This window comes from Segatella albensis DSM 11370 = JCM 12258 (assembly GCF_000426565.1).
Taxonomy (GTDB): Bacteria; Bacteroidota; Bacteroidia; order Bacteroidales; family Bacteroidaceae; genus Prevotella; species Prevotella albensis.
Genome location: NZ_AUFP01000001.1, coordinates 115,344 through 173,014, shown reverse-complemented (window position 1 = coordinate 173,014; position 57,671 = coordinate 115,344). Strand labels below are relative to the sequence as shown.

The following is a 57,671-nucleotide window of genomic DNA, read 5'->3' as shown; positions in this document are numbered from 1 at the left end:
ATGCGAAATCTTTCTTCAGCTTGTCCATATTCTTTCGGATTATAAATTATGTTCATGCAAAGGTATTAATTTTTGGTGAAACCAAGAGATAAAACACTTATTTTAACATTGGCAGGGAGCGCATGAACACAAGATACAATCGTAGCCCCTGTCGTTATGATGTCGTCGATGATAAGTAGGTGAGTTCTTTCGTCTTTGTTGCTTGGAAAATGAAAGTTCCGAGGAAGTTTGGCATGTGGGTTGAGATAGAACAAGTTTTCTACGTTTTCTGCTCTTTGCCATCTGTTAAGATGCGTTTGACTCTTGTTGAATTCAGACCGGCATATGAAGTCTGATAAGATAGGAATCCCAGTTGCTTTTGATACCCCCTTGGCAATCTCCATACTCTGATTATATCCACGTTGCTTATATCTCTTTTTAGCCAAAGGAACCGGTACGATGGCATCGATATCCGTAAAGAAGTCTTTACCCTTACATTGATTTGCCAACATTTCTCCCATGGTCACCCCAATATACGGCTCGTTATGGTATTTCAGATTATAGATGATGTTGGCAACCTCACTTCCCGCATGATAAAAGAATAAGGAAGTAGCTTTCTCTATTGGAATTCTACCGAAGAACTCCTTAGCGAGTTCGTTCTCGTACGGGTTGTCTTCGAAATTCGTTCGGGGCAGATGTAAGTTGCAAGTACCACAGATAACATTCTCGCTTGATGACAGGCGGCATCCGCAGACGGCACAAGCCCTAGGAGCGATGAGTGATAAAATCTTTTCTAATATCATAAACCTTCATCCTCTTCTTCTATCTCTATCGTATGAATACAGTTTCGTATATGTTCCATCAGAAATCCCCTTCCCAGAGCCCATCGTATGGTTTTTATAGAACGTTCATAGTCATTTTTCCCCTTTGTAGTCTTCAACTTCTGTTCTATCATGGGTTTAAGGACTTCTATCCAATCCTCGTCAGGGATCTCTTCAAAGATAGGAGTCGAGACATCTTTTCCTATTTTCTTCATGAAGAGAGCCTGCTCAATTTTTCTTTGTCCCCATTTATTATATAACATCTTGTCATGAACAAAGAATCTGCAGAAACGCTCGTCATCGACATATTTCTCCTTTCTGAGATAATCGAGGATGCGTTCTTGTTCATCTTTCGCTATTTCCCATTTATCCATTCGTTCTCTCATCTCCTGAGAACAATGTTCTGACTGTGAGCATAATGTAGTCAGCATGAAGAGAGCTTGTTGTTCTGTTTTTGGTCTCATTGTGTACTTTATTAAGCATGTATTGCCCTTAGCATCCTTTGCTTTCCATATAGGTCATTTGTTATCTTAACATCCCTATATCCAAGAGACTCCATCATCTCTACCATCTCCTGAGCATAGATAGGGTTGATTTCATAATATATCCGATCTCCATCCTTAAGATTCTTCACTCCGTATTCCGCAATAGAACGATAAAAGATCAGAGGGTCATCATCAGAAACGAATAAGGCCAACGAAGGTTCATGGTCGAGTACGTTCTTGCACATCTCCTTCTTCTCTTTTTCCGCAATATACGGCGGATTACTTACGATAATATTCATGATCTTGTCATCAGTAGACTTCTTTTCAAGACGGAGAGCATCTTGTATCTCAAAGTCTACATCTGCTCCAAGGACTTCTGCATTCTTCTTGGCGATTTCCAAAGCCTTGGTACTGATATCATATGCCCTGACCTTGCAGTTATGTAGTTCGAGTGATAAGGTGATGGCGATGCACCCACTTCCTGTTCCGACATCTGTGATGACAATAGGATCAGCGTCTTTGTGAATAGCTTTGATATCATTGACGATTAACCGGCATAGTTCAGCAGTCTCAGGTCTTGGTATTAATACCCCAGGTTCAACATGAAAGGTTCTACCTGCAAATTCAGCTTCACCCAATACATATTGCAAAGGTTCACCATTTTCCAGTCTTTTCATGATTTCTTCCAATTCTTTTTCTTTGTCTGCGGATAATTCATTAACTTTGCCACAAACAATGTCGGTGTATGACATTTTGAAGCGTATTTCAAGAATCGTTCTTACGATAGCCTGAGCTTCTCTTGTATCATACAAGATCTCTAGTCGAGTGTATAAATCGCGATATGTCATCATGCTGCAAAGGTAATAAAATTAAGGAAATGACGCAACAGGAAATAGATGAAATATATATGCGCCGCTGTTTACAACTAGCGGTGAATGGTCGTCAGAATGCAAAGCCTAATCCCATGGTGGGCGCTGTCATCGTGAGTGCCGATGGACGGATTATAGGTGAAGGTTATCATGCTCGTTGTGGTGAAGGACATGCCGAAGTGAATGCCTTTGCCAGTGTTAGTTCAGAAGATGAGGCTTTGTTGCATGATGCTACCATATATGTAAGTCTTGAACCTTGTTCACATTATGGGAAGACACCTCCTTGTGCCGACTTGATTATAAAGAAAGGTGTACGCCGTTGTGTTTGTGGTTGCATAGATCCGTTTGCAAAGGTACAGGGTAGGGGTATCCAGAAGATTCGGAATGCTGGTATCGAGGTAACGGTAGGAGTTCTTGAACATGAATGTTTAGAATTGAATCGTCGCTTTATTACTGTCAACACGCTTCATCGTCCTTATGTTTTATTGAAATGGGCGCAGACTTCTAATGGGTTCCTGGATGAAATGAAGACAGATCCTAAAGGTCATCAAGTGTTCTCACCTTTGAAAATCTCTTCACCTTTTACTCAGATACTTGTCCATAAACTTCGTGCGGAGAATGATGCCATTGTTGTGGGAAGAACCACAGACGAGCGTGAACATCCTCGGCTTACAGTTCGCGAATGGACGGGGAAGAACCCTCTTCGCTTCGTGCTATCTTCCGACTTTTCCGTTCAAGATCTGTTCAAGACATTGATGGAGAAATCGTGTCAATCCCTGATCGTTGAGGGTGGAGCAAAGACACTGGAGAGTTTCATCCAGAGTGGATGTTATGATGAGATCAGAGTAGAAACGAATACTGGTTTATATGTCAACCAAGGAACTCCCGCTCCCCAGTTACCATCAGGTTTAACGGTAGCCAAACATGAAGTTTATGGTGACCAAGTGATTATTACATACGAAAAAGAAAATGGCAACAAATAGATTTACCTCCCGACTGAGTATGTCGGATGATTATAAGCGTCAGATGCTCATTCAGAAAATCGAGCAAGCAGTAGAAAATATGACGTTGAGTGAACTTGAGGCTGTAAGTTACGACCTCTTTACAAAAGGATATATCGAAAGCCTATAATCCTTATTTTCGACCAAAGTCAGCAGGACATTCTCCCCATTTTTTTGTCTCCCATTTCAGTATAGGAGTATGGATAGGATGTGTCTTTAGCCAATGTTCAGCTCTAGCGATAATCCGATAGAGTTCTTCGGTCTGGGCATTTCTTTCTAATTTCGTTTTGCATTGTTTCTTGGCAACCCACAGTTGTGCGTTTACGCTGTCGCTATAGATTACCTTATCTGTGATACCTTCTTTCTCCATAAGAGCTAAGGCATGAACGATAGCGAGGAATTCCCCGATATTATTCGTTCCATGAATAGGACCGAAATGAAAAACCTGTGTACCCGTAGACAAGTCGATGCACTGATACTCCATAGGACCCGGATTACCGCTACATGCGGCATCAACAGCCCACGCATTTGCCTTTACCTCATTGGGCAATGGTAATACCGTATCGTTTCGCCAGTCAGGCGGGTTCAACAATTCGTTTTTCTTCATGTTGTTTTTTAGTAGGGTTTATCCGAGGGGGAAATGTCCTTGCATCCCCTCGGATTGAACCTATATCGTTTACATTCTTTCAGGAACCTCGATACCCAATAGAGACATACCGTTCTTGATGATCTTTGCTACATTCTTAGCAAGTACCAGTCGGGTAATCTTTTCATCGTCAGTATCAGCCTTCAAGATACTATAATCATGATAGAACTGGTTAAAGTCCTTGGTTAACTCATAGCAATAGTTTGCGATACCACTTGGGCTATAGTCGATACCAGCCTGTTCAACGGCAGCACCAAACTCGTTCATCTTTTGTATGAGTTGAATCTCTTTCTCATTCAGAGGAGCATTGTCAGTAAGAACATCTGGCAACTTGATACCCTCAGCTTCAGCCTTACGCAATACACTACGGATACGAGCATATGTATATTGGATGAAAGGACCTGTATTTCCGTTGAAGTCGATACTTTCTTCTGGGTTGAAGAGCATGTTCTTACGTGCATCAACTTTTAAGATAAAGTATTTGAGTGCACCCATACCGACGATACGAGCAATCTCTTTCTTCTCATCTTCGGTGATGCCTTCCAGTTTGTTCACCTTATCTTCACTGGTCTTGTAAGCGTCGCTGATCATCTGTGCGATCAAGTCGTCAGCATCTACAACAGTACCCTCACGACTCTTCATCTTACCGTTAGGTAATTCTACCATACCATAAGAGAAGTGAACGAGATCCTTACCCCACTTGAAGCCTAAGCGGTCGAGGAGAATAGACAATACCTGAAAATGATAATTCTGCTCGTTACCTACGACATAGATCATCTTGTCGATAGGGAAGTCGCTGAATCGCATCTCAGCAGTACCGATGTCCTGTGTCATATATACAGAAGTACCGTCCTTACGGAGCAACAATTTCTGATCAAGACCCTCCTGAGTAAGGTCAGCCCATACAGAGCCATCCTCCTTACGGAAGAAAAGATTTTTCGCAAGACCCTCTTCAACCTTCTTCTTACCAACGAGATAAGTATTTGATTCATAGTATATCTTGTCGAAACCTACGCCCATAGCCTTGTAAGTCTCATCGAAACCAGCGTATACCCAAGAGTTCATCTTGCTCCAGAGCGCACGAACCTCAGGGTCGTTATGCTCCCATTTTACGAGCATCTCGTGAGCTTCCTTGATGAGTGGAGCCTCCTGTTCGGCCTTTTCCTTTGCAGCATCTTCGGTCATGCCCTCTGCCACATACTGTTTAGTCAGTTCTGCACACTCCTCTTTGAAGTGCTTATCAAAGGCTACATAGAAGTCACCGATCAAGTGGTCACCTTTTTTTCCTGCCTTCTCAGGAGTAATACCATTACCCCATTTCAGCCAAGCAAGCATAGACTTACAGATATGGATACCACGGTCGTTTACGATATTTGTTTTCACCACCTTATTACCGTTAGCCTCCATGATCTGAGCCAAAGACCAACCAAGCAGGTTGTTACGCACATGTCCGAGGTGTAAAGGTTTGTTGGTGTTAGGTGAAGAATATTCGATCATCACGAGAGGAGAATCATCAGTTACTCTCTTCTCACCGAATTTCTTATCAGCATTGATGTCGTTGAGGAGTTCCACCCATGCAGCACGAGCAATGGTGAGATTTAGGAAACCCTTGACAACATTGAATTTCTCTACAGCCTTACAGTTCTTCTGTAGATATTCACCGATTTCTTGAGCTGTATCCTCAGGTTTTTTCTTTGAAATCTTAAGGAATGGGAAGACAACGAGAGTCAAGTTACCCTCGAAGTTGCTACGAGTCTTCTGCAGTTGTACCATTTTTTCTGGTATCTCCTGACCATATAACTCTTTAATGGCCTGAATAGCCGAAGCACTTATTTGGTTTTCAATCTTCATACCGGTATTTTTATTATTCTAGAATTTGTGTGCAAAGTTAATAAAATAAATCCATACTATAGTGTATGTGTATCTTTTTTTTCTAATATCCCGGGTTCTGGTCGAGGTTGTGGTTTAAATCTTTGCAGATGCTTGGAATAGGGAAGACAGTCAGATGTTTGTCCTCGTCGAATTTACCGAATCTTATCAAGTCATTTCTTCTCCATCCTTCCCACATCAGTTCCAAGAGTCTTTCCTTGAGAATGTTATCCAAGTTGGCAGACAAGGAAGGTGCACCGACACGCTTTTCCACGGCAGCGAGTTCTTCTTCTCCATCCATTCCATTTCTCGTCTTTGCTTCAGCTTCCATGAGCAGAACGTCGGCATATCTGAACAAAACGATATCATTATCCTGCAGATGTCCGTTGTCGTATGCTGTCGGGTCTGTTTCATATTTGCTCATTCTCGCTCCACCAGTCTTCTCGTATAAACTTCCGGTCATATTCTCTGATACCTCCAGAGGATAGTACACCAGTGGTTTCCCGTTGTTTAGTTTGACGACATTACCATTTACCTTGACCGTGTCGGCGAAGAAATTGAGTTGGAATCTTGGGTCTACAGAATCCGTACCATATCCATAAGCCTTTACGGTAGAGCATGTTGCACAGGTTCCATTTTCCGCATCTAATCCGAGAGCACTTCCGTGAGCATAGTGTCTACTTCTGAAAAGATACGAGAACGTGTTGGAATACAGCATCTTATCCATTGGGATGACGAAGATATTCTCTTTGGATTCCTCATTGTGTATACAGAAGTTCTTGGCATATCCGTCCAGCACATATCCCGTCTCCTTGATTTTCTCACAATAAGTGATCGTAGCCTCCCAGGCATTCTTCTTTTTTCCGTCAATGGTAAAATAGATATCTTTCCCATTCGGGATTTTTTTGTCTGTCCAGTCATCATCCGAGTACACCTCAGCGTTCAGACAGAGCTTAGCCAGAAGGAATTCTGCGACAGGGCGTGTAATCCTTCCGTAATACTTCCCTTTGTAGTTACTATGTTCATTAGCCAAGTAAGGCAATACACTTTGCAGTTCGTCTATGATAAACTGGTATACAACATTTCTGTTACATTGTTTGATTTGATTCTGAGTCGTATGATAATCCGTTACCAACGGAATGTTGCCGAACATATCCATGGTATAGAAGTAAAACAAAGCCCTGATAGCTCTTACCTCAGATGTAAATCCCGTATATTCGGTATTGGAGAGAACAGTTTTGTTTTTCTCAATGTTGTATAGCGACTTATTGCAGAGTGTGATCACCTTATACAGATAATTCCATGTATTTTCCAGAGGTAATTCCGTAGGTGTCCAAGTATGTGTGTGAAGTCTTAGCCAGAAGCCACCATCATACCAGTCACCACCTCTTACCGGTATCAGTTGCTCGTCTGTAGTTATAGAGTTCCAGTCGTAGACACCGCGAGGTGTTCCCTGTAATCCCTCACTTTCCGTTGCACCACCGATATAGTTGTATAGTGTGGCGACTAAATTTTGTTCGATATCTTTAGCCGAAGTATAAGCTTTATCTTCGGGCATCTTTCCTACCGGATTTTCGCTAAGGCACGCCGACAGGAGTAGGCATAAGAGCAAGATACAGATATATTTATTTTTCATCTTTAAAATTGAATTGAGAGACCAAAACTAAACGAACGATAAGATGGGTAATTACGTTTGTCATCGATACCCAAGGTGTTGTCCACAACATAACTGTTTATCATAGGAGTCAATCCACTATATGATGTGATGGTAGCAATGTTGTTCACAGACAGCGAGAGTCTTAGATTACTGATATATTTAGACAAATTCCTGATAGGAACATTCCATCCCAAGGTTAAATAGTCAAAGTTCAGATAGTCACCTCTTTCCAGCCAATAGTCTGTAGCGACCTGATCTTTTATATTGGTCTCAGGTGCCTTTTTCATCACATTATATTCTGGAAAACTATTCATATTCATATAGGTAAGTGATGTACCATTGTATATCTTATGTCCGAAAGCTCCGTTTATCTGGAGAGAAATGTCAAAGTCCTTATATCTAAAACTTACATTAGAACCGAGAGTCATCTTTGGTGTAGCTTGTCCTGCTATGTATCGGTCTTTGCCATCGGCAACATCGATGACTTTATCATTGTCCAAGTCAGCGATCTCATAACTATAACTTCCGTCAGCGTTCTTGGTAAGTCCGGTGCAATGAGGCAGATAGAATACACCTAGAGGTTGACCGATGATCTGGTATACGATATTGTTGTTACCTCCATGGAATCCTGCACCGTCAAGACTTCCTATGCTTGTGTGCTCCGGTGCAGACAGATGTGTACCCTCATAGTTTCCACTAAGAGAAATCAGTTTGTTCTTCTGGAAAGAAACGTTTAGGTTGATGTTGAGTTCCATGTCTTTTTTCTGGATAGGAGTCAATCCGATACCCAACTCAAGACCACTATTACTCATGCTTCCTAGATTTGCCAATAGTTTATTGTAAATAAATGGAGGTACAGGCACATCATACATATAAAGCATATCCCTTGTTCTGCTGTAATAATATTCAGCGGTAAGGACGATTCTGTTGCTTAGGAATCCCATATCAGCACCGATGTTAAAGGAAGCCCTTGTCTCCCATTTAAGGTTAGGATTGGTGTTGGATGTCGTTCCAAGTGTTGTCGTTGGTGTTCCATTCCAACTGATCAGACCATTAGGATTCAACAAGAACAGAGAGTTATACGACTCTATACCCCCCGTATTTCCCGAGAGACCATATCCCGATCGTACAGAGAATGCCGACAACCATCTCAGACTTCTCAGTTTACTGAACGTCTTGTATACATCCCAAGAAGTAGAGATAGAAGGGAAAAATCCCCATTTGTTGCCATTACCGAACATAGACGACCCATCAGCTCTGGCATTTCCGGTAAGTTCAACAACATCATGAAAAGAATACTTTATCAGGAACATTGCCGAAGCCAAAGCCGGATCCTCGTAGTCGCTTCCCGTTCCTCCATAGGGAAGGGTACTTCCCGCCTTCATGTTATCATAGCCGAAATCATTGTTCGAGAACCCCTTTACCGTCGTGAAGAATCCCCTTTGATTTCTCTTTTGATATTCCCCGAGTAAGTTTACCTCTATCTTGTTACCATTTACAAAGGTATGATGATAATTCAGTTGCGCATTACCCAGCCAGTCCTCATTTTTCACTTCCGACCGATACGCCTGTCCCTGTGCCCATACCCATGTAGGGAGATATTGTGCATTTTCTATAGAATTATAACTGTACGAGCCAAAAAACTTCAAGTCCCAGTCTTGTCCCAGGTCAAAAGAGAAAGCCATATGGGTGTTGAAGTTGAGCATCTTGTTGTGGTCTTGTTCATGGAGCAGAGCCAAAGGATTTCCAATTTGTGAAGCCGAAGAGTTTCTGTCCCATCCACCATTTGCATTCTTCCCATTAGGAAACGTAGGGTTTTGTGTAGCTGCCGAATAGAAGAGCTTCTGTTTATCATAGATACCCTCCTTCTTCATGCTACTTCCGAAGACCCCGAAGTCGATGGTCATGATGTCATCGAAAGCCTTTTGCTGCAAGTCCACTTTTGCAGCAAAGTTAGCATTGTCATGTTTTCTGATGATCGTATTTTGTTTCATTAGAGCGAGAGAAGCACGATAGTTGGAATTCTCGCCACCGCCACTAAAAGCAATATGATGGTTTTGTATCATCCCGGTTCTGCTGATAGCCTTTTGGAAATCCGTATGATATCCTCCGTCCTCGTAGTCCAGTCCGAGCCTCTGTGCGGTCGTCCGATAGCCATCTCCGGATAACATATCCAGATATTTATACACACTTTGCACACCCATATTACCATCATACGAGATATGAAATTTACTTCCGAGTCCCTTCTTTGTCGTCACTTGTATCACACCGGAAGCCCCTCGGGAACCATATAAAGCCGTTTCCGAAGCATTCTTCAGGATTGTGAAACTTTGGATATCAGCCGGATAAATACTGTTCAGCGTTGAAATGTCACTATATACGCCATCGATGATGACAAGAGGGTCGTTGCCTCCTGTCAGCGAAGTCGTTCCTCGTACACGAACAGAACTAAGCATAGCCATATGACTCGAGCCATTTGACGAAACGTTTACACCGGCAGCCTGTCCGCTGAGAGCTTCCAGTGAGTTTATGATAAGACCCTTGTTCATGCGACTTTCATCAATGATGTCAGCAGATCCTTTCTGATAAGGATGTACCGAAATGATTGCTGAGTCAGCAAGTATTGTTTGGGGATGTCTCTTTTGAGCATTTGCCGTTATTGGTAACAATCCCAATAGTAGTAAATAATTAATTCTCATATTATAGCTAATCAGATGACGGTTCAAAGATATAAAAAATATTGCTATTTGGTGTTAAGAAAATGATATTTTTGTTACATAATAGACAATTTAGCTATATCTTTGCGTAAAACTTAAAATATCTATAATGAAAAAACTTAGATTGTTTGCTTTTGCTGTCATGGCATTAGCTACCCTTCATGCGTATGCTATTTCTGAAAATGTGAAAATCACAGGCGACCACGGACAACTGGATGCCATTATCCAAACTCCAAAAATCCATCAAGGACAGCGCGTCCCTATGGTTATCATCTGTCATGGCTTTATGGGTAACAAGAATGAACCCTTGCTTACGAATCTCGCAGATAGTCTGGAGAAGCGAGGCATTGCCAGTATCCGTTTCGATTTCAACGGTCATGGCCAAAGTGAAGGAAGATTCCAGGATATGACGGTACCCAATGAACTCATTGATGCACAAAAGGTATATGACTATGTTGCAGCATTACCTTATGTTTCAAAGATAGGAATGGCGGGTCATTCACAAGGTGGCGTCGTTACTGCGATGACAGCAGGAAATATGGGTGTCGAGAAAATCAAGGCTATCTGTCTGATGGCTCCGGCAGCAGTTCTCCGAGAAGATGCCCTACGTGGGAACACCTTTGGTGCCCAGTATGATCCTTACAATCCACCTGCTGAGATAAAACTGTTTGGTGGTCGCTCGTTAGGAGGTAACTTTGTGAAAACTGCCATCACACTTCCTATCTACGAGACAGCCATGAAATATACCGGTAAAGCGATTATCCTTCATGGCAACACCGACCGTATCGTACCTTATACCTATGGTCAGCGTTTCCATTATGTCATCAAGGATAGTGAATTCCATCTGCTGAACTCATGTGACCATGGATTCGGTGGACATGTTGCTGAGGCTGCACATCTTGCAGCAGACTACCTTCAGCAGACTCTGAAATGTTGCGGTCGTAAAGATTGCAAAAAGAAGAACTGATACAAAGACTTTCTCAAGTTCTATAAGTTTACATCATCGTGGATGTATTCCCATAGTTTCTTATAGAAAGGATGATGACATAACGTCTCCTTGTCGCCCAGGATGATCAGTTTCATCCGGGCACGCGTTATGGCAACATTCATTCTTCGCAGATCACGCAGGAATCCGATTTGTCCATCGTCGTTGGCCCTTACCATAGAGATCATAATCACATCGCGTTCCTGTCCTTGGAATCCATCCACGGTGTTTACCGTTATCAGTCGACGGTAAGGTTTGAAGAACTCCTTTTTTCTAATAAGTTTTCGCAGATACTGTACCTGAGCACGATAAGGTGAGATGACGCCCACATCAATCTGCTCGTCAAGGATACGTTGTTTCCCTATTTTCTGGAAATAATCCTGCAAGACATTCAGCGTCAACTCCGCCTCACCTCTGTTTACTCGTCCGAAACTTTCACCTACGAACTGCTCCTTGAGCGGCTCCTCCTCAATGTCGATACCAGTTCTTTCAGCTTCTGTGTTAGGATCAATCCACATCATCGGTTCATCGTAGTCGAGAATGCCCCGGTATTTGATTTGCGGAGCACTCTGCACCTCACCATGATAGAACCAGTCACTGGAGAATCGCATGATCTTTTCGTTCATGCGATATTGCACTTTCAACAATGTCACCACCTCCGGTTTGTTCTCCACGATACGTTCCATCAGCGTCTTTCCTAATCCCGCTTTCAGAGCAGCGATACTCTTCACAGTTGGAGGCAACTGACAATGGTCACCGGCGAAGATCACTCGATAAGCTCTTCGCATCGGTATCCAGCAGGCAGCTTCCAGTGCCTGAGCCGCTTCATCGATGAAAAGTGTACCGAACTTCATACCATCGAGCAGTCTGTTGGCTGATCCTACAAGTGTTGAGGCTATGACGCGAGCTTCGCCAAATAATTCCGCGTTGATCTTTATCTCTATTTCCGTAGCACGTCCTTTCAGGCGGTCTAACTTTTGGTGGAAATCTTCATGATGTCCCTTCCTATGTTGTCTCAGTTCACGGATAGCTTTCCTGATCGCCCACAGTTGAGGATAATCAGGATGAGCTTCGAATCTCCGCTCATAAGTAAATGAGAGCATCTTATCGTTGACCTTTGTAGGATTTCCGATACGTAACACATTGATACCCCTATCCACGAGTTTCTCGCAGATCCAGTCTACAGCCATATTACTTTGTGCACAAACCAGCACCTGACTTTCGCGCATCAATACCTCGTTGATGGCTTCGACAAGGGTAGTGGTCTTACCGGTACCGGGAGGACCATGGACCACCTCTACATCCTTAGCCCATAGAATTTCGTTGACGGCTTTCTCCTGAGAAGGGTTCAACCAGGGAAACTTCGTAGCAGCGAAAGAGAACCTTTCCGCTTTTTGTTGAGAGTAAAAGAGGTCACGCAAATGAGCCAATCGGTTACCTTTTGCCTTGATAGCACGGTCGAGAGCATCAAACATGAGTTTGTAACTGGTTTCATCGAAGAACAATTGGATACCAACCGGTTGCGAGCATCCCTGTATGTCGATAGCCTGTCCACCGTCAGGAATTAATACTACCATGCGGTCACCATCAACATAACTTACCGTACCGGTAAAATTAAAGTAACTCAGTTTGTTTTTCTCATCTACGCGAAAGAAAGCTACAGGTCGACCAAATTCAAAGTTATGTTCCACCTCCAGATCAGCAGTACGCGTAATTTCTATTGCCATCTGGTTGAGAGAATTATAGAAACTCTTTCCCACCTGTAACGGAAACCAAGCATCACCACGTTTCACCTTCCGTTGCAATCCCATCGTTTCGGTTTGCTTCCTGAAGGCCTCCTTTTCCGTGTAATATTCCATCTGCAGGAGCATCCGCTGCCTCTGGAGTGTTTGTATTGAAGATTCTTGTTGACTCATTTGTGTACAAAGTTACAAAAAAACTGTAAAACGAGGACAGATATTGGTAGATTAACATAGGATGATGGTAAAAATAAAAGCAAAACGTAAGAAAATGAACAAAGAACTTGACAGTCCACGCTTTTTTTCTATATTTGGCACTAGAATTGCGATTTCATCGCTCTTCATGACATAGTGGGAATCACGGAACGTATTTGATTGATAGTTACATTTTTCAGTAGTGCTTATAGCACTTGTGTGGATCTACTCATAAGAATGAACAAAAATTTCTAAAACGATGATTATATCTAAACTTTTTGGCTTCGACTCTCAGAAGCATAGCATTAAGGCGGAGATCCTAGCGGGTATCACTACGTTTCTGACCATGGCCTACATTCTGGCCGTGAACCCCGCTGTTTTCAGTGCCTTGCCCGGCATGCCAAGTGGCAGTGTGTTCACCGCTACGGCCCTTGCCTCCATTATCGGTACGCAGGTGATGGCCAAACTCGAGGCCGCCCGTAAGGCGGGTAAGCCCATTGACGGACACGCGCCAGGGCTGATGGGTGAAGAGCGCAAACAGTACGCTCAAGCCGGTATTACGAGTGACCATGAGTGCTCTAGCTTGGAGGAGGGTCGCCTATGTATCGAAGTGGGCATGAAACCTATGGCCAGTCTACATCATTAAGGTGCTCATAAGGATTTTCTAATTAGTGCAGATAAATAGTAATAAAGTGAAGGTTAAGGCGTAATAAGCGCACAACCTTCACTTTGGTGAATAATTGTAATAAAATAATCTATTCTTGTTCCTTTTGCTTAGTGTTAATATATTTAACGCTAAAATCGTGAATGTTAAAATAAAAGATGCAGACTTTTTCCGTCATTTAGAGAATGTGTCGTCTCCAAATTTCTCGGAAAACATAAAATATGGTCCCAAAAACATGTTTTGAGGAAGATAAATACTTCCTTTTTTGAACGCAGTTAACTTCATCTGCTTACGAAGTTAACTGCATATACTGATGTGAATAGGCATGTAGTGTTACGTAGTTAACTGAAGAAACTGATATATCCTGTATATTTTGATGATATAATTGGTAATAGAAAATGTAACTATTTGAAAATCAGTAGGTTGTGTTTTGACTGTAGCTTAGGTTTTCATAATCAATCGATCATTAATTCAGAATTCGCGAGTTATGAGCACCTTTCAGCGATGGAAAATTAAACATTGAAAGAAATTTCGTGTTAATTAGTATAAAATTAAGAAGAACGTATAAATAGCTCGCTTTAAAATTCCCATTCATGGAAACTATGATGATTGACATACCGGGAAGCAAATGGATTATTGGGTAGGAAATATATATATACAGAAAACCCTGAGTTTATTTAAACTCAGGGCCTTTTTTTTATTTATCCATATTCAAAACCACGTCGATATCATAGTTTTCACCATTATCACCTGTCAAAACAGTTACCTTACCTTGATTTTCTCCAACGATAGGAACCCAAAGGGCTATCTTTTGGCCATCACTCGTCGTTGCCTCATACTTGATAGACATATTTGCAGCTTCAAAATGAACGAATTTGCGTTCGAGAGATTGATATTGAGAAGCTCTACTCCAGTCTAAGTTTACACGCACTGCTGCATTCTTGTTGATATCACAAATATAGAAGCCATCGTTATCCACATCACCACATGCTATGCCATTGATATATTCGTTGATACTACCCGGATAATGGGCTGGTAATTCATGCATCACAAAGACATCATCACCGCTGGCCTTCGGATTGAAGATACACATAATGCGCTTTGGTGGTACCTGTCCGTCATCGTTCATGATAAACTTAAAGGTGGACTCTGTGGTAGCAAAACCCTTGGCAAAGAATTTGTCATCATCAAAGATTATACCAATCTGCATCGGTGTACTATACAACATTGTGCCGACCGTTGCATCATTGACATTTACACTATAGAAGTCCATCCTATTAGGATCTTCCGGATGACCGTCTGGTTGATGATGGTTACGTATCGCATAGAATTCACCGGCAATAGTTATCAACGACCAACGAGTGTTTACGTCATTTTTATCAGCCTCCGGGATAACAAGACGAGTCAACTTATTGGTGGATGTATTATATATATAAGGTACAGGGAACAGTTTTTCTTCTCCTCTGTCCATTACCTTTTCGCGACAAACCACCCCTAAATTATTACCCGCAGGAAGGATATGAGCTACATCATATTTATTCTCAACCACGGCAGGAATGATCTCCTCATAGCTGAGTGAGGTTCCATTATCCGTGATACGCAACACCCTACCATTCGGATGGTTGTGGTCTATCTCATAGCCGCCCTCACGTACATAGATATGATTACCTACGGCATGGAGCCATCCATTCAACATACTCTGAGGGTTATAGCCGTCACCCAAGTCGTTCGGCGCACCATCCTTTATTTCCCAAGTAACTAGGGCTCCATCACTCTTACGAATGAAATACTGTCCGCCATGTGTACTGCGATGAGAATCATTGTAATCATCGCGGATTGTCGTCAGAATCTTCTTGACCGGTGATTCTTCCATCTGATCATAGTCAGGCACTTCATAGCGGCAATTGCTCAGCCATAGATAGTTGTCACCGACATTGAAGATGAAGTTAGGAACAATTCTCATACTCGAGTTTACACGTTCGATGATAGTCTTCACCTCCTTCTTCTGTTCTTCAGAAGCCTTATCGATATCTTCTTCCTTACCGTTTTCATCCTTCACGGCAACTTCTACATCAAAGGTATATTTCACCTCAATGAACTTCATATCGTCAGAGGCTTTCAACAACGAGTTGATGATTTTCACATCACCTTCAGCACGGGTCATATCTTTTGCCGATGCTGAGTTTCCACCCAACTTTCGTCCAACAGCCACTGCCTTTGCTCCGGTTATGTCCGTATTATTGGCTTTTGCAGCTTTAAAGACCAGACTGGTATTACTAACACTACCTCCTCCACCACCATTATTAATAATAGTGGTATTATCATCACCAGAACAAGAGGTAAACATAGTTACAGGTAATGTAATAAGAATTAATGCGAGAACTTTCTTCATATCCAAAATAGTTAGTAGTAATAACCGCAAATATATATAATGATTCTCAATTTATTCTGTTTTAAACAGAAATTAAAAAAAACAGTTGCTAGTTGATTCACGGACACCATCATAATGCATTTATGAAAAAATATCGTAAATTTGCATTTGCTAGTTGAATTCACGTTTAAGCATACTCAGGGTTCTTTTATAAAATCGGTTGAAAAGTCCTCTGTGAATAGTTGTGTTATAGAAAAAACTAATTTTGATTCTTACCAGTCTGTAAACATAAGAATCCTTATTTTTTATATTATTGAATCTTACATAATAAACCAAAGAAAAAGTGCTGTAACTAAAAGTTACAGCACTTTGTTTTGTACCCAGAGCCGGGATCGAACCGGCATGCCTTGCGGCACTGGTGTTTGAGACCAGCGCGTCTACCAATTCCGCCATCTGGGCATGGCGTCTTTTGTGATTGACGCTGCAAAGGTAGTACTTTTTTTCGAATTGACAAACTTTTAGCATAAAATTCTTAATTTTCTTGCTAATAATTGCTATTTTTTCGTACCTTTACATCGAAATCAAACATGCGTTAAGACTATGATGACATCGAATAATGATTATTGTGTAATATTGGCTGGTGGAAAGGGTAGAAGGCTCTGGCCGTGTAGTCGTGAGAGTTATCCTAAACAGTTTATTGACTTTTTCGGTACTGGGAAAACTCAATTGCAACAGACGTATGAGCGCATGACGAAATTCATGAACCCTGATCATGTTCTCGTAAATACGAATATTGAATATGCTGATTTGGTAAGACAACAGTTGCCTGATTTGGCTGAGAATAATCTGATGGCTGAACCGATCCATCGTAATACTGCTCCTAGTGTGGCATGGGTGGCTCATCGGGTGGCTCATCGTAATCCGTATGCTAACTTGGTCGTCGTTCCTTCGGATCAGGTCATCTTGGATGCTGAACAGTTTGAACGTGACTTGAAAGAGGGCTTGGAATTCGTTGCCAACAACAATTGCTTGCTTACGATGGGAGTGAAGCCTACTCGTCCGGAACCGGGATATGGATATATCCAGTTGGGTGACTATTCTCACTTTGATGATATCTTTAAGGTGCAGAGCTTTATCGAAAAACCTGACCGTGAGTTTGCCAAGGCTTTCATGGAGAGCGGTGAATGGTTCTGGAATACGGGTATCTTCCTCTCTAATGTCCATTATCTTGGTATATGTCTGTATAAGTTCCTGCCATCGGTGTTGCGTAATCTTGACAAGGTGAACCCTGATTTCACGGAAGAAGAGGAGAGTGAATATGTGAAGGAGCACTTCCCTTCGTATCCGAATATTTCTATAGATTATGGTGTACTCGAGAAATCGGAAAATGTATATGTGAAGAAGTGTACTTTCGGATGGGCTGATGTGGGTACATGGCATGGTATCTATGAGGCGATGCAGAAGAGTGATGACGATAATGTGGTCATCAACTCTGATGTGCTCCTCGAGGATTGCCATAATAATGTGATCAAGATGCCGTCGGGTAAACTGGCTGTGCTGAATGGATTGGATGGATATATCGTGGCCGAGAAGGATAACGTGCTCTTGGTATGCAAGAAGGAGGATTCTTCGGCACTCGTCAAAAAATATGTGAATGAGGTTCTCATCAAGAAAGGTGAGGGATATGTGTGATGGCTTTCCCATACCTTATCATATAATAAAGGCTGGTCTTATTACTATCAAGACCAGCCTTTATATTTATTAATAGATGAAGCAGGGGTTATCCCAACTTCTTGAATTCGGCATAGATGTTATCAGCAATTGTTTTCATCTCGCTATCTTCGAGTTTCAGATGCTCCTTACGGAAGTTTACGTCGGCTTCTGAATTCATCGGGATAAGGTGGATGTGAGCATGAGGCACCTCAAGGCCTAAAACTACCTGAGCTACTTTCTTACAAGGGAAAACAGCTTTTATAGCTTTTGCCACCTTCTTGGCGAAGACTTCGAATTCGGCCAAATCCTGGTCGTCCATATCGAAGATATAATCTACTTCCTTGCGAGGAATCACCAAAGTATGACCTTTGGCGATGGGACTAATGTCGAGAAAAGCATAAAACTTGTCACTTTCTGCACATTTGTAGCTAGGAATCTCGCCTGCTGCAATCTTACTGAATATTGTTGCCATAATCAGAATGTCTTTATATGAATTGATTATTCGAGAGTAATCTTGTCGATGCGCAACTGGATGGTGCCACGAGGAATCTTGATTTCCGCAATATCACCAACTTTCTTGTTGAGCAATCCTTGTGCGATAGGGGTCTTGATGGAAATCTTTCCTTCCTTCAGGTTGGCTTCCTGCTCGCTCACGATTGTGTAGATCATCTTCTTGTTCAATGTAAGGTTGGTCATCTCAACTTTTGAAAGAATCTGTACTGCATCAGCGCTCAGACGAGAGATATCTACGATCTTAGCTTCTGCGATGGTTAGCTTCAGTTCGTTGATCTTAGCTTCGAGATGAGCCTGATTTTCCTTTGCAGCATCATATTCAGAATTCTCACTTAAATCTCCCTTATCGGCAGCCTCTGCAATAGCAGCCGAAGCCTTAGGGCGCTCAACTGTTTCGAGCTGACGTAGCTCTGCTACGAGTTTGTCGTAGCCTGCTTGTGACATATAAGCCATAATATTTTCTTTTTAATTGTTACTACTAAAATGTTCTAACAGGGACAAAAAAATAGAGAATTCTGACGTTTTACTGTCAGAATTCTGTATCCTTTCTTCTTTCTGTTTTCTATGTCTCTATTTGCAAAGATAGCTATTCTTTTTGATACCTCCAAATATTTTAAGAAAAAGTAAGGTTCTGTTTTGATTTATATCAAGAATTTGTTGGGGTAAAATATAATTCTTTTGTAATTATTTGGCGTTTAGAGAAATGTAGATACCTTTGCATCGTGTTTTTCATAGTATTAGATTTAAGGTTAACAAAAGGTTGGGACTCAGCGGAGCCCCTTTTTTTATGTTCTTATCTCTGTTGTAGCTGAAAGCATATCATCTTTTCCCATTGATGACAAAGCGGTATTATACCTTTATCATAAAAAAAGGAAGATTCCGTATAGGAGTCTTCCTTGTCAATATAGGTATTTCTTAAAATCTAATATTAGAGATCGAACTTATAACCCAGGGTAAGCTGGAATACTGAGTTCTTGCAATCACTGTTGATGAAACGGTTGATGAAACGGTTGATGTCGTCTTTTACCACGTTTGTTACACCAAAGTTGTAACGAGCATCCAACACGAAGTTCTCGTATTCATAAGAAACACCAACAGGAATTGACAGGTCTACTGATTTGAAAGTATCAGAACTGCTGCTGTTTACGAGGAAACCTGGTTGCAGACCGGCTTTCAGTGCAAGACCTGGGGCTACATAGACATTAGCCAGGACAGGTACGTTGATATAATCCATTTTTAGGGTGTTATCTTTGTCGTCCTGTGTTCCTTGCATAGAATATAAGGCACCGGCACTCAAAGAGAATACAGGAGTAGCTTGGTATTCGAACTCTGCACCTGCTGCAAGACCGAGCCGGCGGTCGTCTTTGTCAAGGTTTGTAAGACCTGCGAGGTTCATACCAACTTTTGGTTGGAAAGTTACGCTACCTACTGTATGCTGTGCGAAAGCACCTACTGATGAGAGCAGTACTACTGCCATTAATAATAGTTTTTTCATATCTAATTGTTTTTATTTGTTGTTCTTGTTTTTTCCTTTCAAGTATTCTGGCAGCAAAGGTAATGGCTTTTCCTTTACGATATGGTGTGTTTTCCCTATTCGTTAGGGGAAAATCCCTATTATAAGGAAAAGAAGAAAAAAGAGAACAAAAAAACAGCCAATCGGATGATACTCCGATTGGCTGCTATTGACTTTATAATCCTTTTCTAAAAATTAGAAGTTCAGATACAAACCGAAAGTCAAGTTGTTGCCATCAAGGTCGAGACCGTAGTGGCTTACCTTTACATTGGTGTTGTTATTCTTGGTCTGGTTCCAGCCAAGGAATCCTGCATGAGTAACGAATGATAATCTCTTGGTCAGGTTGACTGCAACACCTGGGCGTAAACCTACTGCGAAGAGGTCTGCATCCTGACCTGCATCATACTGGTGTGTATAGCCGAAACTGCCATCGCAGAATACGTTTACATATTTAGAATGAAGGAATGTGTAACGAACGTAAGGGTTTACCTCTACAGATTTTGCATTACCCTCAGTCTCGCCTTGCCAACCGAAAGCAACACCTGCTGCCCAGTCGCGATTGAAGTTGTAACCAACTTCTGGAACAAACTTGTAACTTGTTGTGGTGTTATCATTGTAATCGTTACCTGCAATACCTAAACTACCACCTACATAAACCTGTGCATCAGCACTTACTGCAACCAATACGGCTGCAATAACAGTCATTAAAAACTTTTTCATAAAACTCTTAATTTGTTGTTATACAATCTATATTCTTATAGTCGATGCAAAGGTAGGAATGTTTGGGTATATAAGGAAATCATTTATGTTAAAATTGTGCTATAAGTTTATTAAAATTGTTCAATAAATTCTTTTTTCTCTTTGCAGAAATTGATTAACTCTCTGAATATCAGATTCCTGGATAGTATCTGTACGTTACCTGTCATAATCATCTGTTTTCGTGCTCGGGTGATGGCAACGTTGAGCTTTCTGTCGATGATGCGTTCTCCCTCACGGAAACAGTTGCTTGTGAGGAATTCCAGTTGATAATAGTTTTGTATGGTAAAACTGTAGATGATGACATCGCGCTGACTACCTTGATAGCGCTCTACGGTGTCGATGCTGATCTTCTGCAAATCGACAATATCCAGTTTTTCTATTTCCTTGCGTATCATGGCAATTTGGTTGCGGTATGGCACGATGACGCCCACGGTCTTCGTCGCATCCCAGTCGTCCTTATGTTCTTGATAGATCTTCTGTAGGCATCCGGCCACGATCTTTGCTTCCGAGATATTGATCTTGTCTGATATGTTGGGCTGCTTGCAGAATTCACTCGGGATGAAGACCATACGATGAGCAATCGACTGGTCTAACTGGTGTGGGCATGGTACTGGTTCGAGGTTTTCACGGAAATAGAACATCTTGTTCGGAAATTCGGCGATGGCGGGATGCATTCGTCCTTGTCGACGTAGAATTCCGATGAACTCATTGCGACGGTTCTTCTCCTCCCAATGGATGAGACGTTCGAAAAGAGAGTTGCGGCAGTTGTCGAGACAGATATCTTGCAACAGTTTGTCATCTACTCTGGATTCGTTCTCACTCTGTTGTACCACGGCAGGTAATTGCTTGTAGTCGCCAACAAGGATAAACTTGTCGACAAGTGTCAGTAGACCGATGAGGTTGGGTTCTAGAATCTGACTGCTCTCATCGATGATTGCCAAATCAAAATGCTTAAGATTGAAGATGAAAGGTTTGGCAGCCATGAAGGATGTGGTACCTACGATTACGCGCGTACCTATTAATATATTACGGATGTCAGCAAGTTTAGGAGAATGTTCTATGGCCTTTTCCAGCAGATATGGTTTGAAACGCTCATCACAGGAATACTCGTTGCTGATGCGAAGGAAAGGAATCTCGTTATCACACAGCATCTCACAGATTTCATCGACGGCACGGTTCGTGTACGACATAAGCAGAACATTACGTCTCGGTGTGGATAAAGCCTCGCGTACCATAAACTGGAGAGCGCGAGAGGTCTTGCCCGTTCCCGGTGGCCCGATGAGTAGGAAATAGTCTTGTGCTTGTTTGGCCCGCAGAAGTATCGGATCAAGGATGTCGTCGTAACTTCCGGAGAGGACGAGCGACTCATCCTTTCTCGGTTCACGTTGCCCTAAGAGCAACTGTCGTTTGTGCTGTTCAGAACATATCAGTTGATGCAGACCCCGTATAGCTCCACCAATGGAAGCATCCGAAGAAGCATGCTCTATCGCAAAGTTATCACCGGTGATGACATCCGGATTCTGTTGTCCATTGTTCAGATGTACGATGATTCGTTCAGTATGAATCTCCTGTAGCACACCTTTGAAGAGGATTGCGCTTCGCACATCAGGCGTTGCTTGGTCAGCATAAGCATAGAGATATACCATGTCACCCATGCGGAAGTTGGGCAGAAAGTCTTCCCCTTGATCAGGAATAGAAAACGTAAGCGTGTCGAAGCCATTGAAATCAGAGCTTTTCGATTTCTCTACTATCTTCAGTCCCGTATAAATACTTCCTGTATCTTTCTTCTCTGCCAGCGGCAAGTTCCACAGGTCACTCTGCGAATTGCTTGTTCCCTCCTGAGCGCCCAACTTAGAGATGAGTTCTTCGCGCAGGACGAAAGTCATCATCCTGCAGAAATAACTTTCTTCGAGTGGAGATAGTTGATGGATAGGGTCGGTGATCTCGGCGAATTGAGGAGTGATAAACCTTTTATAGAAATAACTGTCACACTTGTTTACATTCAAGAAGTCCGGATACAGTTCGTTGAGTCTGGTCTCGAATCCGTCACGAGCCATCCCGATATTTTCAGTAACCAGTTGGTTACGGAACTTTATCGCCTCTCGAAAGAGTTTCTGATAATAAGCTACTACCATCAACCCATCGCGTGGAGGATATTTAGAGTAAAGTAGTCGAATGTCCACCTTCTCCTTACCGAGATGGAAATTATAATGCAGCACACCGTAATAAAGCAGCAACTGCACGTAATGGTTTTCAAGTTGGAAACTACGGTAACGTGGGTCAGACTGTCGGCGCTCCACATTGATATTCCTGCCCGATTTCTGTTCCACCAGCAGTTTATAATCTGTTGTCATCAAGTCGACTCGTCCTTGAATGCCCAAAGCCTCACAGATGAATGAAGGCTCGAGGATAGCCTTACTTTTGTCGTAAAGATGTTCGCGTCCCGGCATCTTCCCGAAGAGAACCCGAACGACCTGTCCAAGATTATAGCATTGCTTGTAAGCATCCTCCTTGAACTTCTGAGAATCGAAACCGGTACAGGTACAAAACTCCAGCGCTTTCTCCTTGAAATTACTTTTAAGAGTGTCACGAGGATCGTATTGTTCTCGACAGTTGATGATATCATCAAGAGCACTTCCCGCAAAGTTACCGAGTAAAGTAGCCTGCGAGTTTGCCCGAGGTTTCATCTGGTTGACGATATAGAGAAGAGGATGATGTCCACATTCCAAGAAACAAGCCGCAATGGCGCTGATGTCGATCAGATAATCCGGTTCCACCACGATGATTCGTGCCGTTATCGTATTTGAAGCCTTATCAACATGATTATCAAGGAGATTCAGTTGCATCCCCTTGTAAAGGATGTCGGTGAGATAACTATGGTCGATGGCAAGTTCTTCGTTGCGCAGATGTATCTTGAAATCCATATCAGCATGCTCCGTATCCATGCTGACGAAGATGAAATTCTCGTCAAACTGCTGTACGATACAACGGATGTACCTATTGTTGATATCCAATTGACTCGTGTAGGGACGATTTTCGGAAGGGATGAGGCTTACGACATTCGAAGGAATATCTACGGAGAATACCGCAGAAATCAGCAGACAAAGTGCGCGCAGATCATATTTCATCTCCGTTGATGGCAGAGGAACTTCCGAATTGCTATGTCGGCGCATCGTCTGTATTGCCATCTTGTCACCGGCGCTCATATGATGCAACTTACACAGATAATCCACTTGAGAGAATAGATTACCATAACTCTGTTGCGTATCTTTGATTCCCGCATGACAACAGAGCACCAACGTGTCGTGCATCATCTTATTGCGTGCAGAACCGTCAAGGTCAGCCCGCGTAAGTATCTCTTCCACTCTATGGAAGAGTTCTTCTGCTGTAATGATATTCTCCATATTATTGCAAAGATACGGAAAAAATTTTGTTCTAATTCATTTTTTTTGTACCTTTGCTTGCTATTCATAAAAACAAAGCCTATGGAAAAAAAGGATTTTATGCAGAGAGCTATCGACCTCTCTATTAATAGCGTCAAGAATGGCGGAGGTCCTTTTGGCGCTGTCATCGTCAAGGATGGCGAGATTATAGCCGAGGCTTCTAATAGTGTTACCATTGACAACGATCCTACTGCCCATGCAGAGGTGAATGCCATCCGTAAGGCTACTAAGAAGTTGGGCTCTTTCGATTTGGCTGGTTGTGACATCTATACGAGTTGTGAACCGTGTCCGATGTGTCTGGGAGCAATCTATTGGGCACATCTCGACAAGATCTATTATGCTAACGATCGTAAAGATGCTGCAAAGATAGGATTTGATGATGATTTCATCTATCAGGAGATTGCTCTAAAACCGGTAGATCGTCATAAACCAATGGAAATTTTCATGCGTGCCGAAGCCATTAAAGCTTTCGAAGCATGGATGCAGAAAACAGATAAGACGGAATATTGATATTCCGTCTTTTTTATGATAAAGGGTTATTGTCCACCCAGTCGTTCAAAGAACGTGATGATCTCCTCCCAAGTTTTGAACTCGTTGCTGCCGAAGGCGATAGTCGTTCCCATGAAATTCTCATCAGGTGTGGTATCGATGAAATAATCGCCATAGAGCAGATTTTTCTGTTTGGTAAAGATCACATGGTTCCATGCCGGAGCACTAAGATATTCCTCCACCCATGTCTGTACCTTCGTAAGATACTCATGGTCGTTGGTAGGAGCATCGGCAACGATATACACCTGATAGTTTTCAATCAGCATCTCATAAGCCTTGTGCATACTTGATGTAGGATTGTCATAACTATCGTGCAGCGTAGAATAGTCAATATAGACGACAGGACGCTCCTTCCCGTTCTGTCGGTCATCAATCCAACGGATGACAGGAATCAGATAATGATGAGCCACCTTGTCGATGAGGCGATGCTCGCCATGGAAATAGATGGCCTGAGGATAATGTTCACGGAATAAGTCGAAGGTATGTACGACAGGGTCCTTGTCACCGAAGAGACCGAAGATCCTACCCTTGTCCTCGTCTTCACAGCCCTCGAAACAATGAGAGCATATCTCAGCATATTCCTTGATCAGACCTTTCGTCACCATGAAGTCTTGTACGCCATCCTTTCGTGGATTCTGAAACTGCTGTTTCCCCGTCATACTACTCATCGTGTCACCCATCTTAAAGGCCGGGTTCACGAGGATGCGATCATATCCATATAGCATCTCCGTGAACATACCACCCATAGAAGAACCGATGATCAAATCCGGTTTCTCCCTGTCAGCAAGTTCTCTAAGCATCGTCAGAGCCTCTTCCGGATGCAGGGGAATATCCTCGGCGATGATATCAGCCTGCGGCATCAATTCCTGTAAAAGTTTCACCGTTCCACTTTGTGCAGAGGACATGAAACCATGAACATACATTACTTTTTTCCCCGACATCAGATCGGGATATTGTTTGATATATGGATTTTCCATTTGTGCAAATCTTATTTATGGCAAAATTACGTATAATATGCCGAATAATCAAATATATCTATCTTTTTTCTCTTTTTCTTTTGGTCATTAATGATAAAATATCTATATTTGTGTCAAAAATAGATAACCTAGAAAATGCACTACAACCTAAGAAGTCTAACAACCATGTTTATGTTTCTTTCCACCATATTAATATATGGGCAGGAATTTCATCCGGGAAAGTTATGGCCCGATAATTTTGGAAAGCACATCAATGCACATGGTGGAGGTATTATCAAGTACGGTAACCGTTATTATTGGTTTGGAGAAGACAAAGACGCCAAGACAACAGCGGCGTTAGTTGGTGTAAATTGTTATTCTTCGAAGAATCTGAAAGATTGGAAGTATGAAGGCGTTGCCTTGTCGGTTTCTGATGAACCAGGCAATGATATCGAGAAAGGTTGCATCTTGGAGCGCCCCAAAGTCATCTACAATCGTAAAACCCACAAGTTTGTCATGTGGTTTCATCTGGAACTCAAAGGTCAAGGGTATGGAGCTGCTCGTGCAGGTGTTGCTGTGAGCGATCGCGTCACCGGTCCTTACCGCTTTCTCCGTTCTTCGCGTGTGAATGCCGGGAAATATCCTATGGATATGACGGCAGAACAGATCGCAGAACTGAACCGTCTTGATGCTGACAAATATAAAGAATGGTGGACACCGGAATGGAATGAGGCCGTGAAGAAAGGACTTTTCCTAAAGCGTGACCTAGCAGGAGGACAGATGGCCCGTGATATGACACTCTTTGTCGATGATGACGGCAAAGCCTACCATATCTTCTCATCCGAGGAAAATATGACCCTGCATATCGCAGAACTCTCCGATGATTACACCTCACATACAGGAAAATATGTACGCGTGGCAGCAGGAGGACAGAATGAAGCACCTGCCATTATGAAGCACAACGGAAAATACTGGATGATAACCAGTGGCTGTACAGGGTGGGCTCCCAATGAAGCGCGTATGTTCTCGAGCAATAGTATCTGGGGACCATGGAAACAACATCCATCACCTTGTGTCGGTGAGAATGCCAAGAAAACATTCAACGGACAGAGTACCTATATACTCCCTCTACCTAAAAAGCACACCTATATCTTCATGGCCGACGAATGGCGCCCATCACATCCGGATGATTCCAGATATCTGTGGCTGCCTATTCAGTTCGTTGATGATGTTCCTGTTATCGAATGGAAAGATAGTTGGAAACTGAAGAAATGATTAATCACTTAAATTAATAATATATCTATTTAACCTAATTTTTTAATTAATGAAACACGATTATCTTATGATGACGTCAAAACGCACGATGATGCTTTTGGCATTGACAGTTGGGTGTTCATTATCTCCACTTGGAGTGATACAAGCTTCAGCTGCACAGATCACACAACAATCGAATGTTGTTAAAGGACATGTCGTTGACCCTACAGGTGAACCAATCATTGGTGCCACCGTTAAGGTGAAAGGTTCAACCTCTGCCGGTGCTATCACCGATTTGGATGGTAAGTTCTCTCTTGAGGCCCAACCGGGTGCAATACTTGAGATTTCTTACATCGGATTCAAGAACCAAGAAGTCAAGGTCGGTCGTGGACCTATTAACATTACGATGGTAGAAGATAGCAAGGCCTTGAACGAGGTCGTTGTCGTAGGTTTCGGTACACAGAAGAAGGTGAACCTTACCGGTTCTGTGGCCGTTGTAGACGGTGAAGAACTTGCCCAGCGTCCGGTGCAGAGTGCTGCACAAGCTCTGCAAGGTGTCGTTCCGGGATTGCAGATTTCTTCTACAAGTGGTAGCTTGGAGTCGAATCCATCTATCAATGTCCGTGGTACAGCCACCATTGGCGAAGGTTCCAGTGGATCACCTCTTATCCTGATAGACGGTATGGAGGGCGATATCAATACCGTGAACCCACAGGATATCGAGAGCATTTCTGTATTGAAGGATGCTGCAGCCTCTTCTATCTATGGATCTCGCGCACCGTTCGGTGTCATCCTGATTACCACGAAGAATGGTAGTAAAGAAGGTAAGGTTACGGTAAACTATAACAACAGTTTCCAGTTTAGTAATTTGATTCGTGGCAAACACATGATGAACTCTGTCGACTATGCCGCTTGGGTGAATGATGCCAAGACAAATAGTGGACAAAGTGTGTTCTTCGGTGAAGACAGAATGAAGCAGATCGTAGCTTATCACAATGCCACTCCATATAGTCCTGGTGTTCGTCAGGCTGCTGACGGTACCTTGCTTTATGCTATCCCTACAGAGAATGGTACCACATGGGCAGACGGTTATGGCTATGGTATCGACGATGTCGACTGGTATGATGTTGTCTATAAAGGCACAGCCTTCTCTATGGAACATAACGCCAGTGTGAATGGTGGTAGTGATAAGATGAACTACTATGCATCATTCAACTATCTCGACAAGGGTGGTTTCATGAATATGGGTTCCGATGGCTATAAGCGTTACAACGGAACAGCCAAGTTTAGTGCACAGTTGTCTAAATGGGCTCGCATGAACTATGCGATGCGCTATACTCGTACCAACTATAAGCGTCCTTCTGCCATGACGGGTAGTCTGTATAGTGATATGGCTCGTCAAGGATGGCCAATGCTTCCTCTTTACGATCGTAACGGCTATCTCTATAGTTCACCATCTCCAGCTCTCGGACTTGCTACAGGTGGTGAGGACACGACAGAGCGCGATTTGTTGAATCATCAGTTAGGATTCGTTTTCGAACCGATCAAGAACTGGGTTACCCATGTAGAATTCAACTATAAGGTAGATAACCGTACACGTCATTGGGACAGTCAGCGTACTTACAACCATAATGTGGCAGGTGATGCCGTAATCTATAATCAAGGTTCAAACGTCCACGAAGACGAATTCAAGGATAATTATCTGAACTTCCAAGCCTATACGGAATATAGTTGGAATCTTAACAAGAAGCATAACTTCCATGTGATGGGCGGTTTCCAGACAGAACAGTTGAAACGTCTTGAGTTCGGTTTGCAGCGTGATGGTATCCTCGACCCATCAAAGCCAGAAGTTGACTTGACAAACGGACTTGCCTATAATGGCACTGCCGTAGTACCTTCTGTGAACGGTGCCCGCAACCAATGGCAGACAGCCGGTTTCTTCGGTCGTATCAACTATAACTATATGGAGCGTTATCTCCTTGAGGCCAACTTGCGTTATGATGGTACTTCACGATTCCGTCGTGACCGTATGTGGAAAGCATTCCCTTCTGTATCACTCGGTTGGAGAATCACCGAAGAGAGTTTCATGAAGAATGCAGATATCAAGTGGCTCGACAACTTGAAACTCCGTCTCTCTTACGGTTCTCTGGGTAACCAGAATATCAACAACTGGTATCAAACTTATCAGACTATTGCCTATAACTCAGTAGCCGGTACATGGTTGCAGAATGGCGAGAAGACAAATGTCACCAGTGCGCCAAGTCTCGTCTCTGCCCTGTTGACATGGGAGACCGTAGAGAGTTACAATGTAGGTATCGATTTCGGATTATTTGGTAACCGACTTACTGGTAGCATCGATGCTTATGTACGTAACACCAAGAACATGGTGGGTAAGGCTCCTGAACTTCCTGCTCTCCTTGGTACCTCAGTTCCTGTTACCAACAACACCGACCTTCGCACTACCGGTTGGGAACTTCAGATTGGATGGAACGACACCTTACATAATGGTCTCCATTATGGTGCTACCTTCAACCTTTCTGATGCTCGTACCAAGATTACCCGTTATCCTAATAACCCAACAGGTTCACTGGATAACTATATCGAGGGCAGATACCTGAATGAAATCTGGGGTTATGAAACCATCGGTATTGCTAAGAGCGACGAAGAGATGCAGAAGCATCTTGCTACTGCCGACCAGAGTTCTCTCGGTAGCAACTGGGCTGCCGGTGATATCATGTATGCCGACCTGAATGGCGACAAGAAGATCACCAATGGCGCCAACACAATCGAAGACCATGGCGATTTGAAGGTTATCGGTAACTCAACACCTCGCTTCCTCTTCGGTCTCGACTTGAACGCAAGTTGGAAAGGTTTCGACCTTAGAGCATTCTTCCAGGGCGTGATGAAGCGCGACAGTTGGTTGGGTGGCTCTTGGGGCTCACTGGAATATCTGTTTGGTGCTACCAACTCTTGGGAGTGGTGGGCAACAGGTATCACCGCCGTACAAGATTACTATCGTGATGCCAATACATGGTCTGTACAGAATGGTTATATGAGCGAGAATGTCAACGGATGGCTTCCTCGCGTACAGTATAGTGATAAGAACGAAAAGTGCCAGACTCGTTATCTGATGAATGCAGCTTATATGCGTCTGAAGAACTTCCAGATTGGTTATACTATTCCTCGTGCCATCACCTCAAAATGGAGCATCAGCAATCTGCGCGTATTCTTCTCTGCAGAGAACCTGTTCACCATTACGGATATGCCTGAGCAGTTCGACCCAGAACTGATCGGTACCAGTGCCGAGAGAACAAATGGTTATCCACTGTCAAGAACATTCTCTTTTGGACTTAACGTTACATTCTAAAAATGATACAACCATGAAAAAATATAAATTTCCTATTATCGCATTAACGCTGGCTGCCGGACTTGTGTCTTGTTCTGATTATCTAGAACAAGAGCCACCTTCTTATCTTACTCCGGAGAAATTCTATACCAGCGAAGATCAAGTACAGGCTGTTGCCAACCAATTTTATACAGATATCCTTCCCGGTCATGGTGGTTGGGACTATGGAACTTACACAACGGATAATAATACCGACAATCAGATGTCGCGTACACCAAGTAGTAAGTTTACCAAGAATCTCTACAAGACCAGTAATACCAATGGTGACTGGAGTTGGGGCAACATCCGTAATATCAACTATCAGTTGAATCAGGTCAAGACCAAGTATGCTGCCGGTCAGATTAGTGGCAATGAGACGAATATTCGCCAGTATATCGGTGAACTGTATTTCTTCCGTGCTTATGCATACTTTGATCTGTTGAAGAAGTTTGGCGACCTGCCAATCCTTACCGAGGCCCTTCCTGATAACGAAGCCATCCTCGTGGCAGCCAACAAGCGTCAACCTTGTAACGAGGTTGCCCGTTTCATCATCAACAACCTAGATACGGCAACAACCTACCTGAAGGAAGATTTCGAAAACCGTCACACCCGTGTATCTTATGACGTGGCTTTGTTGTTCAAGAGTCGTGTAGCCCTATTCGAAGGCTCTTGGCTCACCAACTTTGCCGGTACACCTTTCGTTCCTAATGGTAAGGGATGGCCGGGTGCCGCAAAGAATGCCAACTATCAGTATCCTACGGGCTCTATCGATGCTGAGGCCAAATACTTCTTTACCCAGTCTGCTGAGGCTGCCGAGAAGGTGGCAGAGAAGTATAAGAACCTGTTGGTTACCAATAATGGTATCGTACCTCAGAAGGAAGGACAGAGCAATCCTTATCTCGAACTCTGGGGAACCACCAGCGATGCCGGTAAACCAGAGATTCTGTTATGGCGCGAGTATAACAAGTCGTTGGGTGTAAGAAATGATGTCGAGGTTGCCGTAGAGAAGGGTAACATCGGTACCGGTTTCACCCGTAGTCTGGTAGAAGGTTATCTGATGAAGGATGGCAAACCTATCTATGCTTCCGCTTACGAATATTGTGATACCTCAGTAAACAAGGTAACACAGAATCGTGACCCTCGTTTGGCTGTATTCCTGAAGAAACCTGGTGACATCAACTGTTTCAAGAACATGTCATCTTCAGAAGACCATTATACAGAGATAGAACCAGTTCCTGCCATCACCAATGCGAATGCTGAGGATGGATATATCACCGGTTATGCAATACGAAAGGGTATGACCTTTGATAAGGAGCAGACTGCCAACGGTGCTAGCTCTAACGTATGTGTGGAGTTCCGCGCTACGGAGGCTTTGCTCAACTATATGGAGGCCGAGTATATGCTCACCCATAGTCTTTCGGGCAAGGTGTTGGAATACTGGAAGATCGTACGCGAGAGAGCAGGATTCACCGGTGCAGCCGTTAATCCACAGACCACTATCGATGCTACCGATATGAGTAAGGAAACCCTTGATTGGGGTTCTTATACCGCTGGTAAGCAACTTACCGACAAGGTGCTCTATAATATCCGTCGTGAGCGTCGTTGCGAACTCCTGGCCGAAGGTCTTCGTGGCATGGATCTCCAGCGCTGGCGCTCTTACGACCAGCTGATTCAGAATCCTGCTCATACCGAGGGCATCCATGTATGGAATACCGTGATGGAAGACTGGTATCCAGGAGCTGTTGCCGACGGAAGTAACAGCGCTACGCTCTCTGCCAAGAGTCTGAGTGAATACTATCGTCCTCATGAGGTCATCAAGGGCAACAACAATTATTACAATGGTCTGACATGGAGAATGGCTCACTATCTGGAACCATTACCATTACGCCAGTTCTTGCTCACTGCCGCTGACCACAAGAGTATCGATCAGAGTCCGTTGTACCAGAATCCTTACTGGCCAACAACAGCCGATCAAACTGCAGAACAGTAATTCTTTGTAATATCCCCCGAAAGTTATATAAAAAACTTTCGGGGGTTTTAATTATTAATGGCTATTTCTCTAAATTCATACAACGCTGAATTAGGGTTGCCTACTCATGATGATAAATATAATATCGACTATCCTTACATAAACTTCAGATATAGTGGACCTCAAGACGTAAGTAGTTCTAGATTATCAAAACCAATGTATACTAAGAAAGACGGTTCTTATATATCACAAGGACGCGATTTATCCGATAAAGATAGATCATGGCTTAACTACTACTATCTCCCGTTTGTGGCAAGGTCTGATACTTATTTGGAATTAGATTCTGTTGTTTATGACGGTAATAACACACGTCTTACAGAACAACAGAGACTTCAAATACAGGCACAGCTTAACAACGGAAATCCTACTCCTCCAGCAGGTGGAAGAATTATTAATAATTTCTAATTTTCAAAGAGTTCAAATGGTTGGCTTAAATGCGTGTTTTTACGCAGTTAACTCCATCGCCTTATGCAGTTAACTTCATCGCTTTACGCAGTTAATCGTGTTACCTTACGAAATTAACTGCATCAGCTTACGTAGTTAACTGCGTTTTTACGTCCTATTAGTTTGCTTTTACAATAAATTTTCGGTATCTCTCAATTTTTAACTAGAAACCAGTATTGTCGGACGATGTTTTTTTTGTATATTTGCGGAGGAAAACCTAAATAATAACTTTTAAAATGAAAAAACCTAAAATTCTTGGTGCATTGCTTTTTGCCGCAATGACATCACTTTGTGCGAACGCCCAACACCTATTCACGGTGAATGCTAAACCGGGTGCTCCTATTCAACCGACGATGTATGGTATCTTCTTCGAGGACATCAACTTTGGAGCCGATGGCGGTCTCTATGCCGAGATGGTAGAGAATCGTTCCTTTGAGTTCCCTAACCATCTGATGGGATGGAATGTCTTTGGAAATGTCATGGTAAATGATTTCAAACCGGCCTTTGAGCGTAATCCTCATTATGTAACCCTTCAGAATGCCGGCCATGATCAGAAACTTACCGGTCTTGAGAATCATGGCTTCTTCGGTATGGGATTGAAGAAGGGGATGAAATATGATTTCTCTGTGTATGCGCGTCTGAATAACTTACAGGGTAAGAAGACCAAACTCCGTGTGGAAATCGTTGGCGAGGATGATTCTCCTATTGCTCGCGACACCATCACGGTGACCAATAATAAATGGCAGAAATATACGGCTACGCTGCTGTCGAAGAAGACGGTGAAGAAGGGCTTTATGCGTATCTTCCTGATGGGTAAGGAGGGTGTTGACCTCGATCATATCAGTATGTTCCCGGAAGACAACTGGCATGGCCTTCGTGCCGACTTGGTACAGGACTTGGCCGATTTACATCCTGGTATCTTCCGTTTCCCTGGTGGTTGTATCGTGGAGGGTACCGACTTGGCCACTCGCTATCAGTGGAAGAATTCCGTAGGACCTGTAGAGAACCGTCCTTTGAACGAGAACAGATGGAACTATACCTTCCCTCATCGTATGTATCCTAATTATTATCAATCGTACGGATTGGGATTCTATGAGTTCTTCCTTTTGTCAGAGAAGATCGGGGCAGAACCATTGCCTGTTGTCAGCTGTGGATTGGCCTGTCAGTTCCAGAACAAAGATGATGACGCTAATGCGCATGTGGCTGTGAAAGACCTTCAACCTTATATTGATGATGCGCTCGATCTGATAGAGTTCGCCAACGGAGGTGTGAACACGAAGTGGGGTAAGCTCCGTGCAGAGATGGGCCACCCGGCTCCTTTCAACCTGAAGCAGATTGGTGTAGGCAACGAACAGTGGGGTAAGGTATATCCTGAGCGCTTGGCAGAATTCGTGAAGCAGATTCGTGCCAAATATCCAAACATCAAGATCTGTGGAACTTCGGGTCCTTCTGCGTCTGGCAAGGATTTCGACTATGGATGGGAACAGATGCGCAAGTTGAAGGTGGACCTCGTGGATGAGCATTACTATATGAGTCCTAAGTGGTTCTTCGATAACGCTAACCGTTATGATAAGTATGATCGTAAGGGTCCTAAGGTCTTTGCGGGTGAGTATGCTGCCCATGCCGATCATGAACCAAACTCTTTCGAGGCAGCACTCTCAGAGGCTTGTTTCATGACAGGTCTTGAGCGCAACGCAGATGTTGTCTATCAGGCTACTTATGCTCCGCTCTTTGCACATGTCGATGGATGGCAGTGGCGTCCTGACTTGATCTGGTTTGATAATCTCACGAGTGTACGTTCTGTCAACTGGTATGTACAGATGCTCTATGGCACCAATAAGGGTACCAACATCGTAAACATCACCGAAGACGGTAAGGTCCTCACCGGACAGGATGGTCTTTATGCTAGTGCCGTTTATGATAAACCTTCAAAGAATTATATCGTGAAGATCGGTAACAATGCTGACAAGGATCAGCAGATCACGCTCTTCTTCAAGGGGGGCAAGTTGAATGGCGGTAAGGCTACGATTCTCCATGGTAACCGTCTGGCAGAGAATACCATCAAGCACAAGAATACCGTTATTCCGCACACTTCGGATATTCAAGCATCAGGGAATCGTGTCACGATCACCATCCCTGCCAAGTCGTTCGGAGTATATCGCTTCTAACATGAGAATACATCTGAAATAAAACAAAATAAAAGCCGGTTAGGAATATTCCCAACCGGCTTTTTGATATGTTTTTTTCGGAATTATCTGATAAACAACATCTCGCGATATTTAGGAAGCGTCCATAGCTCATCGCTGACGATGAGTTCTAGTTTGTCTATCTGACAACGTATCGTCTCCATCTTAGGAGCAACGGTATCGTGATAAGCAACGGCCTTTTCTCGGGCATCCTCAATCTTATTGGCAACCTTACGTGCATTCACCAGTTCCTCTACACCTTTCTCTATGCTGTCGGTACGCTCGGCAATCTCTGTGATGATCTTGATATTTCTGTCGGATAACTCCAAAGCTTTCTCACGTCCGAAGATTTCTATCATGCTACCGACATTCTTAGCCAACTGACTCTGATAATGGGTAGCCACAGGAACGATATGGTTCATTGCCAAGTCACCCATCACACGAGCCTCTATCTGGATCTTCTTGGTATAGGTTTCCCATTTCACCTCATTGCGTGCCTCAAGTTCGTTCTTCTGCATCACATTCTCGCTCTCGAACATCTTGATACTGTCAGCATCAAGGTAACGATCGAAACATACAGGACAACTTGCTTCACAGTCGAGGCCGCGACGGGCTGCTTCCTCTTTCCATTCGTCGCTATAACCATTGCCGTCGAAACGGATTGGCTTGCAGGTTTTGATATCTTCGCGGATGATGTCAACGATAGCGCTGGTCTTGTCCTCACCTTTAGCGATGAGCGCATCCACACGAACTTTGAAGTTGGTGAGCGCTTCGGCAACGGCGGTGTTCAGTACGATCATCGCACTGGCGCTGTTGGCCTCGCTACCTACGGCACGGAACTCAAAACGGTTACCGGTAAAGGCAAAAGGAGAAGTACGGTTGCGGTCGTTGTTATCTATCATCAACTCAGGAATCTCAGGGATGCCGAGTTGCATACCCTTCTTACCTTCGATCTTGAAGAGTTCATCTTTGTCAGCCTTCTCAATATGGTCGAGCAAATCGCTCAACTGGCGACCGAGGAAAGAAGAGATGATGGCAGGAGGTGCTTCGTTGGCACCTAAGCGGTGATCGTTGGTGGCACTCATCACACTGGCCTTCAGAAGTCCGTTATGCTTATATACACCCATCAAGGTTTCCACGATGAATACCACGAAGCGCAGGTTGTCTTCAGGAGTCTTGCCACTCTTGTGCAACAGAACCCCCGTGTTGGTGGTCAGACTCCAGTTGTTGTGCTTACCCGAGCCGTTGATACCGGCGAAAGGTTTCTCATGCAACAAAACCTGGAAACCATGCTTGCGAGCCACCTTCTTCATGAGCGACATCAATAACATGTTGTGGTCTACGGCCAGGTTGCAGTCCTCGAAGATTGGGGCCAACTCAAACTGTCCCGGTGCCACCTCATTATGGCGGGTCTTACAAGGAATGCCGAGTTCGAGCGCTTGAATCTCAAGGTCTTTCATGAAGGCCTGTACACGTTCAGGGATTGTACCGAAGAAGTGGTCATCCATCTGCTGGTTTTTGGCAGAATCGTGTCCCATCAACGTGCGACCGGTAAGCATCAGGTCAGGACGAGCGAAATATAAGTCTTCGTCCACGAGGAAGTATTCCTGTTCCCATCCGAGGTTCGCATGGACACTCTTGACATTCTGGTCGAAATAATGGCATACATTAGTAGCAGCGACATTGACGGCATGCAAGGAACGAAGCAGAGGAGCTTTGTAGTCGAGAGCCTCGCCTGTGTATGAGATAAAGATGGTAGGGATGCACAACGTGTCGTCCATGATGAAGACAGGAGATGTAGGGTCCCAAGCAGAATAACCGCGAGCCTCGAAAGTGTTGCGGATACCACCCGAAGGGAAACTGGAAGCATCCGGTTCCTGTTGTACGAGGAGTTTACCCGAGAATTCCTCGATCATTCCGCCCTTGCCATCATGCTCCACGAAAGCATCGTGCTTCTCGGCAGTACCTTCTGTCAGAGGTTGAAACCAGTGTGTGTAGTGGGTAACGCCGTTTTCCATAGCCCATTGCTTCATGCCATCGGCCACAGCATCAGCGATACCTCTATCCAGATGAGCACCATTTTCCATCACGTCAACCAACTTTTCGTAAATGTCGGCAGGCAGGTATTTGTACATCTTCTGGCGGTTGAACACATACTTTGCGAAATATTCCGAAGGTCTCTCATAAGGAGTCCTCACGTCAACAGGTCTTTTCTTAAAGGCCTCTGCTACAACCTCAAATCTTAAGTTTGCCATTTGTATTATTTCTTTTATTGGTAATTTGTTGTTTGCGGGGATGGTAAAAAACGAAAAAACTCCCACGATGATGCGGGAGTTGATGCTATTCTTTACCAGAATTTATTTTCTTTTTCGTTGAATTCGAAGCCGGCGGTAGCAAGCTTAGCCTCAAGCGATTTACGCTCGATGCCGAATGCGTAACAGAGCTCGTCCAAGTTCTTGTACTCCTCATCACGGAGCAGCATGTTGACAGAACTGAACAGCATCATCGGATCATTTGGTAACTTTTCCATTATCTTTTTAATCTTTTACCTAATTCGGATGCAAAAATATAAAATTTCTGTTAGATAACGAAAGAATCGCAGCTTTTTTGTAACTTTGCCGGCTGAAATTATCAAATGTGATATTGTTTTATGAAAAGATACAGAATAATGATACTGATGATTGCCGTCATGATGGGCATTTCGGCTTTCGGAAAGGTTACGCCAAATGAGCGACAGGCCCGTGAGATGTTCGACAGAATCTATCAGATGGTTTATGGCCCTCAAGGAAGTACGTTTCGATATAGTGTTAATATCGTGGGACTCTACAAGACTGCTGGGACGATATGGTATAAGGGGAATAAACAGCGCTTTGTGGAGAGCCGTTATGCTTCATGGAGTGACGGTAACCGTTTCTATCGGGTAGACAAGAAGGAGCATACAGTGGAACTCCATAACCCGAAATCCAAAAAGAAGGATCGCTTTGCCAGTAAGTTTACTTTCTCTCCGGATAATTATTACTATCATATTGCTGACAGTCGTGAGGGCTTTGTGATCATGCTCGATGCTAAACCTGGTGTGAAGAGCGGCATCAAACATGTCAAGGCGATCATTGATAAGATTACCCGTGCTCCAAAGAGTTTGAAGATTAAGGTCGCATTCTTCTGGACAACGGTGAATATCAGTAATTTCCGTAGTGGAGGTATCAGTGATGCGATATTCAACTTTCCTGAATCGGCTTATCGTGGATACGAATTCATAGACAAACGTCCGGACTAAAAAGCCCGGACGTTTCCGTTATCATCGTATGTCTGAATATTATTCTACTACGACAGTCATCTTGATGTCCTCCTCAGGACGGTCATCTCTTGATGTCTTGCAGTTCTGGATTGCCTCTACCACGTCGAGACCCTCTTCAACTTCTCCAAAGACCGTATATTGATTGTCGAGGAACGGAGTACCACCCACGGTGGTATAGGTTTCTACCTGTTCTGGGGTAAAGGTAGGTTTACCCATCTCCTTGCATTTTGCCTTCGTCTCATCTACCAGTTTATCTTGTAACTGCATCAGTCCATTGCGGTCGCGGTTTCTACGCATATCCATAATCTCGTTACGATGAGCCGTAGCCAACGACTGGAATACCTGTTGCTCCTGTTGCATAGCCATCTGCTTCTCCATCTGTTTGAGTTCAGACTCCTTGAAAGTCTTGCCCCATACGATATAGAACTGACTGCCACTGCTTTCTCTTTCCGGGTTTACTTCGTCTCCCAGGCGGGCTGCACTCAAAGCACCACGTTTGTGGAAATATTGCGGATATACAAACTCTGCAGGAATCGTATAGTCTGGTCCACCGGTACCCAGACGCTTTCCCTTAGGAGCATCCTTACTGTCAGGGTCACCGCCCTGAATCATAAAGTCTTTTATTACTCGATGGAAGAGTGTTCCATCAAAATACCCCTCTTTAGCTAATTTGATAAAGTTATCGCGATGTTTTGGGGTCTCATCATAGAGTCGTACACGAATGTCGCCCTTTGTAGTCTTGATAATTACCTTCGTTGCCATAATTTTAAAATAAGCGATGCAAAAGTACAACTTTTCTTCAATAATTCTTTAGGAAAGGTGATGTATTTTCGAATATTTGTTTATCTTTGCAGGATTATTAGAAATTAAATGAACAAAATTAGTCTATAGAGGAGCATATCAAAGGATATGTAAAGGTAAGAACAATGAAGAAGGTACTTGTAATTAACGGAAGTCCTCGTCGTAAGGGATTGATCTCTCGAATGCTTGACATTATGATAGAAGAAGCCGATTTCCACGGTTGTGAGGTAGATGTAATAAGAGCCAATGATTTGAATGTTAAACCCTGTATGGGGTGTATGGTCTGCCGTTCCAAGAATGCGTGTGTGCTTCCTAAGGATGACTCCGTCGAGATGTTGCATAAACTCCAACTGGCTGATGTCGTCATCATCGGTGCCCCATGTTATTGGGGAAATATCCCCGGTCAACTGAAGTTGCTTTTCGACCGTATGGTCTATGGTATGATGCGCGATACGGCATATTTCCCGGAACCGCTGATGAAGGGTAAGAAGAGTATCCTTATAAGTACCAGTACCACGGCATGGCCATGGAACATCTTATTCCGTCAGACACGTGGGGCTATACGGGCGCTCCGTGAGATCCTTCATTATTCGGGTATTAAGATCGTGAAGACTATCGAACGAGGTGGTACGGCAAAGCATCCACAGTTATCAGAGAAGGATAAGAAGAAGTGCAGAAAGGCTATCCTTTGTGCTTTGAAGTGAAAGAATTAACATACTTTATATCGTGATGGTAACATTTGTTACCGGCAGGTCGTGAATGTCATCCTATCTTTGCGCCATCATTTTTAAGTAAAGAGACAATGGATACATCAAGACATGAATTTGGCGAATGTCCTGTAGACCTTCTTATCGATTATGCCCTGAAGGTACATCATCGTGGTATCAGAGTGAAGAGCCCTCGACTGCTTCAGCTCATCCGGTTGCTGATGGATGAGAATATGGTGATGACGGAAATAGAACAACTGTTCAGTCAGTCGCTTGCGAATCTCGAAAATCATCTGCGCAAGGAGGAGAACGTTTTCTTTCCATATCTCTATGACCTGTTGGAGGCTTCACGGAACGGTGAGCATATCGAGGCAATGCATTGCGGTACGATAGCCAACCCTATCCGTGTGATGGTGATGGAACATGAGGATTATAAGTTGCTCGTTGCCGGTTTGAAAGATTTTGCCGCAGACCTCCAAGAGCATACCCATATAGAGAATGATATCATCTTTCCCTACTGTCAGAGAATAGAAGAGAAAATGGTAGGAACATGTATCAGTTGAAAATCAAACGGATATACCTGTCGCCCGAGGAGGACGATGGGTATCGTATTCTGATAGACCGTTTATGGCCGAGAGGTATGGCAAAGAGTAAAGCCTGTATAGACGAATGGAATAAGACTGTTACACCTTCTCCCGAACTTCGTAAGTGGTTTGGACATAAGGAGGAGCATTATGCTGATTTCGCAGATCGGTATCGTACCGAACTGGATCAGAATCCTGAGGCTATTCCTTTTGCCCGACATGTGGGAAATCTTCTTCGTGATACCAATGTCACCTTATTGTATGGTGCCAAAAGTCATACTTGTAATCATGCCATTATCCTTTGTGATTGGATTCTTTCTCACAATGTTGTCAGGTAGTGGCGTCCTTGGATTTCAGTTCGGCCCTTACTATGGCGATGTCACCATACGTGATGTCTTCGGGACAAGCAGCTTTGATGTCTCTATTTCCTCCTTCGGGATTATTTTGAATAGCCAGGAGCACCTGTTGGCGATGTTTAGGAGAAATGAGTTTCTCAGAAGAGATTTCACCCAATGATACGAAGTAAGCCAGATGACCGATGATCGTCTGTGAGGTCAGTTTACGCATGTTGGCGATTTCCTTAGGAGAGAGACCCTGTTTGAAGAGTTTCAACGTCTCCTGTTTGGTATCAGGTTTCGGAATTTTCGGTTTACTTTCTGTTGTTTTCCTCTTCTTTTTCTTCGTCTCCGGTTCTTGAGTCTCTATGGCATCGAGGAGCGTATGCTGTTTGGCATGCATATAGTCAGCGATGGAGAACGTCTTTGTAGACATCTCATGGAGAAGAGCCAGTTTGGAATCATACGACTCCTGTAAGTCACTGTAACTGTTATCCAACCGCTTCATAGCCGTCTTGTTTGTCGATGTGAGTCCCTTGGTATGCGCAAGGATTACCGCGAAAATCTTAGGAAGTTCGGTAGAGAAGTAATCCGCACTGCGCTTGATGCGTTCAAGGAAATCATCATCATGAAGTTTGTCGACAGGCATATTCCAGATGACATGAAGCCACTTTTTCGCTATCGTGTTGAGTTTATCGAAATTCTGCAATTGAATTTTGTGCAACGTACAGATCTTAGGAAACTTAAAGAAGAACTCGTTGACCACATGTTGCAGATGCTCCTGCATCTGAGCGATTTGTCGGAAGTCGAAGAGGTCCATGACCTGATAGCGGAAATACTCCTCACGGAGCGTAGGTAACTGACGGATACTCTCTGCGGCAGCTACTTCCTGTTGACTGATGAAGTTGAACACACGACCATCGCGGATGATGGCATTGTCTTGGATTGGAGAAGTCAGCACCAATCCTTCGAGCGATTTGCATCGACTCAAGGCCACATACACCTGTCCGGAAGCAAAACTCTGTGCGGCATCGATGATGGCATGTTCAAAGGTCAATCCCTGTGATTTATGGATCGTTATCGCCCATGCCAGTCGCAGTGGATATTGTTTGAAGGTGCCCAGCACCTCAGATTCAATCTCCTTACTTTCCTCGTTGAGCTTATATTTCGTGTTTTCCCAGATTTCCGGTTCCACATCTATGGTGAAATCATCGCCAGGGCATTGTACTTCGATTCTGTCTTTGGCAAGATATATCACATGACCTATCTTACCGTTGAAATACTGATGTTCCTCACTGTTGTCATTTTTGAGAAACATTACCTGTGCGCCAACTTTCAGTGTAAGCGTCTCATCGGTAGGATAGTTGTACTCTGGAAAATCATCTTTGATATCAGCATGAAAACTGTACAGTTCAGTTTTCAGACGATTCAGTTCCCCCTCATTGTATTCATCAGCAAGTCGGTTATGTGTCGTCAGACGGATATATCCCTCTTTGGCATCAGGATGGAAATCATGGAGCACACGACCGTTGAGTACCCGGAAGTCATCCGGTGACAGTTGTCCGTCACGAATGTTATTGAGAATCCTGATGAAACCCTCATCACTCTGTCGGAACACCTTCGTGAGTTGGATGGTGACATAAGAGATGGAGCGCAGAGCATGGCTGCTGAAAAAATACGGAGTATCATAATACGGGCGTAGGATACGTTCATCCTCAGGAGTTACCACCGGTGTAAGCTGTTGCAGGTCACCGATGAGCAATAGTTGTACACCACCGAATGGTAGAGAATGGTCACGGAAACGTCGGAGCACGGAGTCGATGGCATCGAGCAAGTCACTACGCACCATCGAGATTTCGTCAATGATCAGTAAATCAAGTGTACGTATGATCTTTTTCTTCTCCTTGTTGAAATCATAGCGATTATGCATCTGAGCCTCGGGAACGAAAGGTGACAGAGGCAACTGGAAGAAACTATGTATGGTGACGCCACCGGCATTCATGGCAGCGACACCCGTAGGAGCAACGATGACGATACGCTTCTTGCTCTTCTCTACCACACGGCGAAGGAAGGTAGTTTTTCCCGTACCTGCCTTTCCGGTAAGAAAGATGGAAGTACCCGTGTTCTCTACGAAGTCCCAAGCCGTTTGAAGTTCCTGATTATCTATCATTGACGAATATACCTTTTTGTTGTATCAAAGATTTGTGTGCAAAATTACGTATTCTTTTTGAGAATAAGTAGTCTTTTCGTAAACTTGTTGGGGAATAAGTGGATATCTTTATTTCTTGTTGGACAGATACACACCCAATAAGATGAGAATGGAACCGAGATAAGCCAAGGGCGTCATCGGTTCGGAGAGAACAAGTGCCGAGACAATGACGGTGGATATCGGGTTGAGATATACATAGTTGCTTACAGGGATGGCACCGATCTTCTTGATAACGAGGCTCCATAGTTCGAAACAGGCAAAACTGGCGATGGTTCCGAGAAATAGTAGGTTGCCCCATACTGCGGGATGAGTGAATCTTGAGAGTGGAAACTGCCAAGGACGCAGAAGAAAATAGGGTAGTACGGTGATGAGGCCGTAGAAGAAAACCTTGCGTGTGATGAAGATGGAACTGTAGCGGTTGGCAACAAATTTCATCAGAATGCTGTATACTGCCCAGCAGAGTGCGGCCGAAAGGGCGAGTGCATCGCCTAACGGGTTGAGCTTCAAAACGAAATGACCGTTGAAGACAACCAGTGCTACACCTAAGGTGGCAGCAATGGCACCGAGGACGAGATTTCGAGTAGCCTTCACACTTTTGAGAAACTTCAAGGCAAGGAGTGTGGTGAGCAATGGTGCTGTGCAGACGATGAACGACACATTGTTGACATAATCTATCTGGACGGCATGGTTCTCGGTGATGAAATAGAGAGAACCTCCCGTGATGCCCAGTAGTACGAAAAGCAATTCATCCTTTATAGTATCTCCGAAAAGGCGATGCGGAGAGATAAACCAGATGCAGATATATGCGAAGAGGAAACGCAGTACAAAGATTTCGTGAGGTTCCAGTCCGTGCTGTAACAGAATCTTGGAGTTGATGAAAGTTCCGCCCCAGATGAGCACCGTGATGATAGCGATGATATGATAAACAATGTTATTCTTACCCATGGCTGCAAAGGTAATAAAAAAATAAGAAAAACGGAGTGTAATCTCACGATTACGCTCCGCCGCAAACTTAAACAACCAATAAAAGAAATAGATTGGTTAATTATATATCTTCAGTTGAAGAGTACAATTATCGTATGAATAATAGTTCTCTATATTTTGGTAGTGTCCAAATTTCATCGCTGACGATAAGCTCGAGTTTGTCAATCTCATATCGAATGGCATCCATCTTAGGTTCCACTGTGTCGTGGTAAGCAATAGCCTTAGCGTGCTCATCCTCTATCTTGTTGGCAACCTTACGGGCATTAACCAAGTCTTCTACGCCTTTTTCGATACGTTCTGTACGCTCAGAAATTTCACGGATGATCTTGATATTTCTATCGGATAACTTCAGAGCTTCGTCACGACCGAAGATGTCGATCATATTTTCTACATTCTTAGCGAGCTGACTCTGATAGTGTGTCGCTACAGGAATGATATGGTTCATAGAGAGGTCACCCATCACACGAGCCTCAATCTGAATCTTCTTTGTATAGGTTTCCCATTTCACCTCGTTACGAGCTTCAAGTTCATTCTTCTGCATGACATTCATGTCACTGAACATCTTGATGCTCTCTGGGTCGAGATAACGCTCGAAGATAACAGGGCAAGACTTCTCACAGTCGAGTCCGCGCTTCTGAGCCTCTTCTACCCATTCATCACTGTAACCATTACCATCGAAGTGGATAGGAGCAGAAGTCTTGATATCCTCGCGTACAATATCTATGATAGCACTCATCTTGTCCTCACCCTTAGCAATCAAAGCGTCAACACGTGTTTTGAAGTTAGTAAGAGCTTCGGCAACAGCAGTGTTCAGAACGATCATAGCAGAAGCACAGTTAGCCTCACTACCGACAGCACGGAATTCGAAACGGTTACCGGTGAAGGCGAAAGGAGAAGTTCTGTTACGGTCAGTATTATCGAGCATAATTTCAGGGATCTCAGGAATATCCAAGTCTACACCCTTCTTGCCCTCTAACTTGAACAAGTCTTTCTTATCAGCTTTCTCGATATGCTCGAGAAGGTCGCTCAACTGTTTGCCAAGGAAAGAAGAGATGATAGCAGGAGGTGCCTCGTTAGCACCAAGACGATGTGCATTAGTAGCGCTCATGATAGAAGCTTTGAGCAGACCATTGTGCTTGTAGACACCCATCAGTGTCTCAACGATGAAGACAACGAATCGTAGGTTATCCTCAGCAGTCTTGCCAGGTCCGTGCAGCAACACACCCGTATCAGTAGAAAGTGACCAGTTGTTGTGTTTACCGGAACCGTTGATGCCATCGAAAGGTTTTTCATGCAGTAATACCTGGAAACCATGTTTGCGTGCCACTTTCTTCATGAGTGACATGAGAAGCATGTTGTGATCCACAGCAAGGTTAGTTTCTTCGAAGATTGGAGCGAGCTCAAACTGGTTAGGAGCAACCTCATTATGGCGAGTCTTGCAAGGGATACCAAGTTCGAGAGCCTGGAATTCTAGATCTTTCATGAAAGCCTGTACACGCTCAGGGATAGTACCAAAGTAATGGTCATCCATCTGCTGATTTTTAGCAGAATCATGTCCCATAAGTGTACGACCGGTCAGGACGAGGTCAGGACGAGCTGCATATAAGTCAGCGTCAACGAGGAAATATTCCTGTTCCCATCCCAGGTTACTGCTAACCTTCTTAACATCAGGATAGAAATAATGACATACCTCTGTTGCAGCTACGTTGACAGCATGCAAGGCACGAAGTAAAGGAGCCTTGTAGTCGAGAGCCTCTCCGGTATAAGAAATGAAGATTGTAGGGATGCAGAGCGTATCATCAATGATGAATACAGGAGAAGTAGGGTCCCAAGCAGAATATCCGCGAGCCTCGAAAGTATTACGGATACCACCAGAAGGGAAACTAGAAGCATCAGGTTCCTGCTGTACGAGGAGTTTACCAGAGAAATCCTCGATCATACCACCTTTTCCATCATGCTCGATGAAAGCATCATGCTTTTCAGCAGTACCCTCAGTAAGAGGTTGGAACCAGTGTGTATAGTGGGTTACGCCATTTTCGTCAGCCCATTGTTTAATACCTTTAGCCACCTCGTCAGCGATACTACGGTCGAGGCGTGCACCATTGTCAATAACATCAATAAGTTTCGCATACACGTCGGCAGGAAGATATTTGTACATCTTCTGGCGATTGAAAACTTTCTTGCCAAAGAATTCAGAAGGGCGCTCTACTGGAGCAAGAACCTCAACAGGTCTTTTTCTAGAGGCCTCTGCTACTGCTTCAAATCTTAAATTTGCCATATTTTTTATTAGTTGAATAAATATATTTGTGTTTGTGGTTATTTATTTGTTGGAACCGAGCATCCAGTCGGCAATGCGTCGCATGGCTTCCTTACAATCCTCACGGTCACCGAAAGAAGTGAGACGGATATATCCCTCACCGCTAGGGCCGAAGCCCACACCAGGAGTGCAGACGACAGAAGCGCCATATAGCATTTGTTCGAAGAACTTCCAACTGCTAGTATTATTAGGAGTCTTCACCCAGAGGTAAGGTGCATTCTCACCTCCGAAGACCTTGAATCCGAGTTTAGTGAGTTGTGTACGCATGATGCGTGCATTCTCCATATAATAATTAATGGTAGCCTTTACCTGTTCCTTTCCCTCAGGAGTATATATAGCCTCGGCAGCGCGTTGGCTGATATAGCTGGTACCATTGAACTTTGTGTTCTGTCGGCGATCCCAGAGTTGGTTGAGGCTTACGCGAGTCTTCCCATCAACGGTGACGGCAGTAAGATCCTTAGGAACTATGGTATATCCACATCTCACACCGGTGAAACCGGCAGTCTTTGAGAAACTTCTGAATTCGATGGCCACCTTTCGAGCCCCTCGTATTTCATAGATAGAGTGTGGGATAGAATCATCCTGGATGTAAGCTTGGTAGGCTGCATCATAAAAGATGATAGAATCGTTTCTTATTGCATAGTTCACCCATTTGCGTAGTTCTTCTTTAGGAAGAACCGTACCCGTAGGGTTGTTAGGGTAACACAGATAGATCATGTCCACGCGATGGTCAGGAATTTGAGGAACGAAACCATTCTCGTCGGTACAAGGCATATAAGTAACATTGCTCCATCTACCGTTCTCGAGAACGCCAGCTCTACCGATCATCACATTAGAATCAATATAGACAGGATAGATAGGGTCGGTAACACCGACATTGTTGTCCCATCTTACGATTTCCTGGATGTTTCCCGTATCACTCTTGGCACCATCATTGATAAAGATCTCGTTAGGATCGAGATGAATGCCACGAGGTAAGAATTCGTTCTTGATGATAGCCTCGCGAAGGAAGTTATATCCCCGTTCAGGTCCGTAACCACGGAAACTGGCTTTGTGTGCCATCTCGTCGACAGCTTTGTGCATCGCCTCGATGACGGCAGGACACAAAGGCTGAGTGACATCACCGATGCCCAGACTGATAACCTTCTGCTTCGGGTGAGAAACTTGATAGGCATTTACCTTCTTTGCGATATCAGCAAATAAGTAGTTGCCAGGTAATTTTAGGAAATGTTCGTTTACTAATGCCATAATCTTTTCTTTATATTGTTTGAGTTTGCTTCATTTCTATAAGTCGATGTCACCTTCAAAGGCAAAGGCCGCAGGGCCGGTCATATAAATATGGTTGTCGGTCTCGTCCCACTTGATGTGGAGTGTACCCCCGTCCATCATGATATCACACTCTCGTGAAGTTCGGGATGTAAGGGCGGCAGCAACGGCTGTGGCGCAAGCACCAGTCCCGCATGCCATAGTGATGCCGCTCCCTCTTTCCCATACTCTCGTCTTTATTTCGTTTTTGTTGAATAGTTGTGCAAATTCGATGTTGCATCGCTGTGGAAAATTAGCCTCGTGTTCCAAGATTTTACCGTATCGTGCGATGTCGATATCGTTCAAGTCATCGACAAAGATCACATAATGTGGATTTCCCATACAGACAAAGGTTCCGGGAAGGAATGGTGTGATGGCACTGTTGCTGAGCAAAGGATTCTGAAAGTTCAACTCATCATTGAACTGCTCTGTCACATCAAACCGAGGCTCCAGCATATCCACGGTAACGCTTTCTACCTTGTTTTTGTCATCTATCTTTAAATGTAACGTTTTAATGCCCGATTTAGTCTCTAAACGAATAGATTTTTTATCGGTAAGTCCCTTATCATACAGATATTTACCAATACATCTGCTTGCGTTTCCGCACATCATCGCCTCCGAACCATCGGCATTGAAGATACGCATCGAGAAGTCAGCTGTAGTCTTATCCTTCGGTTGACCGATGAGAACAAGTCCATCACTCCCGATTCCGAAATGAGGCATACTCCATTTGATGGAAGCCTGAGCGGGATTGGGGATGCTATATAAAGAGGTGTCTACGTATATATAATCGTTGCCTGCACCGTGCATCTTAGTGAAATGAACCTTGTTTGACATTATGACTATTATATTTTTAAAACGCTTACTTTTTGTTTGATTTCTGCTGCAAAGGTATATCGAAATGAAGAATAATGAAATGCTTTTTCTACAAAATAATCTTATATTTTTGCTAAAGTTTTAAATTGAAAGGAAATATATGCAAAATAGTTTCAAACTGTAAGGATACAGACTTCTACTGCTTACAGAATTGATTTTTTGAAGTTTTTTATCTGACATATCGTCGTGAGTATGATGCTTTTGATATCAAAATGAATTAATTTTGCAGCAGAAACCTTACAAATGGTAAGAAAATATAAGGTATTAACTATTAAAGAGAGATGTAAACATGAAGAAGATTGAAGCAATCATTCGAAAAACAAAGTTCGAAGAAGTAAAGGAAGCGTTGCTTGCTGCAGACATCGAATGGTTCTCTTATTATGATGTAAGAGGTGAGGGAAAGATGCGCCAAGCGAGGATTTACCGCGGAGTAATGTATGACACAAGTAGTATAGAGCGTATGCTACTGAATATTGTAGTTCGCGACAAGAATGTTGAAAAGACCATCACGGCAGTGCAACGTGCAGCACAGACTGGTGAGATTGGAGACGGACGAATCTTCGTTATCCCAGTAGAGGACACTGTAAGAATCAGAACAGGCGAGCGCGGAGATATCGCACTATACAACGCTGAGAATGAAAAGTAAATAGTTAGGTAAGGTTTTTAAGGACAACAAAACAAACACAATTATGACAACACAAGATTTAGGAATATCATTGGATACAGTATGGATGTTATTGGCAGCTATGCTTGTATTCTTCATGCAGCCAGGATTTGCTCTCTGTGAGGCAGGTTTCACCCGTAGTAAAAATACAGCCAACATACTTTTCAAGAACTTTGTTGACTTTATGGTTGGTTCGATTCTCTTCTGGTTTATTGGTTTCGGATTCATGTTTGGTTCAGACGGTCAGGGCTTCATCGGAATGCCAAATTTTGGTGATCTATCATTCTACCATCAGTCAGCAGGACTTCCAGTAGAAGGATTCTTGATTTTCGAGACCGTATTCTGTGCAACATCAGCAACGATTGTATCAGGAGCCATGGCAGAGCGTACCAAGTTCTCTATGTACTGTGTATACTCATTCTTTATATCATTGATCATCTATCCGGTAGAAGGCCACTGGACATGGGGCGGCGGATGGCTCTGCAACTCAGAGGTTGGCAGTTTCATGATGAACACCTTTGGTACCATCTTCCATGATTTTGCTGGTAGTGCCATCGTTCACTCTGTAGGAGGTGTACTTGCTTTGGTAGGTGCCATCTTCCTTGGTCCACGTCTTGGCAAGTATCGCAAAGATGGTCGAAGCAATGCCATCCCAGGACATTCTCTTACGATAGCAGCTTTAGGAGTTTTTATCCTATGGTTTGGTTGGTTCGGTTTCAACCCAGGTTCACAGTTAGCAGCCAGTGGTGAAGAAAATCGTGTTGCCATCTCTCACGTATTCCTTACAACCAATCTTGCAGCAGTAGCAGGCGGTTTGGCAACCATGTTTACCACTTGGATAAAGTATGGCAAACCATCATTCTCATTGACATTGAATGGAGTTTTGGCCGGTCTTGTAGGTATCACCGCCGGTTGTGATGTCGTAAGTCCTGCAGGTGCAGTGATTATCGGTTTGATTTGTGGTTTCGTACTTCCTTATGGCATTGAGTTTATCGATCAGAAGCTACATATCGATGACCCAGTAGGTGCAAGTTCAGTACACGGTATTTGCGGTATCATCGGTACCATCCTTACAGGTGTACTCTCAGTAAGCGAAGGATGTCTTTACGGTCATGGCTTCGGTTTCCTTGGAGCTCAGGTCTTTGGTATCATCGTTATCGATGCATGGGCAGCTGTAACCGGTATCATCCTCTTCTGGACAATCAAGCACGTAGCAGGATTGAGAGTAGACAAGCGAATCGAGGAAGAAGGTCTCGACATCTACGAGCATGGTGAGAGTTGTTACAATTAATCTTGTCCATAGACAATGGACTTAATAAAACTAAATTATACTAATATGAGAGAGATGAAGTATCTAGCATTGGCTCTGTTGGCAATATTGCCAGCAGCTGCCATTGCACAAGAAAAAGTGGAAACGACAGTTTCAGCCGATGTCGTCAATCAGTACATCTGGCGTGGTCAAGACCTTGGCGATGTATCTTTACAGCCTACTCTTGGTATAGACTATAAAGGATTCTCATTGTCAGCATGGGGTAGTGTCGGACTATCAGATAAAGATGATACCAAGGAATTCGATCTTACAGCATCTTATGGAGTAGGCGGTTTCCATGTAGGTGTTACCGACTATTGGTTCAACAGTCCGAACGAAAGGTATTTCTCTTATGCATCCCACAAGACCTCTCATGTATTTGAGGGTAATATCGGTTACGATTTCGGAGCAGTAGCATTCAACTGGTATACCAACTTTGCCGGAAACGATGGCGTCAACAAGAGTGGTAAGCGAGCATATTCATCTTATGCAGAGGCCACAGCACCATTCAAGTTAGGCGGTTGCGATTGGGAGGCCACGTTAGGATTTGTTCCTTACGCCACCAGTTTCTATGGTGATGCTCACGGTTTTGCAGTGACCAATTTGGGACTAAAAGCGACAAAAGAAATAAAAGTAACAGATAGTTTCGTTGTGCCAATCTTTGCAGGTGTAACAGCCAATCCAAGTACCGAGAAAGCGTATCTGGTATTTGGCTTTACCCTGAAACCTTAAGAATCTAGCACTCCCGAATGCATTCGGGAGTGCAAGCTATTTCAAACTTAATTCAACTAAAAAAGAAAAATAAAATATGTGTGGAATTGTATCGATCTTTAATATTAAGGAACAGACTCCTGAGCTGAGGCAAAAAGCATTAGGAATGAGCAGGAAAATACGCCATCGAGGTCCCGACTGGAGTGGCATCTATTGTGGCGGTTCAGCGATTCTCGCTCATGAGCGCTTATCTATCGTGGATCCGGAATCAGGAAAGCAACCTTTGTTCTCTCCGGACAAGAAGCAGGTGCTGGCCGTAAATGGTGAAATCTATAACCATCAGGACATCCGTAAGAGTTTCAAGGATTATTCTTTTCAGACCGGAAGTGACTGTGAAGTGATTCTGGCCCTTTATCGCGACTGGAAGGCCAAAGGAGGAGAAGCGTCGAAACTCGTTGACATGATAGAGAAACTTAGTGGCATCTTTGCTTTTGCACTCTATGACACCGAAGATGATACATTTCTGATAGCTCGCGACCCGATAGGCGTGATACCCCTCTATATCGGCTATGATACAGATGGAAAAGTTTATGTAGCGAGCGAGTTGAAAGCATTAGAAGGTCAATGCGACCATTATGAACCATTCCTTCCGGGTCATTATTACTGGAGCAAGACCCCAGGGATGAAAAGATATTATTCTCGTGACTGGTTTGATTACTCCGCCGTGAAAGACAATACGGCGAGCGTAGAAGAAATACATGATGCCTTAGAAGATGCCGTGAAGCGCCAGTTGATGAGTGATGTACCTTATGGTGTACTTCTGAGTGGCGGTCTAGACTCATCCGTCATCTCAGCAGTAGCCGAGAAATACAGTCAGCACCGTATCGAAGAAGGCGGAGCGACGAAAGCCTGGTGGCCACGTCTTCATTCCTTTGCCGTTGGATTGAAGGGAGCGCCAGATTTAGCCAAGGCCCGTTTAGTGGCCGAACGCATCGGCACCGTACATCATGAGATCAACTACACCATTCAGGAAGGTCTTGATGCCATTTGCGACGTCATCTATTTCATCGAAACCTACGATGTCACTACCGTGCGAGCATCCACCCCGATGTATTTGCTTGCCCGTGTCATCAAATCGATGGGTATCAAGATGGTACTTTCTGGTGAGGGTGCCGACGAAATCTTCGGAGGTTATCTGTATTTCCACAAAGCTCCGGATGCGAAAGCCTTTCATGAGGAAACAGTAAGGAAACTCTCTAAACTATATATGTACGACTGTCTGAGAGCCAACAAGAGTCTGTCGGCATGGGGTGTAGAAGGTCGCGTTCCATTCCTGGACAAAGAGTTCCTGGATGTAGCTATGCGTACCAACCCAGAGGCCAAGATGTGTCCCGGTGCAAAGATAGAGAAGAAGATTGTAAGAGAAGCCTTCTCGGATATGCTACCGGAGGAAGTTGTCTGGCGCCAAAAAGAACAATTCTCGGATGGTGTAGGGTACAGTTGGATAGACACATTGAAGCAGATTACTTCATCAGCCGTGAGTGATGAACAGATGGCTCATGCAGCAGAACGTTTTCCTATCAACCCTCCACAGAATAAGGAGGAATATTATTATCGTTCTATTTTTGCAGAGCATTTCCCATCCGACAGTGCAGCCCGCAGTGTACCGTCAGTGCCAAGCGTGGCATGTTCTACGGCAGAAGCCCTTGCTTGGGATTCCTCTTTCAAGAGCATGAATGATCCTAGTGGGCGTGCCGTGAAAGGTGTACACGAACAGGCGTATTAATCCTGAAAGTAACACACATTACTGTATCGGCTTGCGCAGTTAACTTCGTATTTTTTACGCAGTTAACTGCGTTTTTTATATAGAGAAAGTCAGTAAACTCTTAAAAGCTTACAAAGGAATCATGAACAATGAGTATCATCAAAAAATAATTGTGATATTTTCATATTGTGTTTGAATGTTTCTCGTTTAAAACAAATGATACAGGTAGAAATTCCGTACCTTTGCATAAGTTTTTGGGAATCTATACAAGAAAAAAATAAAAAAGTTGGCGTTTCCGTAAAAAACATTGGTTCTGAAGTGTCTTAAATATAGATGTGCCTTAAAAGCAAGGCGCAAATATGAATAGACTGATATGCTTGAACAGAGAATACTTGAAGATCTTTTCCGACGGAATTATAGCGAGATGAATCATCTGGCTATGGTATTGCTGGGCGATGACAAAGAGGCTGAGGACGTGGTACAGGACATATTCTTGCGTGTGGCCGACAGTGATATTCCACCGAAGAATGACACTTATCTGTTAAGCGCTGTGCGCAATGCTTGTTTGAACAGAATTCGACAGATGAAACTTCATGACAAAGTGAAGGGATTGATGCCGATAGAAGACGAAGTCGATCTTCAGCCTATTGACAAACAGTTTGAATGGCTCGATGATATTGCTGCTTATGTGGATGGGCAAATGGATGAACCACATCGCAGTATCTTCCATCTCCGTTTCGATGAAGACCTGACCGTTAGTGAAATTGCCCGTCGGCTTGGCCTGAATCCTAATACTTCCTATAAGTATCTCATGCAGAGCATCCAGAAAATCAAACACCATCTCGAAAAACATTAAAATGATAACGACAATGGAAACGACGAAAGAAAGAGAGCAGAACCAAACTAACTTGAGTTCTGTTGAGCGAAAAGAAGTTCGACATAGTCAAATGACCAACGAGAACATCCGAGAGTTGCTGGAAATGCTCGATAATCCAGATGCATACACCGATCAGGAAATACAAGACATCATCAACCGTGATGAAGATACCTGTGATACCTATAGTCTGATGGTAGAAGCCAAACGAAGTAGTCGCCATCGTCAGAACCGAAAGTCTGTCGATGTGGATGCTGCTTGGCAGCGTTTTAACCAAAAACGACAGTCTAAACAGCATGGCTTTGACTGGATGAAGATAGCAGTCTTCTTCATTGGTGCGTTACTTGTTTCTGGTATTACCTTTGCCGCAATCCATATCATCCGACAGTATCAAAGAACGGGAGTTCCACAAAATGATATTACGGAAAACGTGACACAAACTACCACAACTATCCCTGTTGATACGCTTACAAAAGATACCGTCACCGTACAGCCTGTCATCTACGATAACATTCCGTTGGAAAAAATGCTGCCTGAGATAGCCGTACATTATAATGTCAAGGTCGTTTTCGTCAACAACGAATCCCGACAACTTCGATTCCGTTTCGTATGGAATCCGCAGCAGGGCATCGATCAGGTCATCAGTGACCTCAACCAGTTTGAGCGTCTGACCATTACACGAAAGGATAATCAAATCACCGTAGAATAGTCAGCCGCCATGAATAGACATATTGCACTTATTTTTCTTGCCCTTTTACTGACAGTCAGCACACAAGCTCAGAAACATATATTCCACGAATATAATAATGTGTCACTTTCTGATGCTCTTAGCCAACTTGCTAAGCAACAGACTGACTACGTCATCATGTTCCTCTATAATGAACTGGAGGACTTCCGCATCACCACTACTGTAAGACACAAGACGTTGCCCGATGCTATTCAGCAGATGATAGCCTTCTATCCTATTCGCATGACTGTCGACGAAAGTAACACTAAAGAAAAGAAGATATTCGTGGAGTGTACTCACAAGACAGACCGACATTTGACGGGAACCATTATCGATGAACAAGGTCATCCTGTGGCATATGCTAACGTAGCAATCTTCAATCCTGTCGACTCTACCTTATGCGGTGGTGGCGTCAGCAACGAGAGTGGCTATTTTGCTATTCCTTATGAGCAGTCTTCCGTTCTTGCTCGTATCTCCTACATCGGTTTCAAAACCATCTATAAGTTCTGTGATCATCCTCAAATAGGAAAGATACGTATGCAGCCTGATAAATACACGCTGAAAGGTGTGACGGTGAAGGGAGAACGGCCGTTATATCAAACAAAAGGCGGTAGCATCGTTACGAATGTGGCGGGCACGGTGTTGGAGAGACTGCATAATGCCAATGAACTATTGATGCAAGTGCCCGGAGTGGTCTGTGCACCAGACGGCACGTTGACTGTATTCGGACGTGGTACACCTATATACTATATCAACAACCGTAAGGTGCAGAACATACAGGAGATAACTCGCCTATCACCAAAGGATATACAAAACATTGAACTTGTTCGCAATCCCGGAGCACAGTATGATGCGGATGTGACAGCCGTTATCAAAATAACAACACGTATAAAGGAGGAGGGCTATACGCTACAGATAAAAGCCAATGAGAAACAGAATGACGTGCTGACCTCAGACGAATCTTTAGACGTAGGCTTGAAACAGGGTGGACTGAATGCCTCAATGCATCTAGAGTACGAAGATTTCCGTTGTCATTATAACCAGCCGCAGATTGAGGAATTGGTAGTGGATGGCGATATCTATCGATATGACAAGACCCAGAATTACAGCAAGTCGCACCAGAAATCACCGAGTTGGTCGGCTAACGTGGATTACGAGTTTAACGAACGGCACATTGCAGGTGTCAGTTACGATGGCTATCATAACACGTGGGTGTCACCGGGTGATGCTCTGCACATCTATAGCAAGAATGGTTTGGAGTTCCAGCGTACCCATATCTTGAGCGATTACCATAACGACATGGACTATGCCCATATCAACACGTTTTATAATGCCGAGTGGACGAATCGGTTGCGTACAGCTCTTAATCTCGATTATGTTGGCAACTCCAACAATTATCGCCAATTGACCGATGAAACGACAGACAACGTAACTTGTTCTACGCTTAACAGGAGTAAGAACCACTACCACATCTATGCAGGTAGGTTAACGTTCGACTATACATTTGGACAGAAATCTTCATTGTCATGGGGTGCTGAGTATAATCGAGTGACGGGTAGTGGAACTGCCGATTGCAGCAATGTCATTTTGAAACCATCTGACTATGGGCAATGGGAAAACAAAGCAGCTGTCTTTGTGGAGACAAAAACGGCATTTGGCGACTGGACATTGAGCGGAGGCCTACGTTATGAGGATGTGACGAGCGACTATGCAGACCGTCAAGCTCCCGATGTAGATATCCACCGTCACTACCACAATTTATTTCCTTCAGTGAAAGTCTGTCACAAGGATAGGGGGTGGATGAACACCCTCTCGTTCTCGTCGCATACCAGCCGTCCGTCTTTACGCCAGCTAAGCAACTATACCTATTATGACAGCGAACTTGCTTATCAGCACGGCAATCCCAGTCTTCAACCTATGACGTTCTACACTGTCGAGTGGAGCACGGGTTATAAGTTTATTAATGCCTCACTTAGCTATATTTATAAGGACAACTTGATCGCTCCTGATATGTATACCGAGAACGAGCACTCTCGCATACTAGTAAGTTCCTATAGCAATTTTGACCATGCCAGTCTACTAGGTGCTAATGTCAGTTTGCAGCATAACTTCCGTTGGTGGCGCCCCTCGCTTAGTATGGCTGTTGAGCATCTGTTCTTCGACTATGAGTATATGAATGAGTCATATAGTTATGGCAAGACCAAATTTTATATCATAGCAAACCAATACTTCGACTTACCCAAGTCATGGCTCGCCAACATCTATTATTACTATGACAGTGGAGGCACACAAAACAACATTCTGTTGAAACCTTACCAGATGTTAAACCTCAGCCTACAGAAGTCCTTCCTACAAGATCGCCTGAGTGTGAAACTTGCGGCGCGTGACCTCTTCCACAAGATGAAGTTCGAGGAAAACGAGCGCATCCGTAATGTTCACTTCTGGCAGATTGAGGACTACCGAGATTGGAACTTCTCGTTTAGCATTGTCTATCGTTTGAATCAACTCAAAACCAAATATCGTGGAAAGAGTGCTGCAAATGAGCAAATCAATCGACTATAAATCTCTCGTTTTGATGGGCAGTTGTCGACCTCATTTCGACACTGCCCTGTTATGAAAGGTTCGCATTATGCATATTTAAACGTTGTCCAGTACCTGTTAAACCGAAAACAGCAATTGTTTTGTGATAGGTGTTCTTATTAAAGAAACAATGCCATATAAAGTGGCAAGCAAAGCAAATCCTGTTCCTTCCTAATGTCTTTGACATGAAGCAAATAACGCTGATAGATGCGTGAGGAGAATTTCTTCTGAAATTCGTCGATAGATACATGCACATTAGACATGGAAGATTTCACCTCTATGGGACACACTTTCGCCTGATGTGACAATAAGAAGTCTATCTCATAATTGTGCTTGCCTGATGGCGTAGGCCAGGTATGGTAATATAACTTATGCTTGGCAGCAACGAGCATTTGTGAAACCACGTTCTCATAAACATATCCCACGTCAGCATTAAGTTTGTCACTCAAAAGTTTTTGATAGATGACGTTTCCGGTGAAAGCATCATCCCAAAAAGCCAGTGTAACAAATAGGCCTGTATCACCGCAATATAGCTTAAATTGGTCTCTATTGATATGAAATGCCAATCCCGCACTTGGATCATTGGCATGATAAGCCAAGTTGGCTGTCATAGAATCTCTCAGAATAATAATTTGGTCTCTTAAGCGGTCTATTCTTCCTCCGGAAATAACACTACTTACTTGATAACGTGAGGCATTGCTATTCAATTGGGCAGGAATGGCGTGAAATAAATCGGAAGTTTGTCCTGACGGATCAAGGTCATAGAAATCCTCGTCATATAGATCGAGGATACTCCGTTTGCGCTGATCGACAATACTCAGATTATGAGTGTCAAGGTAGTCATTGACAGCCTGGGGCATACCACCCACCAACACATAGAGAC

47 protein-coding genes and 1 tRNA gene (2 of these 48 cut by a window edge) are annotated in these 57,671 nt (G+C 43.6%); 22 read left to right on the top strand and 26 right to left on the bottom strand.

The features are described 5' to 3' along the window. The 4 genes in view from pyrE to prmC are tightly spaced (at most 37 nt apart) and all read right to left on the bottom strand, a layout consistent with a single transcriptional unit that may run on beyond the window. Nucleotides 1–28, bottom strand: partial view of an orotate phosphoribosyltransferase gene (gene pyrE, locus K333_RS0100780; protein WP_024989467.1) — the 5' portion only. The gene continues 605 nt to the left of window position 1, outside the view; 28 of the gene's 633 nt are visible here — the first part of the coding sequence; it begins with the start codon at nucleotides 26–28; the stop codon falls past the left edge of the window. 37 nt (nucleotides 29–65) lie between these two features. Continuing rightward, nucleotides 66–782, bottom strand: coding sequence for a ComF family protein (locus tag K333_RS0100775; protein WP_024989466.1), 717 nt, complete (start codon nucleotides 780–782; stop codon nucleotides 66–68). Continuing rightward, nucleotides 779–1,264, bottom strand: coding sequence for a regulatory protein RecX (locus tag K333_RS0100770; RefSeq protein WP_024989465.1), 486 nt, complete (start codon nucleotides 1,262–1,264; stop codon nucleotides 779–781). Before K333_RS0100770 ends, K333_RS0100775 begins: the two co-directional genes overlap by 4 nt. Nucleotides 1,265–1,275: 11 nt before the next feature. Continuing rightward, nucleotides 1,276–2,136 (bottom strand): peptide chain release factor N(5)-glutamine methyltransferase, encoded by an 861-nt coding sequence (prmC, locus tag K333_RS0100765; protein ID WP_306306322.1) that lies wholly within the window; start codon nucleotides 2,134–2,136, stop codon nucleotides 1,276–1,278. Between the two features lie 26 nt (nucleotides 2,137–2,162). On the opposite strand from prmC, the gene ribD reads away from it, so the two are divergent. Both ribD and K333_RS13330 read left to right on the top strand, forming a co-directional pair. Beyond that, nucleotides 2,163–3,137, top strand: coding sequence for a bifunctional diaminohydroxyphosphoribosylaminopyrimidine deaminase/5-amino-6-(5-phosphoribosylamino)uracil reductase RibD (gene ribD / locus K333_RS0100760; RefSeq protein WP_027452216.1), 975 nt, complete (start codon nucleotides 2,163–2,165; stop codon nucleotides 3,135–3,137). Further along, nucleotides 3,124–3,285: a hypothetical protein gene (locus tag K333_RS13330; protein ID WP_169714158.1), complete on the top strand. Its 162-nt coding sequence runs from the start codon at nucleotides 3,124–3,126 to the stop codon at nucleotides 3,283–3,285. The genes ribD and K333_RS13330 overlap by 14 nt, the downstream gene beginning before the upstream one ends. Nucleotides 3,286–3,288: 3 nt before the next feature. Here the strand turns inward: K333_RS13330 and K333_RS0100750 are convergent, their stop codons facing one another. From K333_RS0100750 to K333_RS0100735, 4 genes are all read right to left on the bottom strand, one after another. Then, nucleotides 3,289–3,762, bottom strand: a complete 474-nt coding sequence (locus K333_RS0100750) for an RNase H family protein (protein ID WP_024989463.1) — start codon at nucleotides 3,760–3,762, stop codon at nucleotides 3,289–3,291. A gap of 69 nt (nucleotides 3,763–3,831) precedes the next feature. Beyond that, complete coding sequence (gene argS / locus K333_RS0100745; protein ID WP_024989462.1) at nucleotides 3,832–5,652, bottom strand: arginine--tRNA ligase; 1,821 nt, start codon at nucleotides 5,650–5,652, stop codon at nucleotides 3,832–3,834. 82 nt (nucleotides 5,653–5,734) lie between these two features. After that, the gene (locus K333_RS0100740; protein ID WP_024989461.1) at nucleotides 5,735–7,306 is read right to left on the bottom strand and encodes a RagB/SusD family nutrient uptake outer membrane protein; all 1,572 of its coding nucleotides are present in this window, start codon (nucleotides 7,304–7,306) and stop codon (nucleotides 5,735–5,737) included. 2 nt (nucleotides 7,307–7,308) lie between these two features. After that, nucleotides 7,309–10,026, bottom strand: coding sequence for a SusC/RagA family TonB-linked outer membrane protein (locus K333_RS0100735; RefSeq protein ID WP_051230821.1), 2,718 nt, complete (start codon nucleotides 10,024–10,026; stop codon nucleotides 7,309–7,311). Between the two features lie 127 nt (nucleotides 10,027–10,153). Between K333_RS0100735 and K333_RS11640 the strand changes: the two genes are divergently transcribed. Beyond that, complete coding sequence (locus tag K333_RS11640) at nucleotides 10,154–11,011, top strand: alpha/beta hydrolase family protein (protein ID WP_081657171.1); 858 nt, start codon at nucleotides 10,154–10,156, stop codon at nucleotides 11,009–11,011. Nucleotides 11,012–11,031: 20 nt separating this feature from the next. On the opposite strand, the gene K333_RS0100725 is transcribed toward K333_RS11640, so the two are convergent. Further along, complete coding sequence (locus K333_RS0100725; RefSeq protein ID WP_024989460.1) at nucleotides 11,032–12,945, bottom strand: AAA domain-containing protein; 1,914 nt, start codon at nucleotides 12,943–12,945, stop codon at nucleotides 11,032–11,034. Between the two features lie 415 nt (nucleotides 12,946–13,360). On the opposite strand from K333_RS0100725, the gene K333_RS13605 reads away from it, so the two are divergent. Beyond that, on the top strand, nucleotides 13,361–13,609 hold the full coding sequence (locus K333_RS13605; RefSeq protein ID WP_211223364.1) for a hypothetical protein: 249 nt from the start codon (nucleotides 13,361–13,363) through the stop codon (nucleotides 13,607–13,609). Between the two features lie 715 nt (nucleotides 13,610–14,324). Here K333_RS13605 and K333_RS0100715 read toward each other — a convergent pair. Continuing rightward, nucleotides 14,325–16,019: a hypothetical protein gene (locus tag K333_RS0100715; RefSeq protein WP_027452213.1), complete on the bottom strand. Its 1,695-nt coding sequence runs from the start codon at nucleotides 16,017–16,019 to the stop codon at nucleotides 14,325–14,327. Between the two features lie 356 nt (nucleotides 16,020–16,375). Next, nucleotides 16,376–16,457 (bottom strand) — tRNA-Leu (locus tag K333_RS0100710). Between the two features lie 141 nt (nucleotides 16,458–16,598). On the opposite strand from K333_RS0100710, the gene K333_RS0100705 reads away from it, so the two are divergent. Further along, complete coding sequence (locus K333_RS0100705; RefSeq protein ID WP_027452212.1) at nucleotides 16,599–17,690, top strand: mannose-1-phosphate guanylyltransferase; 1,092 nt, start codon at nucleotides 16,599–16,601, stop codon at nucleotides 17,688–17,690. Between the two features lie 88 nt (nucleotides 17,691–17,778). On the opposite strand, the gene K333_RS0100700 is transcribed toward K333_RS0100705, so the two are convergent. The 5 genes from K333_RS0100700 to K333_RS0100680 all read right to left on the bottom strand — a co-directional run bounded on the left by K333_RS0100700 (nucleotide 17,779) and on the right by K333_RS0100680 (nucleotide 23,900). Next, nucleotides 17,779–18,183 carry an HIT family protein gene (locus K333_RS0100700; protein WP_024989456.1) on the bottom strand — a complete coding sequence of 135 codons (405 nt, stop codon included), beginning with the start codon at nucleotides 18,181–18,183 and terminating at the stop codon, nucleotides 17,779–17,781. Between the two features lie 26 nt (nucleotides 18,184–18,209). Beyond that, nucleotides 18,210–18,677 carry a transcription elongation factor GreA gene (gene greA, locus K333_RS0100695; RefSeq protein ID WP_024989455.1) on the bottom strand — a complete coding sequence of 156 codons (468 nt, stop codon included), beginning with the start codon at nucleotides 18,675–18,677 and terminating at the stop codon, nucleotides 18,210–18,212. A 475-nt stretch (nucleotides 18,678–19,152) separates the two neighbouring features. Beyond that, nucleotides 19,153–19,719: a porin family protein gene (locus K333_RS0100690; RefSeq protein WP_024989454.1), complete on the bottom strand. Its 567-nt coding sequence runs from the start codon at nucleotides 19,717–19,719 to the stop codon at nucleotides 19,153–19,155. 213 nt (nucleotides 19,720–19,932) lie between these two features. Continuing rightward, nucleotides 19,933–20,457, bottom strand: a complete 525-nt coding sequence (locus K333_RS0100685; RefSeq protein WP_024989453.1) for an outer membrane beta-barrel protein — start codon at nucleotides 20,455–20,457, stop codon at nucleotides 19,933–19,935. A 110-nt stretch (nucleotides 20,458–20,567) separates the two neighbouring features. Then, nucleotides 20,568–23,900: a DEAD/DEAH box helicase gene (locus K333_RS0100680; RefSeq protein ID WP_027452211.1), complete on the bottom strand. Its 3,333-nt coding sequence runs from the start codon at nucleotides 23,898–23,900 to the stop codon at nucleotides 20,568–20,570. Between the two features lie 81 nt (nucleotides 23,901–23,981). Here K333_RS0100680 and K333_RS0100675 point away from each other — a divergent pair, with 81 nt between their 5' ends. Next, nucleotides 23,982–24,449, top strand: a complete 468-nt coding sequence (locus K333_RS0100675; RefSeq protein ID WP_024989452.1) for a nucleoside deaminase — start codon at nucleotides 23,982–23,984, stop codon at nucleotides 24,447–24,449. Nucleotides 24,450–24,475: 26 nt separating this feature from the next. Here the strand turns inward: K333_RS0100675 and K333_RS0100670 are convergent, their stop codons facing one another. After that, nucleotides 24,476–25,465 (bottom strand): YqiA/YcfP family alpha/beta fold hydrolase, encoded by a 990-nt coding sequence (locus K333_RS0100670; RefSeq protein WP_024989451.1) that lies wholly within the window; start codon nucleotides 25,463–25,465, stop codon nucleotides 24,476–24,478. Nucleotides 25,466–25,630: 165 nt separating this feature from the next. Between K333_RS0100670 and K333_RS11635 the strand changes: the two genes are divergently transcribed. From K333_RS11635 to K333_RS0100645, 5 genes are all read left to right on the top strand, one after another. Then, nucleotides 25,631–26,719, top strand: a complete 1,089-nt coding sequence (locus K333_RS11635) for a glycoside hydrolase family 43 protein (RefSeq protein ID WP_051230827.1) — start codon at nucleotides 25,631–25,633, stop codon at nucleotides 26,717–26,719. 49 nt (nucleotides 26,720–26,768) lie between these two features. Next, nucleotides 26,769–30,065: a SusC/RagA family TonB-linked outer membrane protein gene (locus K333_RS0100660; protein ID WP_027452210.1), complete on the top strand. Its 3,297-nt coding sequence runs from the start codon at nucleotides 26,769–26,771 to the stop codon at nucleotides 30,063–30,065. Between the two features lie 13 nt (nucleotides 30,066–30,078). Further along, nucleotides 30,079–32,073 (top strand): RagB/SusD family nutrient uptake outer membrane protein, encoded by a 1,995-nt coding sequence (locus K333_RS0100655; protein ID WP_027452209.1) that lies wholly within the window; start codon nucleotides 30,079–30,081, stop codon nucleotides 32,071–32,073. Between the two features lie 96 nt (nucleotides 32,074–32,169). After that, a complete protein-coding gene (locus K333_RS0100650; RefSeq protein WP_154652956.1) occupies nucleotides 32,170–32,517 on the top strand; it encodes a hypothetical protein in 348 nt (115 codons plus the stop codon). A 275-nt stretch (nucleotides 32,518–32,792) separates the two neighbouring features. Continuing rightward, nucleotides 32,793–34,724 (top strand): alpha-L-arabinofuranosidase C-terminal domain-containing protein, encoded by a 1,932-nt coding sequence (locus K333_RS0100645; protein WP_027452208.1) that lies wholly within the window; start codon nucleotides 32,793–32,795, stop codon nucleotides 34,722–34,724. An 83-nt stretch (nucleotides 34,725–34,807) separates the two neighbouring features. On the opposite strand, the gene K333_RS0100640 is transcribed toward K333_RS0100645, so the two are convergent. Together K333_RS0100640 and K333_RS0100635 are read right to left on the bottom strand one after the other, a co-directional pair. After that, on the bottom strand, nucleotides 34,808–36,997 hold the full coding sequence (locus K333_RS0100640; RefSeq protein WP_024989448.1) for a glutamine synthetase III family protein: 2,190 nt from the start codon (nucleotides 36,995–36,997) through the stop codon (nucleotides 34,808–34,810). Between the two features lie 92 nt (nucleotides 36,998–37,089). Then, nucleotides 37,090–37,272, bottom strand: a complete 183-nt coding sequence (locus tag K333_RS0100635; protein WP_024989447.1) for a DUF4250 domain-containing protein — start codon at nucleotides 37,270–37,272, stop codon at nucleotides 37,090–37,092. Between the two features lie 120 nt (nucleotides 37,273–37,392). On the opposite strand from K333_RS0100635, the gene K333_RS0100630 reads away from it, so the two are divergent. Then, the gene (locus K333_RS0100630) at nucleotides 37,393–38,019 is read left to right on the top strand and encodes a hypothetical protein (protein WP_027452207.1); all 627 of its coding nucleotides are present in this window, start codon (nucleotides 37,393–37,395) and stop codon (nucleotides 38,017–38,019) included. A gap of 39 nt (nucleotides 38,020–38,058) precedes the next feature. Here the strand turns inward: K333_RS0100630 and K333_RS0100625 are convergent, their stop codons facing one another. Beyond that, nucleotides 38,059–38,802, bottom strand: coding sequence for a peptidylprolyl isomerase (locus K333_RS0100625; protein WP_024989445.1), 744 nt, complete (start codon nucleotides 38,800–38,802; stop codon nucleotides 38,059–38,061). Between the two features lie 164 nt (nucleotides 38,803–38,966). On the opposite strand from K333_RS0100625, the gene K333_RS0100620 reads away from it, so the two are divergent. The 3 genes from K333_RS0100620 (at nucleotide 38,967) to K333_RS0100610 (ending at nucleotide 40,470) form a co-directional block, all read left to right on the top strand. Then, nucleotides 38,967–39,545 carry a flavodoxin family protein gene (locus K333_RS0100620; protein WP_024989444.1) on the top strand — a complete coding sequence of 193 codons (579 nt, stop codon included), beginning with the start codon at nucleotides 38,967–38,969 and terminating at the stop codon, nucleotides 39,543–39,545. Between the two features lie 98 nt (nucleotides 39,546–39,643). Next, nucleotides 39,644–40,111, top strand: a complete 468-nt coding sequence (locus K333_RS11630) for a hemerythrin domain-containing protein (protein WP_024989443.1) — start codon at nucleotides 39,644–39,646, stop codon at nucleotides 40,109–40,111. Beyond that, on the top strand, nucleotides 40,099–40,470 hold the full coding sequence (locus K333_RS0100610; protein WP_024989442.1) for a DUF488 domain-containing protein: 372 nt from the start codon (nucleotides 40,099–40,101) through the stop codon (nucleotides 40,468–40,470). Before K333_RS11630 ends, K333_RS0100610 begins: the two co-directional genes overlap by 13 nt. On the opposite strand, the gene K333_RS0100605 is transcribed toward K333_RS0100610, so the two are convergent. The 5 genes from K333_RS0100605 to dapF form a co-directional block, all read right to left on the bottom strand. Next, nucleotides 40,463–42,637 (bottom strand): helix-turn-helix domain-containing protein, encoded by a 2,175-nt coding sequence (locus tag K333_RS0100605; protein WP_027452206.1) that lies wholly within the window; start codon nucleotides 42,635–42,637, stop codon nucleotides 40,463–40,465. The two genes, K333_RS0100610 and K333_RS0100605, sit on opposite strands and share 8 nt — an antisense overlap. A gap of 108 nt (nucleotides 42,638–42,745) precedes the next feature. Further along, nucleotides 42,746–43,621, bottom strand: a complete 876-nt coding sequence (locus K333_RS0100600; RefSeq protein ID WP_024989441.1) for a DMT family transporter — start codon at nucleotides 43,619–43,621, stop codon at nucleotides 42,746–42,748. Nucleotides 43,622–43,748: 127 nt separating this feature from the next. Continuing rightward, a complete protein-coding gene (locus tag K333_RS0100595) occupies nucleotides 43,749–45,938 on the bottom strand; it encodes a glutamine synthetase III family protein (protein WP_024989440.1) in 2,190 nt (729 codons plus the stop codon). A 42-nt stretch (nucleotides 45,939–45,980) separates the two neighbouring features. Beyond that, entirely contained in the window at nucleotides 45,981–47,225 is a 1,245-nt protein-coding gene (locus tag K333_RS0100590) for an LL-diaminopimelate aminotransferase (protein ID WP_024989439.1), read from the bottom strand. Between the two features lie 36 nt (nucleotides 47,226–47,261). Next, nucleotides 47,262–48,119: a diaminopimelate epimerase gene (gene dapF / locus K333_RS0100585; RefSeq protein WP_024989438.1), complete on the bottom strand. Its 858-nt coding sequence runs from the start codon at nucleotides 48,117–48,119 to the stop codon at nucleotides 47,262–47,264. Nucleotides 48,120–48,447: 328 nt separating this feature from the next. On the opposite strand from dapF, the gene K333_RS0100580 reads away from it, so the two are divergent. The 7 genes from K333_RS0100580 to K333_RS0100550 all read left to right on the top strand — a co-directional run bounded on the left by K333_RS0100580 (nucleotide 48,448) and on the right by K333_RS0100550 (nucleotide 56,770). Beyond that, nucleotides 48,448–48,804, top strand: a complete 357-nt coding sequence (locus K333_RS0100580; protein WP_024989437.1) for a P-II family nitrogen regulator — start codon at nucleotides 48,448–48,450, stop codon at nucleotides 48,802–48,804. Between the two features lie 43 nt (nucleotides 48,805–48,847). Then, complete coding sequence (locus K333_RS0100575) at nucleotides 48,848–50,113, top strand: ammonium transporter (protein WP_024989436.1); 1,266 nt, start codon at nucleotides 48,848–48,850, stop codon at nucleotides 50,111–50,113. A 45-nt stretch (nucleotides 50,114–50,158) separates the two neighbouring features. Next, entirely contained in the window at nucleotides 50,159–50,863 is a 705-nt protein-coding gene (locus K333_RS0100570; RefSeq protein WP_024989435.1) for a hypothetical protein, read from the top strand. Nucleotides 50,864–50,939: 76 nt separating this feature from the next. Then, nucleotides 50,940–52,628, top strand: a complete 1,689-nt coding sequence (gene asnB / locus K333_RS0100565; RefSeq protein WP_024989434.1) for an asparagine synthase B — start codon at nucleotides 50,940–50,942, stop codon at nucleotides 52,626–52,628. A 352-nt stretch (nucleotides 52,629–52,980) separates the two neighbouring features. Further along, nucleotides 52,981–53,463: an RNA polymerase sigma factor gene (locus K333_RS0100560; RefSeq protein WP_081657170.1), complete on the top strand. Its 483-nt coding sequence runs from the start codon at nucleotides 52,981–52,983 to the stop codon at nucleotides 53,461–53,463. A gap of 13 nt (nucleotides 53,464–53,476) precedes the next feature. After that, on the top strand, nucleotides 53,477–54,190 hold the full coding sequence (locus tag K333_RS0100555; protein WP_027452205.1) for a DUF4974 domain-containing protein: 714 nt from the start codon (nucleotides 53,477–53,479) through the stop codon (nucleotides 54,188–54,190). A gap of 9 nt (nucleotides 54,191–54,199) precedes the next feature. Next, on the top strand, nucleotides 54,200–56,770 hold the full coding sequence (locus K333_RS0100550) for an outer membrane beta-barrel family protein (RefSeq protein WP_027452204.1): 2,571 nt from the start codon (nucleotides 54,200–54,202) through the stop codon (nucleotides 56,768–56,770). A 137-nt stretch (nucleotides 56,771–56,907) separates the two neighbouring features. Here the strand turns inward: K333_RS0100550 and K333_RS0100545 are convergent, their stop codons facing one another. Further along, nucleotides 56,908–57,671, bottom strand: the 3' portion of a protein-coding gene (locus tag K333_RS0100545; RefSeq protein WP_036889021.1) for an ATP-binding protein. The gene runs 598 nt beyond the window's last position; the window shows 764 of its 1,362 coding nt (coding positions 599–1,362); its start codon lies off the right edge, out of view — the gene reads right to left on this strand; the stop codon is at nucleotides 56,908–56,910.

Excerpts from the sequence above, each read along its gene's own strand:
- K333_RS0100775 (WP_024989466.1), bottom strand. The coding sequence starts at position 782 with ATGATATTAGAAAAGATTTTATCACTCATCGCTCCTAGGGCTTGTGCC.
- K333_RS0100770 (WP_024989465.1), bottom strand. The coding sequence starts at position 1,264 with ATGAGACCAAAAACAGAACAACAAGCTCTCTTCATGCTGACTACATTA.
- prmC (WP_306306322.1), bottom strand. The coding sequence starts at position 2,136 with ATGATGACATATCGCGATTTATACACTCGACTAGAGATCTTGTATGAT.
- ribD (WP_027452216.1), top strand. The coding sequence starts at position 2,163 with ATGACGCAACAGGAAATAGATGAAATATATATGCGCCGCTGTTTACAA.
- K333_RS13330 (WP_169714158.1), top strand. The coding sequence starts at position 3,124 with ATGGCAACAAATAGATTTACCTCCCGACTGAGTATGTCGGATGATTAT.
- K333_RS0100750 (WP_024989463.1), bottom strand. The coding sequence starts at position 3,762 with ATGAAGAAAAACGAATTGTTGAACCCGCCTGACTGGCGAAACGATACG.
- argS (WP_024989462.1), bottom strand. The coding sequence starts at position 5,652 with ATGAAGATTGAAAACCAAATAAGTGCTTCGGCTATTCAGGCCATTAAA.
- K333_RS0100740 (WP_024989461.1), bottom strand. The coding sequence starts at position 7,306 with ATGAAAAATAAATATATCTGTATCTTGCTCTTATGCCTACTCCTGTCG.
- K333_RS0100735 (WP_051230821.1), bottom strand. The coding sequence starts at position 10,026 with ATGAGAATTAATTATTTACTACTATTGGGATTGTTACCAATAACGGCA.
- K333_RS11640 (WP_081657171.1), top strand. The coding sequence starts at position 10,154 with ATGAAAAAACTTAGATTGTTTGCTTTTGCTGTCATGGCATTAGCTACC.
- K333_RS0100725 (WP_024989460.1), bottom strand. The coding sequence starts at position 12,945 with ATGAGTCAACAAGAATCTTCAATACAAACACTCCAGAGGCAGCGGATG.
- K333_RS13605 (WP_211223364.1), top strand. The coding sequence starts at position 13,361 with ATGCCAAGTGGCAGTGTGTTCACCGCTACGGCCCTTGCCTCCATTATC.
- K333_RS0100715 (WP_027452213.1), bottom strand. The coding sequence starts at position 16,019 with ATGAAGAAAGTTCTCGCATTAATTCTTATTACATTACCTGTAACTATG.
- K333_RS0100705 (WP_027452212.1), top strand. The coding sequence starts at position 16,599 with ATGATGACATCGAATAATGATTATTGTGTAATATTGGCTGGTGGAAAG.
- K333_RS0100700 (WP_024989456.1), bottom strand. The coding sequence starts at position 18,183 with ATGGCAACAATATTCAGTAAGATTGCAGCAGGCGAGATTCCTAGCTAC.
- greA (WP_024989455.1), bottom strand. The coding sequence starts at position 18,677 with ATGGCTTATATGTCACAAGCAGGCTACGACAAACTCGTAGCAGAGCTA.
- K333_RS0100690 (WP_024989454.1), bottom strand. The coding sequence starts at position 19,719 with ATGAAAAAACTATTATTAATGGCAGTAGTACTGCTCTCATCAGTAGGT.
- K333_RS0100685 (WP_024989453.1), bottom strand. The coding sequence starts at position 20,457 with ATGAAAAAGTTTTTAATGACTGTTATTGCAGCCGTATTGGTTGCAGTA.
- K333_RS0100680 (WP_027452211.1), bottom strand. The coding sequence starts at position 23,900 with ATGGAGAATATCATTACAGCAGAAGAACTCTTCCATAGAGTGGAAGAG.
- K333_RS0100675 (WP_024989452.1), top strand. The coding sequence starts at position 23,982 with ATGGAAAAAAAGGATTTTATGCAGAGAGCTATCGACCTCTCTATTAAT.
- K333_RS0100670 (WP_024989451.1), bottom strand. The coding sequence starts at position 25,465 with ATGGAAAATCCATATATCAAACAATATCCCGATCTGATGTCGGGGAAA.
- K333_RS11635 (WP_051230827.1), top strand. The coding sequence starts at position 25,631 with ATGTTTATGTTTCTTTCCACCATATTAATATATGGGCAGGAATTTCAT.
- K333_RS0100660 (WP_027452210.1), top strand. The coding sequence starts at position 26,769 with ATGAAACACGATTATCTTATGATGACGTCAAAACGCACGATGATGCTT.
- K333_RS0100655 (WP_027452209.1), top strand. The coding sequence starts at position 30,079 with ATGAAAAAATATAAATTTCCTATTATCGCATTAACGCTGGCTGCCGGA.
- K333_RS0100645 (WP_027452208.1), top strand. The coding sequence starts at position 32,793 with ATGAAAAAACCTAAAATTCTTGGTGCATTGCTTTTTGCCGCAATGACA.
- K333_RS0100640 (WP_024989448.1), bottom strand. The coding sequence starts at position 36,997 with ATGGCAAACTTAAGATTTGAGGTTGTAGCAGAGGCCTTTAAGAAAAGA.
- K333_RS0100635 (WP_024989447.1), bottom strand. The coding sequence starts at position 37,272 with ATGGAAAAGTTACCAAATGATCCGATGATGCTGTTCAGTTCTGTCAAC.
- K333_RS0100630 (WP_027452207.1), top strand. The coding sequence starts at position 37,393 with ATGAAAAGATACAGAATAATGATACTGATGATTGCCGTCATGATGGGC.
- K333_RS0100625 (WP_024989445.1), bottom strand. The coding sequence starts at position 38,802 with ATGGCAACGAAGGTAATTATCAAGACTACAAAGGGCGACATTCGTGTA.
- K333_RS0100620 (WP_024989444.1), top strand. The coding sequence starts at position 38,967 with ATGAAGAAGGTACTTGTAATTAACGGAAGTCCTCGTCGTAAGGGATTG.
- K333_RS11630 (WP_024989443.1), top strand. The coding sequence starts at position 39,644 with ATGGATACATCAAGACATGAATTTGGCGAATGTCCTGTAGACCTTCTT.
- K333_RS0100610 (WP_024989442.1), top strand. The coding sequence starts at position 40,099 with ATGTATCAGTTGAAAATCAAACGGATATACCTGTCGCCCGAGGAGGAC.
- K333_RS0100605 (WP_027452206.1), bottom strand. The coding sequence starts at position 42,637 with ATGATAGATAATCAGGAACTTCAAACGGCTTGGGACTTCGTAGAGAAC.
- K333_RS0100600 (WP_024989441.1), bottom strand. The coding sequence starts at position 43,621 with ATGGGTAAGAATAACATTGTTTATCATATCATCGCTATCATCACGGTG.
- K333_RS0100595 (WP_024989440.1), bottom strand. The coding sequence starts at position 45,938 with ATGGCAAATTTAAGATTTGAAGCAGTAGCAGAGGCCTCTAGAAAAAGA.
- K333_RS0100590 (WP_024989439.1), bottom strand. The coding sequence starts at position 47,225 with ATGGCATTAGTAAACGAACATTTCCTAAAATTACCTGGCAACTACTTA.
- dapF (WP_024989438.1), bottom strand. The coding sequence starts at position 48,119 with ATGTCAAACAAGGTTCATTTCACTAAGATGCACGGTGCAGGCAACGAT.
- K333_RS0100580 (WP_024989437.1), top strand. The coding sequence starts at position 48,448 with ATGAAGAAGATTGAAGCAATCATTCGAAAAACAAAGTTCGAAGAAGTA.
- K333_RS0100575 (WP_024989436.1), top strand. The coding sequence starts at position 48,848 with ATGACAACACAAGATTTAGGAATATCATTGGATACAGTATGGATGTTA.
- K333_RS0100570 (WP_024989435.1), top strand. The coding sequence starts at position 50,159 with ATGAGAGAGATGAAGTATCTAGCATTGGCTCTGTTGGCAATATTGCCA.
- asnB (WP_024989434.1), top strand. The coding sequence starts at position 50,940 with ATGTGTGGAATTGTATCGATCTTTAATATTAAGGAACAGACTCCTGAG.
- K333_RS0100560 (WP_081657170.1), top strand. The coding sequence starts at position 52,981 with ATGCTTGAACAGAGAATACTTGAAGATCTTTTCCGACGGAATTATAGC.
- K333_RS0100555 (WP_027452205.1), top strand. The coding sequence starts at position 53,477 with ATGGAAACGACGAAAGAAAGAGAGCAGAACCAAACTAACTTGAGTTCT.
- K333_RS0100550 (WP_027452204.1), top strand. The coding sequence starts at position 54,200 with ATGAATAGACATATTGCACTTATTTTTCTTGCCCTTTTACTGACAGTC.